Raw genomic sequence first — 43,052 nt, 5'->3', positions numbered from 1 at the left:
ATCAACGCGTTATTCCAGAATGCATTACAGATCAGAAGAAACTCTTCTATCTCAGTATTTAACTCTGTATTTACAGGATTCCCTGTTGGTTTATTCATCGATGCTACAAAAGGTTCTCCAACAGATAACAATATTGTAGGTAATAAACTATTCTTTGAAAACAACGTATTGGCAGGAAATACAACTCCTTTAAAATTCGGACCATCTACATCTACTCCTACAACGTATACGTTGGCTGATCTTACAACATGGTTCAATGCTAAAGGAAACACAATCCTTGCTTCTACAGCTGATGTAAAACTTGCCGGCGCATGGGCTCCAGCAGGAACTACACCAAACTTTACTCCTACTGCAGGTTCTCCATTATTAACAGGAGGAGCCTTTACTAACCCTAAGTTAGCGACTTGGTTTACACAGGTAACTTATAAAGGAGCTGTAAAGGATGCTACAGATACATGGTATGCAGGCTGGACTAACTTCAACTTATAAAACAATATAGTAGTTAGATTAATTTCATTTAAATTTAAAAAGCCTTCGGAACATTTTCCGAAGGCTTTTTTCTTCATTATTCCCTGGTTTTACAAAAGTCTGCCGGTTTCAATATGAACATCTGTTCATATTGAAAAACTGAAAACAGCAATTTGAACAGTTGTTTTTACAGCAGATGACAAAGATTTTCACAGCCGTTTACAGATAAGTTCAGGCTAAAGCCAGAGGAATGAATTTGTTTTTACATAACGGGCTAAAAACCCGAATCAACTCGAAACCGAAATGCGTAATCTCGAAACCTGCCACAAAAAATGCCACCGGAAAGACTCCGATGGCATTCACAAAAAACAAGTGTATAAAAATATATATACTTCAATTAATTTCTCCAGAATAAATTCCCGCCGTTCATCAGGGCTTTTATTACGGACATTCTGGAAACGGCTTCCGCAGAACAGGAAGCATCCGTCAGAACGATCGCAGCGTCATCACCTGCTTTTGGCCATTGCTGATTTCCTTTTTCATCCAGAGGAAGAATACTTTGAGTTGCAAACTGCAAGGTTCTCGACAACGCGTATTCTGTGGCGTACCCATAGAGCTCAGCAATCAGATTCGCTTTCTGTAACATATTTCCGGATCCGAATGTACTCCAGTAATCCTGCACATTATCATTTCCGATCAGTACATTTACCCCGTATTTTTTAAGGTTGGAATTGGCATTACTTTTCCTTTAAAAGGTATGGAAGAAGCAATTCCTACTTTTGCTGCAGCCAGTTTTTCTGCAACCTGCTCCGTTTCTTTTGGTGAGAGATAAGCTAAAGCATGACTAACAAATGTTTTTCCCTGAAGTTCAGGATTTTCGATCGCTTTATCAATCAGGTAATTGATTGTTTTCATTCCGTACTCTCCCGTTTCATGCAGGTGAATATCAATTCCTTTATGATGGTCTAAAGCCAGCTGAACAGTAAAATCCATTACTTTTTCAATGCTTCCGTCAATACTTAAAGGATCCAGCCCTCCAATAAATTTCACATTTTTCAGTTGTGCGGCTTCTTTCATCAAAGGTGCAGATTCTGTATGGTAAACACCATGCTGCGGGAAGGCAACCAGCTCCGCTTTGAAGGATTCTTTTTTATTTTCAAGCGCCTGCTCAAGGTGTTCCAGAGATTTCAACCCTGAAGTAGGATCAATATTGAAATGAGTTCTCACAAAATGAGTTCCGTAATGCTGCAACAGGCTGATCAGCTGTTCTGCTCTGCTTACAGAAGTTTTCAACAGCTCAGGAATGATCTGCTGCTCATAAGCGATCATATCTTTTACAGTCTTTCTTTTCGGAGAAAGGGCCTGCCACGGAAGCCCATATAATGTCTTGTCAAGATGGATGTGCATATCCCTGAAAGCAGGAAGCATCAGATATCCTTTAGCATCTATAGCTTCAGAAGCGTGGTCATTGGCTTGCACTGTTTTTATTTTTCCGTCCTCAATTTCAATACTGAAAAGGCCGGTCTTTGTTCCTATAACCTCTTCATTTTCGTATTCAAAACCTGTTTCAAGGCGGACATTTTTCAGGGTATATTTTCCTTTTGCAGTTAATTGATAGGGAAATTGCATGATTTAAATTTTAACAATACAAAATTAACCTGGCTTAAGGATAAAACCGGTGTATCAATTATGTCTTGTTTTGTACAGATTATTCTTTGAACTGGGAAGGTGTCATTCCCGTTTGTGCTTTAAAGAATTTGGAAAAGCTGGCATGATCATAGAAACCCAGGTCATATACAATATCCTTTACGGACATTTCAGAAACTTTTAAGAGTCTTTTTGCTTCCAGTAAAATACGGTTCTGAATGAGGGAAGAAGCCGAAACATTGAGACTTTTCTTGCAGACAATATTCAGATAATTGGCAGAGATATTCAGTTTTTCAGCGTAAAAAGAAACTGATCTTTCCGTTTTAAAATGTTCGTCAATAAGATGCAGAAACTTTGAAATAATAGGGTTTGAGTTGTAGACTTCAAAATCCTTAAAAACCCCTTCCACAGATTTGCTCACCAAAAGGCCAATCAATTCGCTTCTTTTTTGAATAAGTTCCCAGAATATTTTCTCTTCGCCCAGTTCTTTCCGGATTTCTTTGAATTCATACAGAAACATGTCAAACACTTCTTTGGAAAGATTGATCACCGGATGATTCTGGTAATAAGAAGCTGAGAACCTTAACGACGGCAGAAAACTTTCAAACCAATCTCTACTGATCATCAGCTGGTATCCTATGGTTTCTTTTTCAATGACCCACTGATGCACCTGATCAGGAAAAACAAGATGAATCTGATAGTCTTTTACCTGATATTCTGTAAAATCTATGGTATGTGAGCCTACTCCGTGCTCAAAAAGATTAATGATAAAAAAGTCATGCTTGTGGGGTTCATCAATAGAACGCGCTCCGTAAAGTTCATTAAACAGCAGATTACAGCCCTTCAGCTGATTCTCGCTGAATTCCTGAATTCCTAAAACCGGAAAATGATCTGTATGGTAACCCACTCTGCCTGATTTTCTCCTAAAATTACTAAAAATTGTGAGAGAAAACTAAAAATAACCACAAAAGGATAAAAGCATTACCTTCACTCTTACTTCAGTCTCAGTCCGCATTCACTTCTATACCTTTTGTGGTCAAAAAACACAACTAGATTATATTTATATCTTTATTTAATCAACTCTTATTTGAATTAAAAAACAACGTTTCCATCATGTACCAATGATTCCACCTCTGAAATTCTTGATACCGCTTCTGCTGAACAGCTGGCATTGATCAGTACAAAATCTGCCTTATCTCCGGCTTTAGGCCACTGTTGGTGTCCTTTGTCATCCAGCGGAAGGATATTTCCTGTGGCCAGCTTTAAGCTTCTTGATAGTAAGAATTCTGTTGAATATCCATACAATTGAGCCATTAAATTAGCTTTCTGAAGTACACTTCCTGTACCGAAAGTATTCCAGTGATCCACAATGCTGTCATTCCCTGTAAGAACTGTGACATTATGTTTGTAAAGCGTTGGTATTGGCATGACCAGTCTTCCGAAAGGGATTGTAGAAACAATTCGATTTGAGCTTCAGATAATTTTTCAGCAATTTCTTCCTGTTTTACGGCTTCTAATTTCCCAAGAACAAAACAGTGGCTCAAATAGGTTTTTCCTTTCAGAGAAGGGTTTTCATTTACTTTTTAATCAGATATTCTACTGTTCTCAATCCGGAATCTCCGGTTTCATGCAGGTGGATATCAATCCCTTTTTTATGGTCTGTAGCAAGCTGGACGGTAAAATCCAGTACTTTTTCAATATCTCCATCGATGTTGAACGGATCTACTCCACCGATAAAATCGATGTCCATTTTTGCCGCTTCTTTCAGATAAGGCACTGAATCCGTATAAAACACACCGTGCTGTGGAAAAGCCACCAACTCGGCTCCAAAACCTTTCTTTTTATTTTCTAAAGCCTTCTGCAGATTTTTTAATGACTGAAGCTTGGAAGTAGGCTCAATATTTACATGGCTTCTTGCGAAGGAAGTTCCTTTTGACTGTAACAATTCAATTAGCTTTTCAGCCTTAAAGGTTGAATTCTTAAGCATCTCCGGAAGCATTTTCTGCTCCAGTTCGATCATTCCCTTGACTCCTCCGTTCCTTTTTCTAACAGCCTGCCACCGGTCTCCATAAAAAGTTTTGTCAAGATGAATATGCATATCCCTGAAAGCAGGAAGCATTAACAATCCTTTTGCATCTATGGCTTTGGCATTGGGCTGATTCGGTGAAATCTTTGTGATTTTTCCGTTTTCAATTTCTACACAGAACAGATCTGTTTTGTAGAAGCCACTTCCCCATCCTGATATTCAAAACCTGTTTCCAGACGAACATTTTTAAGGCTCATTTTTCCTTTTGCTGAAATACTGTTTTCATCAAAAAAGGGGATGCGGTCATGATAGTAGGCATTAAAGTTAATCCCGCTACAGCCAATGCTGAATTCCGGATAAAGTCTTTACGGGAGATGGTAGGGTCTGAGGTCTTCATTTCCAATCTGTTTATGGCAAAATTAAAAAGAAGCGTCCTGAACAAAGTGTATGGTTTATTACAAAATCTGTATGATTTATGCTTTGTGGCAATTACTTTCTAAATGCTAAGTTTATCTTTTCTGTATCACGATCAAAAGATTTTACGGTAATTCTCATCCGCAGGAATCCAGATTACTGTCTACGTTGCAGAGACTCCTACGGAGTGATAAACTATCCGCATATTTTGTAATAAAATCACTTAAGATTTACGGAAAGTATTACCATAACGCTTGTCATTCCGCAGGAATCCAGGTTACTGTTTACGTTGCAGAGACTTACGGAGTGACGAACTATGCACATATTTTGTAATAAAATCACTTAAGATTTACGGAAAGTATTACCATAACGCTTGTCATTCCGCAGGAATCCAGGTTACTGTTTACGTTGCAGAGACTTCTACGGAGTGACAAACTATGCGCCTACTTTGTAATAAAATCACTTAAGATTTACGGAAAGTATTACCGGCCCCCTTGCCATTCCGCAGGAATACAAATGATCTTGTTTTACGTTGCAGAGACTCCTACGGAGTGATAAACTATGCGCCTACTTTGTAATAAAATCACTTAAGATTTACGGAAAGTATTACCGGCACCCTTGCCATTCCGCAGGAATCCAGGTTACTGTTTACGTTGCAGAGACTCCTACGGAGTGACGAACTATGTGTATATTTTCATTTTTATTTACCCATAAGCACCTGAATTTTTTTACAAAAAAAACCGGATTTTAGATCCGGTTTTGTTTATATTTATTTATTTGAATATTCAAATTTTCTTACTGCTTCTAAGGTCATATCAATTTCTTTATCCTTGATGGCATCACTGATAAAATACGTTTCGTATCCACTTGGTGGTAAATACACCCCATTCTGCAGCATCTGGTGGAAGAAATTATTAAACAATGAATGGTTAGCTTCCTGAGCCTCATCAAAATTAGAAACTCTGTTGATATGGAAGAATACAGACATCATAGAACCTTTTCTGTTGATTTTATGGGCAATTCCTTTTTCATTCAGAATTTTTCCGATCTCGAAATCCAATGTTTCTGTTGTTGTATGTAATCTGTTGAAAAATTCAGGATCGTTTTTAATAAGCTGAAGTGTTTTTAATCCTGCTCTCATGGCCAAAGGATTTCCACTTAACGTCCCAGCCTGGTAAACTCCTCCTTTTGGTGCAAGGTGGTCCATAATTTCATTTCTTCCGGCGAAAGCTCCTACCGGAAGTCCTCCTCCGATTACTTTTCCGTAAGTCACTAAATCTGCTTTTACGTTGAAAAGCTCCTGAGCTCCTCCGAATGCTAATCTGAAACCGGTCATTACCTCATCAAAGATCAATAAGGCTCCGTTTTCATCACAGATTTTTCTAAGGTTTTGTAAGAAGTCATTTTCAGGCAGGACGCATCCCATATTTCCGGCAACCGGCTCTATAATTACCGCTGCAATTTCTCCCTGATTGTGACGGAATAAATCCTCGACCTGTTCAAAATCATTGTAACGTGCCAGTAATGTATCTTTGGCGGTTCCGGCTGTTACTCCCGGAGAATTTGGATTTCCGAATGTAGCGGCACCACTTCCGGCTTTAATCAGGAATGAATCTGAATGTCCGTGATAACAGCCTTCAAATTTTACAATTTTATCTCTTCCTGTATATCCTCTTGCCAGCCTGATGGCACTCATACACGCTTCCGTTCCCGAAGAAACCATTCTGATCTGGTCAATATTAGGAACATTTTCGATGATAAATTTTGCAATTTCTGTTTCCAGTTCGGTAGGAGCACCAAAAGAGAACCCTTTCTCTGCCTGTATCTTCAGTTCTTCCAGTACTTCAGGATGTGTATGTCCTAAAATGGCCGGGCCCCATGAGTTGATATAATCGATGTAAGTATTGTCATCTGCATCAGTAAGGTAAGCACCTTTTGCCGATTTCATGAAAACGGGCACTCCTCCTACGGATTTGAATGCTCTTACCGGAGAGTTTACCCTCCCGGAATGTATTTGTAGGCTTCATCAAACAAAGCCGAACTTCTTTGATACTTCATATATATTTAGTTGGTGTTGACAGCTGCGGGTTGGCATATACTGTCAACGGTAGTCTCTCAACAAAGAATTAAATTAGTTTCGTGGTTTTTTATCTATTAAATAAATCAGCTGTCCTGCAGATGGCTGCTGTCCTTCATCCATTCTGTTTTTAGCATATAATTTATTTAATTTGATTCCGAATTTCTGGGCGATATCATGCATATCTTCTCCGTATTCGGCTTTATAGGTAGCTGTATTTCCTGTAGAATTTTTAGATTCAAGGAAAACGATGTCATTTTTCTTTAAAGTTTCACTTTCCAGTTCATTCCACTTCATCAGCCTGCTTTCGCTGACTTTGAATTTATTGGCAATGAATTTTACATCGGTATCTTCAGGAATAATGATATATTTCAGGCCGTCATTCGGATGGCTTTTGATAAGAATGGAATTAAGGATTTCAGCTTTCGTTTTGATTCTTTCCACTCTTTTTTGCTGCTGCGCATACGAAGTCTGTTTGTAAGGGACTTCTACAGTAACCGGTTCTTTAGCTTTTTTAACTGCTTTTGAAGGGTCCAGTTGTGCCATGAACGTTCTGTCATCCTTCAGATCCGGATACATTTTAAGAACGGCGTACAATACTTCATTGGAATTTGTATTGTCATATTCGTATAGTCTGTACTTTTCAATTTTAGTGATAAGAATTGAAGCATAACGGGGATTGGTAGCATAGCCTGCTTTTTTCAAACCATAAGCCCATGCTCTGTAATCTTTCATATCCAGCTTGAAAAGGTTTGCGTAGTATTTTCTGGTGGATAAAAATATGGAATGGTCTTCATAAGACTGTCTTGGATCTTCATACACACGGAAGCATTCGTTAGGTGCATCATCGGTATGTTTCATCGTTTTACCGGTCCAGTCTTTTACATTTTATACCGAAGTGGTTTTTACCTTCCAGTGCCAGTCTGCTCTGCTCCGCCCCCGGTTTCCAGTAATCCCTGGGCAAGGGTAATAGAAGCCGGAATTTTATATTTTTCCATTTCTTCTACGGCATATTTAGCAAACTTCTGAATATACTGATCTTCGGTTGCCCAAGTCTGGGCTGAAAATTTTGATAAAACTAAAAGGCTTATGGATAGGAAAAGTCTTTTCATGTTTTTCAATTTTACTTATATAATTAAATTTCTATTCTGTTTTTCCAACAGCAGATTTGCTCCTTCAATTCCCTGTAATCCACCAGTGTGAAAACACAAAATCTTACTGTTTTCAGGAAAATATCCTTCTTCAATCAAATCAAAAATCTTCTCCAGCATCTTTCCTGTATAAACCGGTTCCAAAGGAATACCGTACCTCTCTTTAAAATCATTGATAAAACGGACGTTTCCGTCATTTATTTTACCATAACCTCCAAAACATGAATCTATTAGATTAAAATTCTGTTTCAAAGTTAATTCAAAAATTTTATTTTCGAGTGAAGCATCGTCAACGGCTTTAAATCCTATAACTTTCTGATTCTCTTCACAAAATTTTGAAATACCTGCAACGGTACCGCCGGTTCCAACTGCGGTGCAAAGATAGTCAAAATCTTTTGTTTGTTCATTGAGCATCATTCTCACCCCTTCTACGGCCTCTTCATTGGTTCCTCCTTCAGGAATGATTAATGCTTCCGGGAACTCCTGCTGAAGGAATTCTGTCAGTTTTTCTTTGTGGCGGTATTCTTCCCGGGTGACAAATTTCAGGTTCATTCCGTTTCTCTTTGCGAAAAGTAAGGTTGGATTATCCCGCCATTTATGCTGCAATTCTTTCCTCTGATAATTCCCAATGTTGGAATACCTGCCAGGTTCCCTACGGCTGAAACCGCTGCAATATGATTGGAAAAGGCGCCTCCGAAAGTAATAATATAAGAGTTTCCCTGATTTTTTTCAAGATAGTTATTGACATTGTGAAACAGCTTCCAGTATTTGTTGCCTGAAATCAGCGGATGAATCTGATCTTCCCTTTTAATGAAAAGCCTAATATTTTTCTGAATGGGAATTTCCTGGATAGGAACAGGTTTTGTGGGAGGTTTTAATAGCATTTCAGTTTTACAACTAAAGGTTTATTCTTTACAAAAGTAGGAAAAGATTTAGTGTTGTGGCAATTTGTTGTTTTTATAGATTCTTTTACCACAGATAATATGGATTTTCACAGATGATTGTGTTAAGAATGTGCGAATTTTGTATAATAAGATAAGGATTATAATTTAAGTTTCGGCTAAAGCCGGATGAATTCGGATTTTTGATAAACGGGCTAAAGCCCGTTCCTATTGAATTATAGATAATATTGAAGCCAGAATCCACAACCCGGAACCCGAATCTCGTAACCGGAACTCCGACGCATCATGCACTTATTCTAAAGATATTTTCTGAAGCTCCAGAATTTTCTTTTTCTGAGATAATTCAGGTTGTTTTCATTGGCATATGCTTCCCTTTCAAAGGAAATTCTTCTGTAGGCCAGATAACCGTCCTTAAGTCTGAAGAACCAATAATAGTACTCAATACCATAGAAGATATAAAAAAAATGATGAGCATTTCCAATTGTTGACGCAGATGGATTTTTTCGTGATTGATCAATACATTATTTTCCTTATCTTCGGGTTTCCTAATGAAGATAAAGGAAAGAGAGCGATGCCATTAATTTTTAATTTTTTTAAAGGCTTTTGGCATACAATTATCATAGTAACAAATATAAAAAGTTTTTTGACTAGCATTTAACTTATGGCCCATTATGACATCAAAGAAGGTGAAGACTTCTACTATAATGAACAGGGGTACAAGGTTTTTACAGAAAAATTCCATCTGAAAAGAGGCTATTGCTGTAAAAGCGGCTGCAGACACTGTCCTTACGGGTACGATAAAAAGACTGATACATTCATTAAAAGTGATAAAAAAATAAATAAAATGAAAAAATATATTTTTATTTTGTTGGCATCTGCTACTTTAGGCTTAACTTCTTGTAGCCCTTTTCAGGTACGTTCCGATTATGCTGAAACCGCCAATTTCAATTCTTACAAAACCTATAAAATAAGAATTGATGATCTAAAACTGAATGATATTGATAAAGACAGAGTATTGAATGAACTGTCCAGACAGCTTCAGAGCAAAGGACTTCAGTCCGAGAAAATCCTGATCTGATTATCAATGTAAAAGCGAATCATAAAAAGATTACTGATATCAACTCGTCTTCTCCTTACGGAATGTGGGGATGGGGCGGACCATTCGGATGGGGTGTTGGCATGAACAGAACATGGACAACAAATTATAATGAAGGAGCATTAATTGTTGATCTTATTGATGCAAAAACCAATAAATTAGTTTGGCAGGGTATCGGAAGCGGAATTTCTGTAGATTCTCCGAAAGCAAAACAAAGACAGATTCCTGAGATTATGGCTGAGATTATGAAGAATTATCCGCCACAAAGAAAATAAAATGTAAGTCATCCATTATATAAGCCGGTACTTTTGTACTGGCTTTTTTGTGTTTTATTAGCTGGAATTTCCTGATGGGAATAGTCTTTAATTATAATGGCAGATTTTTTACCGCAGATTATACGGAATTGCACGGATAATTGTTAAAAATTACCTTATTATTTAAGTTTTGGCTAAAGCCAAAAGGAAAACATTTTATTTTTAAACCGGGCTTTAGCCCGGTTCTATTGAATATCCAATATTGAGGATAAACCATAGAAAAGTATCTGCTTATGGGTAATTATTTTGTTTATCCCGCAGATAGCACAGATTTGCACGGATAATCGTTAAAAATTACCTTATTATTTAAGTTTTGGCTTAAGCCAAAGGAAAACATTTTATTTTTAAACCGGGCTAAAGCCCGGTTCTATTGAATATCCAATATTGAGGATAAATCATAGAAAAGTATCTGCTTATGGGTAATTATTTTGTTTATCCCGCAGATAGCACAGATTTACACAGATGATTGTTGAAAATTACCTTGTTATTTAAGTTTTGGCTTAAGCCAAAGGGAAACGTTTTATTTTTAAACCGGGCTAAAGCCCGGTTCTATTGAATATCCAATATTGAGGATAAACCATAGAAAATTATCTGCTTATGGGTAATTATTTTGTTTATCCCGCAGATAGCACAGATTTGCACAGATGATTGTTGAAAATTACCTTGTTATTTAAGTTTTGGCTTAAGCCAAAGGAAAACGTTTTATTTTTAAACCGGGCTAAAGCCCGGTTCTATTGAATATCCAATATTGAGGATAAACCATAGAAAAGTATCTGCTTATGGGTAATTATTTTGTTTATCCCGCAGATAGCACAGATTTGCACAGATGATTGTTGAAAATTACCTTGTTATTTAAGTTTTGGCTTAAGCCAAAGGGAAACGTTTTATTTTTAAACCGGGCTAAAGCCCGGTTCTATTGAATATTGGAATTCATAACCAGAACCAATCCAGAAAGGAAATCTCTAATCTTAAAAACTGAGGTACAACCTTGAAAATCAATATTTATAACTTCTTCCATGCAATACATTTAAAATTAACGATTTTGTAATTTTTTAATTCACAAAAATGTGGTATTCTTGCTGAAACTTATATTAATTAATATGAAAAAAATTATTTTATTTTCTTTATTTGCAGGACTTGCCCATGCACAGGCTCCTGCAGGTTATTACAATTCTGCCAACGGACTGAGTGGTGCAGCACTGAAAACTGAATTAAGCAACATTATCACTAACGGACATGTTGATAAAGGCTACAATGGGCTTTGGACAGGATATAAAACTACTGATATCGATAAGGACTACGAAAATGACGGAACAATCCTGGACATTTATTCTGAAAAACCTGTAGGTGCTGATCCTTATAATTATACTGCGGGATCTGATCAGTGTGGTACCTATTCTACTGAAGGGAATTGCTACAACAGGGAGCACATTGTTCCTCAAAGTCTTTTCAATCAGGCTTCTCCAATGGTTGCCGATATTCACTTTATCAGAGCTACAGACGGGAAAGTAAACGGAATGAGAAGTAATTATCCTTTCGGAAAGGTAGGAAGTGCTTCTTTTACTTCACAGAATGGTTCAAAACTTGGAACATCTGCTTCTTCAGGGTATTCGGGAACGGTATTTGAGCCGATTGATGAGTTTAAAGGAGATGTGGCACGTATGATCTTCTATTTTGTAACCCGTTATCAGAGCAAACTTTCTACTTTTTCATCAGGAAATATGCTAGGAAGCTCCGCATTCCCGGGATTACAGACATGGGAACTAAATGTTTTGCTGGCATGGCATAATCAGGATCCGGTTTCCCAGGCTGAGATCAAAAGGAATAATGCATCTTATACTTTCCAGGGAAACAGAAACCCATTTATTGATAATCCTAGTTATGTTAATCTTATCTGGGGATCTCAGCAGCCGTCAGGTGATACACAGGCACCTACAGCAGCAACAGGTCTGAATGTCTCAGGAAAAACTTCAAGCAGCATTTCTCTGGCATGGAATGCGTCTACCGATAATGTAGGAGTAACAGGATACAATGTTTACATGAACGGAATTCTGCAAACGACTACAAGTTCCACTTCAACAACCATTTCAGGGCTTACACCTTCCACTACTTACAGCTTTTATGTTGTAGCAAAGGATGCAGCAGGAAATTCATCATCAAACAGTTCTACGGTTTCCGGTACAACCAATGCAGGAAGCACTACTCCGACCAGCTGTGCTAATGAAACTTTTGAAACGATTCCGGCAGCCAGCTCTACTTATTCTACCAGAACATGGAGCAATGGAGGTATCTCATGGACTGCAACGGATTCAAGAACGGATCAGACTCTTAACAATAAAGCAATTACAGTAAGAAACGGTTCGTTAACTTCCGGCAGCTCTGCGAATGGTATTGGCTCTCTAACAGTGACTACACAGCTGAAGTTTACCGGAACTAACGGTACTTTTGACGTAAAAGTAAACGGAACAACCGTGGGAACTATTCCTTACAGTACTTCCGCTGTCACTACAACCATCAGTAATATCAACATTTCCGGAAATGTAGTGGTAAGTCTGGTTAACAATTCAACAAGTAACAGAGTAGCTATTGATGATCTTTCATGGACATGCTATTCCGGGTCTAGTGCAAGAATGGTTCAAAATACAGCTGCAGAAACCACTTCCGACAGTTTTAAAATTTCTCCGAACCCGGTTACCAACCAGGAGATTTTTGTAAAAGGAGATCTTCAGAAGGTAAAGAAAGCTGAAATTTACAATCTTCAGGGGAAAGTTCTTCAGACAATTGATCAGCCTTTCAGAAATGGAAATTCTATTAAAACCAGAAATCTTGGTCAGGGAATTTATATTTTAAAGCTTGATCAGGTGACAATGCAGTTCCTTGTAAAATAATTGAAATACTGATTTCATTAAAAATGCCGGTCTTTTTCAGACCGGCATTTTTAATTTTTAAAACTCCTGCAGATTTTGTGAATTAAAATTTTTAATGCAGAGATTTAGTTTTCAATATTTTACTTTAAAAACAGGATCAGCAAGCTGATCTGATTAAACGAATATTATAAAGAGATTTTATCAAGATATGGATATCCGGATCCTTTCAGAAGGTCTTTCCATTCTTTATTTCTGAATACAAAGAGATTACAGCGGTATTCGTCCGGCCTGTTGTCTACTGTTGTTTCGCAGTAATAGTAAAGCATATCTTTGTCTCTCCAGATGGCTATCTCCTGTCTGAGCTTATTATGAGTCTGGATGATCTCATTATCTTTTACTTCAGATTCAAAACCTTCGTGTATAGAATCAAAGCTGGGTTTATGTAATGTTTTGTTTAAGTTTTCCAGGAGTGCCGTTTTTCCTGCTCAGTATAGATATCCAGCTGGTACATTCCTAATTCATCTTCTTTTTCATTGGCAAGCGGGCCTATTTCCTGATCTACTTTTCCGAAATGTAAAATTACTTTATTTGTATTTTTATTGTTCCTGCCTTCCAGATCTATCCCGTTGAAATGTAATAATTCTTTTGATGAAAAAGCCAGTCTTTCATTTCCGATAAGGGTAACTTCATTGGTTCGTACAGCTTCTTTCTCTGTTGCACTGGCAGATTTCAAAATATCGTTGATATTTTGTCCAGCTTTCAGTTTGGCAAGATTGAATGGTTCGGTCTGGGTGCTTCCCTCTGTTTCAACCAAAGACTCACTTTCTTTATTTTTCTGCTGGCCGCATGATACAAGACTCAGGCAGATTGCTGGTATTAATACATATTTCAGATTTTTCATAATGTTAGTGTTAGTGTCCGGTTATCAATAATAAAACAGAAAAAACAGAATTCAAGTATCCGGAAAACGTTTTTTATTCATTTTTAACTTCAAATTCCTATTTGTTAGCATGAATATAAAAGGCTTATATTATTTCAAATTCTTCCTTTCCTTCAGGTATATAAAATGAAATATCAAGCATCAGTTCTTCTTCTGTTTCAGGATTTTCCAGATATAAAGCAGACTCCCCGTTTACTTTTTTTAAAAAGGCAACTCTATTCTCTGCACATACAAACATAACGGCATCTTTGGAAACAGGCTGTATTTTAAATCCGGACTTGAAATCTTTTACAAGATCAGTAAAGCGCTCTTCCGATTCTGCTTTTGACAGATACATAGAAGCAGCCATATTTTCTTCTCTTCTGGAAATTGATTTCTTATAATCTTCAAATTTATTTTCCTTATTAATCTTGATATATGATCATAAGCCTGCTCCAGTTTTTTTCTGCTGTCTTTAATGTCCTGCAGATTTCTCCCGTTCTGCCATGCTGAAAGCTGATAAGGAACTTCTGCTTTAAAGGAGCCAACATGTTTGATAACCTGTTTCTTTTTGTCTTCAATAGCCTCTGAATGATAGTCTCCAAACTGTTTATCAAAAACAAAATCATTAGCCACATCAAAAAGTTTGACATTAAATTTCAGTTCTGATTTAGGATGCAGCTGTACATCGCCAACATTAGGTAAAATGGTTGCTGATATCGTTTGAACACCACTTTTCAATATGGCAAAATTGATCGGAATATTGGTGGCAACCTGTCCCTCAACATTCATATGAATCACAGGATAATCATTAATCCTTATTTCGAACAGACAGGCTGATGCACTGAAATCGATCATATAATAGGGTTGTTGTATCATAATTTTAGTTTTTAATGATTTTAGACCAGTCTGTAAACATTTTACTGATGGTATTGGTATTGATGATGCTAAAACAGAACATTCCAAGGAAAATAGAGCACCAGCACCACGCAAGTTTAACTCCGTTTTTATCTGTTATGAAAAAGAATGAGCATGGTAACCGTTCCAAAAAAGAAGGTGAAAAGCAAGGTATAGAGTATTGCCTGAATGATATACATATTGAATTTCAGTTTCCTGAACATCCATCCTATGATACTCACCACCATAATCAGTCCTATAGGAAGAAGCATCGCCCCGAACAAAACAATTTCGGGTTTTTCCATCAGTATATTTTCATATCCGAAAAATGTATTAAAACTGAACTCCTTCATAATGTTTTTCCTGATTTGAAATGTCTAATAGGGTTTTGTCTTTATAGCCCAGCATTTTTGCCAATATAACATTGGGAAATTCATGAATTCCTATATTGTAAAGGTTTACACTGTCATTAAAAAATTCTCTTCTGTCTGCTATTTTATCTTCCAGTCCGGAAACTCTTTTCTGCAGTTCCAGAAAGTTATTGTTTGACAGCAGGCTGGGATAGTTTTCTGAAACAGCAAAAATGATGAAAGAGCTTTTGATGTCTCATTGGCAAGCTCTGTTTTTCTGTCGGAATCATTGGTGGTGTTATAGGAAGTTCTAAGTTCTGTCAGTTTGGTAAGCAGATCTTTTTCATGTGCCATAAACTGTTTGGCAACATTGACAAGGTTAGGAATTTCGTCTGCTCTTTGCTTCAAAATAACATCTATATTCCCGTACGCTTTTTCCACATTGAATTTCAGCATGACAAGCTTGTTGTACAAACTGATGAAAAAAGCCACGATGGCCACGATAAGAAATACGGCGATAACAATTGCTACAATTTGATTCATTATTGTGATAAGATTAAAATCATTACGATAAGTATAACAATACAGGTGACAATAAATGACCTCAACAGGGGCTGGTATTTATTCCAGACTGAAATTCCTGCAACAGTGGTAATTCCTAAAATCTTATGCCCGGTATCTTTTCTGATGAAAGCTTCTCCGTTTCTTGAGTCGGCAGCTCCCACAAGAAGCATTTCCTGGCCGGATTTAAGCAATGTTTCCTTATATCTTTTCTGTCCGTTATAACTTACATTGGTTTCTTCGATGAATATCAATTCAATGCCTTCGGGATGTATTTCAATGGTTCCTGAATCATCCTGCATCAGAAAGGGATTGCACCGGGTTTCTCTATGAATTGTTGTATAAGAATTTTTCCCTTCTTTATCTCTGGTTACATCTTCAATTGTATAATAATATCCTATGCATTCTTCTCTTGCGACGGGTGAAATCAAAGGTTCTTTCATAATAAGTTTTCCCTGAATTTCTACCAGCCCCATGGCCACAGATTTTATTTTGGATGTGGGTAATGATGCCTGAATTCTTAAAAATCTTTTTCTAGAATTAGGAAGTAGTAAAAGAACTGCAATGACAGAAAGTATAACTAACGGTAAATACGTCATTACTTTTTCTGCATAATAATCATAATTATCCATCAATAAGAATCTGCTATGAAGTATACGTTTTTAGGAGATGTGCTGCTGCTGTTTCCTGCCCGTCTGCCGTCTTCACCTGATTGTCTACAATATAGAGAACAGAGGAAGTATTGGGTTTATTATTGGTGTATTCATAATATTGTACCAATACCATTGTTTTACCTTTCAGATCCCAGACATAGGCTGCATTTCCCAATATTTTACCTTCACTGTTCTTTGCCGGAACTCCTGCCAGAACTTTAGGATTTTTGTATTGTGATTTGAGATAGGCTAAAAGATCGTTACCAGCGGCAGTATCTTCCAGTTCTATTTTCACGCCTTTAGTAAGCCTTTCTGTAGTATTGTTAATGAGTAATCCTACGGTGGAGCCTTTTACATTATTTTCTTTGTGTTCCGGAAACGATATATTTCCGAATTTATATCCGGAAACATCTTTGGTATAAGCTACTGGCAATGTAGTTACAATTTCCCTCGCTTCTGTCTGATATTTGGTATCTTTCAGAACTTCTTTATATCCTTTGGAAAAATCTACTTTTTCCAGATCTGTCTTTTGTTGTGACTGGCATGATACAAACATGATAAAACACAAAATTATTAAAACTATCTTTTTCATATTATCTAATTTCTTATTAACGGAATATCGGCACTGAATCCGAAAAGTTCTTCAAGACTTTTGATGACATCAAATTTAGGTACAATTTCGTTAAATTTTCCTTCTGCGATAATACCTTCGTCTTCTGAACTTCCTTTAAGTTCTGCCGGTTTTTTATTGCCCCCTCTAGGTATTTTCTTTTTTGCAGACATTCCTACTTTTCCTTTGATCACATATTCAGCGTTGAGTCCATCAAATCCTAATTCCGGGCGGTAATTTAATCCTTTATCATCAAATTTCACACCATGCCCGAATGTAATGGAAGCTGATCCCTTTCCGCTCATTTCAAAATATCCTTCTACTTTCACAATGACAAGATTGGCTTCTGCTTTTGCCCAAACCCCTGCTTTTAATTCAATTTTAAGGGTATTTTTGGCTTCTATTTTTCCTTGCTTATCATTTTTTTCGCTTACAGTGTTGAATGAAAAACCAATTGATGTTTTGATTTCACTTGAAATAACAAGATCAATGTAAACATCTGAGCTCAGTTTAGCTCCGAAATCATCATTCCCAAACTCTACTCCTGTATTCATCCGGTCTTTGATCACTCCATACAACCTTACAGCACCAGGTGCTGCGGTTCCACCACTCACAGCTCCTGCCACCAGCCCTACAGCTGTACAAAGGAGGTCTACTGTAACTTCTAATCCTATCAGGGGTTCTGCATTAAAAGATATATCAACCTTTGTTCCTAATCTTTCAATTTCTGTATTTTTCTGTTTGGCTCTTTCTAAGCACCATTCACCTTTTAGATTGATATTAGGTGGTTTAATGGCAAAAGTTACCGGAAGACCTTTAAAACCTATATTTCTAACCTGTCCTTTAGTTTTGTTCGTAATACCGTCAGACATTGCTCCCATTGAGCCGAAAAGATCATAAAGCTTTTTAAATTTTGTCTCGTATTCTCCTTTAACTTCTTTACTTTTCTGAAAACTGCCGCTTCTGTTCTTTTCCCATTCACTTTTCAGGCTGAACCCGAAGGAAGCATCCTTTTGTTTCCATCTTCTTTCAGCACCTATTTTACCGGCTTTAGCCTGTAGGTCTTTATGTTTTGCCGCTGGCTGGTTCTGCCATTTCACACTCAGTTCATTGGTAAGATTAACGAAGAAAGTGAGTGTCCATTTAATGTCCGGGTAGGCTTTGATTAATACGGTTGTTCTCTTTTCATTGCTAAAATACCTGCAGGTATGTGCGTGAAGATGGAACTGATTGGGAGTGGCCCACATCGGCCAGATATATTGTATAGGAAAAGCATCGAATTGTGATAAATCTGAGTATACTCCATAATTAAATGATGGCGTAGTAAATGTCTTTACAGTATCTCCTTTATCTATTGCCTGCCCTACATCTACCATCAGGACCTGTTTTTTATGTTTCCCTTTGCTGTCTCTGAAGCATTCATTGGTTTGAAAACCGGTAACATCAATCGTTATATCTTTCTTCATGGATACACTAGGTGCTGTCACTTCATAGTTAACCGTTTGCGCATCATGGGCATTGAATACGAATGAGATGTCTACTCTACGGTTGTTTTCGTAGTCTTTCTCATTTTTATATTTGATATTATCTCTTCCTTTTTTATCGTCAGTAGGATCTACTTCTCCTTTTCCCACAGAGATAATTCTTCTTGGATCTAATCCACCGTCTGCAAAGAATTTTTTGACAACATCCGCTCTTCTTTGGGAAAGACCTTTATTGTAATTCTGTTTTCCGATTACACAAGCGTAGCCACTCAGATTCATGGTGGCATCTTTATGTTCTAAAAGGAATTTGAGTACATTATTCAGGATGGCGACTCCATCTTTATCAATTTCTGTAGAATCGAATTTATAAAAGATGGTTCTTTTAATATGTTCCTGAAGCGCAGGTGACTGTATTTGCTTTACACCATTACCATTATCAAAAACTTTAACGGTTGTATTATTAGCCTTTCCGTCTTTTATTTCACTTTCTGTGATTTTGATGACTTCAAACTTACAAGGTTCCAGTCTGACGGAATTTACATCCGGCTTATACACTTTAGTCGGTGTCTGGTTCTGGGCTCCGTTGGTATTGGTAGTAACTACTTTATTCTTTACATTCAGATAGATGGCATGAAGGTCATCACCCAGATTATCTTTAATGTATTTTTTGGAAGCAACATCTTTTACTTTAATATAGAATTCCTCTACATTCTGAATATTGTCCACATAGGCCATCCAGGCAAAGGTATTTTCTATTTTCAGATTAACTTCACCGTCTATTACCTGTACATTGTTATAGGTGTGTACCAGCTTATCTGCTTTTGCTGTCTGCTGATTCCAAAGTTCGATACTGACTGTATTTCCATTGAGACCTTCCGTCACGAGGTTAAGATGAACGATATGTCCATAAGAAATGTATTCGTTCTTTTTATTGTTTTTGATGCTTTTGCTGTTTTTTTGTGTAGACCATTTGCTGCTTACAATTTTGGGTTCACACCAGCCTTTTACAAATATTCCTGTATCACTTTTAGTATCTCTTACTCCGGACAGACTGGCTTCAATATAAAACTGATAGCTTCCGCAGTACTGCTTGCCAATTAAAAATTTATATCCTGTAGCAGAGGTGATCTGATTGATAATAATTTTTCTGCTGCTGTTCTGCCTCATCCAGGTAAGAGGTTTCTTTTTGTCTGCATCTGTAGTTCCCGGCAGCCATTCGCCTACACCAAACTGTACCCACTGGTCTGGCTTTATGGTAATCCTTTGCCCTAATACAGACATTTTAGGGTAATACAATCCGCTTACAACTTTTATTTTTTACGCCTTTTGCCATTTTCTTATCATTTAGATTGCACCATCCTGCCCTCCTCCTGAAGGCTGTTCGTTATACATTTCTTCGGAATCTACCAGCGGATTAATCTGCTGCTGAACATCTTTGTCGGCATTTTTAAAGTTCTGCTGGCTGGCTTCCGCCCGCTGCCCGTGGTCTATAATCTCAATGCATGGAGTACCGGCAACGGCACATACTGCCTTGCTGTCTTCCACAATGATATATCCGCCATTGCTGAGCTGTACTTTATCATAAAAGTTCTGCCATTCTGTAACCATAATTTTGCATGGCGGCGGCGGTCCTCCCATTTTGGTACAGTTTCCGAATGTATTTTTTTCAAATGTGGCTGCTCCAATTTCTTTCGTGGTAACGATCAGTTTTTTGGAAGCACTTTTATCATTGGCATATTCCTTTTGATGTGTGAGTACTTTAAGCTTGTCCGGAACCTGTCCGAACTGGCATTTGCATAGAGCTCCCTGTACTACAATATGTTTTTCTGCCATATTAATTCTATCTTTAGTGAAATGGTAATTTAGTTTTCATCAATTCCTGAAACTGATACTGAAATCTTTTTCTTCCTGCAGCATAATGCTGCATTCCAGGTAAAGAGATTCCGGAAGTGAGGTTTCTCCTTTCAGATAATTTATGAGTCTGAAAGTTCCTTCTTCATTCATCACAGGATCGTCTTCTATAATCAATGAAAAAGGTGATCTTCTTATAAAATCATCAATATCTCTTTCTTCATATAACTTTCCGGATCCTTCCACCATGATCAGACCTGTTTCTTCTTTCAGCGGATCTGTTTCAAGCGTCAACTTATATCTGGGTTCAATTGCATTGTCTACTACAGGAAACGTTGCTGTCATCTCAGTTCTGTAGTCTTTTCCGAAACTCTGATATATCCCAAAGAATAAAGTACGGATGAAGTAATCATTTTTAATGTAAAGACTGATGGCTTCAGGCTGGCTGATTACTTTTTCAATCTTTCCGCAGTATTCGTCCACGGTTTCGCCTTCAAATTCTTTATACAGTTCTTCTTTTACAGCGGGCCATCTTTTCGAAAACACCTCCGCGTTTTCTACGGCTTCAAATCTTCCATGTTCATCAGTACTGATCTGTAAGGGGTATAAAACCTTGGATGTTCTGTAAGCCAGCAGATCGGCAATTTCATTCACCTCTTCTTCATTGAGATAAAGATTTGATGTTCTGTCTATCTCAAAAAAATGATTTCCTTTTTCTGTTTTCAGCCAGCGAACAGATACTTCATATTTTAATTCGTTTTTGGATTCTGCTTTTTCAATGGTAATGACCACACTGTATCTCCGCACTTTGTTTTCAGGCTGTAGGGTAAGGCTGTTTCCTTTCCCGAATTTTACCAAAACATTTTTATCTGCAACCGCTGTTCTCGGAACAAAAAGCTCTTTCTGCCCATTAAGATTGATCAGGATCATGTCCTTAACAGCGCAATGGTTGTTGTGGAAGAGTTTTAATGCGTCTTTATCCAATCCGTACAGCGAGGCTATACTTTTTAACGTTTCATCTTTCTGAACGGTATGTATGTTATATTTCTGCATAAAAATGTTCCTGCTTCAATTTCTTTCTTTGTATGGTGTCTTTTAAAATTTAATTCTAGTGGATAACTCTTGTTCTGTTCGGTCTCGGATCCATACCAATTCCCTCTCTTCGGGCTGACCAATGAAGGTATTTATGGCGGAGCGTTCTTAAATCATCCTGTTCTTTTACTTCTTTCTGATAAGCTGCCTGACGGTTTTCCGGAATCTGGTTTCCTCCATAGGCGTCACGCAGTTCTTTATAATGTCTGAAAGAGTAAGGTTTTCCATCTCCCATGACATAAGATCTGAGACGTTCCTTTATTCCTATTAAAAACTGATCATCCAAAATGGAATATTTTTCATCTGTCAGCTTCTTCATGGTTATGGGAAGATTTTTATCTATACCATATTCTGCCATAAAATGTAAAGGAATGTAGCTGAATGTTTTCAGCAGATAGCGTGAGCCTTTCAATGACAGATAAAATCCGGGAGTAATAGTGAGTTCACCTTTTTCATACCATCCCTCATTTTCAAGCTCTGTCTTTAATGCCTGTAATTTCGTACTGGTTGTCCAGGATGTTTCAACTTCTTCCCATGTTTCCTGTCCGTTTTCATAAGCTCCTCCCACGTCGCAGTGTACCCCGGGAAATGTTTTTTCGGTTCCGATATGTACTCTTGTCAGGTCAAAGTTTTCTCTATGTTCGTTTTCTGCGATGAAGTGAACTACAGTCTGGGCTTTTCCGATATCGTTCAGGCTTAATTCTTCAACATCGTTACTGAAATTGGGCATTGGTGACAGGTATTTCGAATAGGAAGAAACGGTATCGTAAATCCCCAGAAATCTCACTTTCAATACATCAACTTTTAATCCTGCTTCTTCGAGTTTAAGTCCAAGGTGCCCCCACTTCGGAAGTTCTTCACCCTCTACACTTTTACCGTCATCGTCTGAATAAGTGGTCACTGTAGCCGCTTCATTGGAAATGGTACGTGCGGTAGCTTTATATTTTGCTTTCCCGATTTCATATACGAAGTTACGGGCAGCAGCAGCTCCACGGCTGAATCCGAACACATCAAAGGTAAGAACAGCAATTTTATCGGCTTTCTTTTCTGCTTTAATGGTTTTCACTTTTTTAACGATTTCCTCGCATCCTTTTCTCACTTTTGATCTGATCCCGGTTTCCCCTGTCCCGAAAGCGTATCCCAGCGTAGCATCTCCTTCTTTATCCTGTGTACCGATACCTTCTATATAAATTCCGAAGTTTTTATCATAGTTATCCCACATGCGGGCTACATTACTCCAGTCATTGTTGTAGCTTGTATTGTCTGATGATTTCCCACCATGCTTTTTATGCGCATCCGTGTTATTTTTTCTTTCGTCTGTATTGGTTTTATTATTCAGGGTTCCGTCAAAAAAATCCCAATGGTAATATCCAGTACTTCCTCTTTGGATACAGATGGTGTATAGCTTCCAAATTGATTGTTGTGCATAGTTCTTGTTTTTAGATTGACTGAGTAAAACCTATCACTCTATCTTCTGAGATACCCTTATTTTTGCTTTGGTTACCGGAAGTTTCTCTTTTTCAGATTCCAGGGATACCAAAACCTTTGTATTGTCTTCGTTGACTTTAATGATCAGATCAATGTTTTTATCTTTTCCTGATTTCTGAAACAAATCAAATATTTCTTTATCATCAAAAGCGTCTATCCATACCGCATACCTGTTGTTGTTTTTATCTTTCCAGTAAAAACCGCAGAATTTTGGTACTGCTCTGCTTTTGTATGTATTGTCTTTTAAACCCTGATCAAAAAGATTTTCCTGTTCCCCGTTATAGCTGGTAAACCCGAAATCGATCCAGGTGGCTCCTTCCGGAAGAATTACTGAAGGTTTCCAATTGTATCTTTCTCTGTACACATTATAAATGTCTGCATCAGGATATCCTTCTTTTTCAATTTTCTCACGAACTTCCGGCTTAAATGTCTTATAAGACGGATCTTTCAGCATTCTGTCTGCAAAACCCTCTTTCAGCATATACTGGGCATTGTCATAGGCTTTTTCTTTGGTAATGACGGTATCATGCGCCTGAAAAGCGCCAATTTCTTTCTGGTTTCCGGGACCTTTCATCCACAAAACTACTCTTCCCTTCGGAGCCAATCCTACTACAAAAGAATGGTAAGTGGTTTTCTTTTTTGTGTCCTGGTCCACAAACCCTTCATCAAAAAGGTTTTTGATCTTTTCTTTATCCAGGTCCCATTTTCCGGTGTAGAATTTTTTCCACTAAGGAATACCAAGTGAACTCCAGTTTATGAGGGGCATCCATTCTTTCGGTGGTTACGTTCATGGTACCTCCTTCTTTACCCCAGCCGGTATTCTGTGTTCCCCAGATGGCATCAAAGGCATAGGTGAAATCATCGGCAATAATAGCTCCTTCATATATTTCCATGGGATATTCCTGCGGAGCAGAAACGGTTCCCAGCCAGGTGTATTTTTCTTCCATTTTTTTATTCTGACAATTCGTTAATGAGAAACAGCATATAATAAAAAGAATGAGTATGTTATATTTACTTATGGCCATGGGACATAATCTTCTTGTTACTCGCTAAAACCAGATTTTCCTTATGTGCTTCCACATTGATTTTCTTTGCTATTTTTTCAACCTTTTTTCCTACGCTCAGATGATAAGAATCTTTTACTGTGATGCGCAGATTGGTGGCTGTTTTGATGATTGCCATATCAGAAAAGTTTTGATTTTTCAGCACTGTTGAATTCTACAATCTTTCCACTCTGCATGGTCATATTTTCCAGTTCGCTGAACATGGAAATTTCCCCTGCTATTTCGTTGGATGTTTCAGACTGTCTCTTGAACTCTTTTTCAATCATTTCAGTTCTGGTATCAGAAGTTTCCGTAATATCTCCCGAAGCTGTAAGTTTCATATCTTTTCCTGCGATGGAAACGATGTTGTCATTCGCTGTACTGGTAATGCTTGCTCCTGCTCCTATAGAAATTTCTTTTCCTGCTGTAATGTTGATATTGTCACCTGCATTCAACGTAAAATTCTTAGGTGCTTTCATGCTGATATTTCCCTGCCCGTCCATATAATAGCTATTTCCGCTCGGATCAAGAATCGTTACGCTCCCTTCTTCATCATTCATTAAAATTCTGATCCCGCTTCTGGTTTGGATGGATTTCAGGTGATTGTTAACACCACCTCCTAACGCTACTCCTCCATGGAACATTCCTCCCATAACGAAAGGCCTGTCCGGATGGCTGTGTACAAAATTAACCATTACCTGATCTCCTACTTCGGGAATGGCTACATAGCCACGGTTTTGGGTAATCTGATCTGTTCCTCCCGCATCAGGGCTCATCATACGTATAAAATGAGTGGTATCATTAGTCTGCCAGTCAAATCTCACCTGTATTCTTCCCTGTCCTTCCGGATCTGTATTGGAAATGACAGTTGCCGTCTGTGGCTCAGCCTTCGGAATGGTAAATTCCGGTTTTGGAAGAAATCCTGTATCTGCTGCAATTCCCACGAAGCTTCCACTGTAATGCCCTATTGTGTCAATTTCATGCTCTGATTCTGTAATCATGATTCTGGTGAAGTAAGAGGTTTCATTAGAATCCTGTTTACGCATCTGTACATCTGCTACACAACCGGGGTGAAGAAACGGAACGGTTGTATTTCCAGAAACGGAAAAAACATTTACTGCCTCACTTCCTGAAGCACTTTTCTGAGAATATTCAACGTCAAGATGTGTGGTTGCTTTAATAGGAGCCACTTGCAAAGCTGGTGTCTTATAGATAGTTTCGTTATGGCTGTATGCTGTTTTTGCAAGGTCACTTACATGTTTGATAGGCGTGGATCCTGAAGTCAGCTTTTCATTTTTATTACTGTTATACCCATAGAATTGCGGTTTGGTATGTACAGCTTTAAGCTCAACTTTAATATCATTGGCACTGCTTCCGTACGTAAGGGTAATAGGTTTATTCTGAGCCGGAAGCTTTCCGAAATGTAAAACTTCACCGTCATAGTAAAACTGTTCACCATATGCTTCAGCCATTCTGGCCAGATAGTTATAATGGGTTTCATCATACTGGCTGCTGTAGATGATCTGTGAATAGTTATTGGCATCTACCCTGATATCAAAACGGCTTTTATCAATTCCCTGTTTGATTATTTCTTCTGCAATAATTCCGATATTAACAGGCTGTGAACCTCCAAAGCTCTGAATATGCGGAGCACCATCAAGCAGGATGGTAGGACTGTATCCTGTAAGCACAATATTTCCCAGGCTCATTTTTTCCTGGCTGAATCCTACTCCGGTAATCACTCCCACAAACGTTCTTTCCGGGCTGTTGTCTATATCTTTATAGGAAATAACTGCGGTAAGCCTTTTCCCAAGAAATTTATTGGCTTCTTCCAATGAGTGGGTCTGTCTGTCTCCCAGGGTATCGTGCGCCAGGGTCAGCGTGAATTCATGGTGTCGTCTGGTACTTTGTTTAAGTTTGAAATGTTTATAGTACTTGATAATTTTCCCTTCTATAATAAGGGAAAGCTTTACCAAACGATTGATACCTGTATGATGGTTTTCGGAAATACCATCTGCATTCTGCGTCGGACGAAAAGACGCCGCTTGTGAGTTTCCAGGTCTATTTGACATATTTTTTAGTGATTTGATTAACTTTCTAAACGATTATCCAGCAGAACGGGAGTTTAAAAATATAAACAAAAGATCCTGCAGAATATAGTCTAAGGTAAAAAAAGACCGTCTTATTAGGGACAGTCTTTTATTTACGGCTCATGAAAGACTTAGCTCATTGGCCAAAGCCCATCATAAGATGAATTTCCATATGTGATGCTTTCAGCACTTACTACAAAACTGATCAGCATATTGTTGCTGTCAATAGCATCGAAGTCTACTTCATGCTGAATAACATATCCGTTTTCCCATTTCAAAGAGATTAATGTCCCTTCTTCGTGAGATTTGTTAAAGTTGATTTCTCCGCTTGTAGGTTTATATTTGCTGTTTAATAAACTTTCTAAAACATCAGATTTCTTGTTGCTTCAATTGTTACTTTGATCAATGCGTTTGACGGGTCAGATGCCACACGTCCTGAAACGTCTGTAGATCTCGATACGCTATAGTTAAGCTTTAATAACTTCTGACCTTCACCTCCATTGAATTTTAAGATTCCTCTTGAATTTCCTGCCATATTCTTAAATTTTAATCATTAACGACTGATTCCTGATATAGGATTTAGGTAACAAAGATAGACTTCATGTTCTAATTTAAAAAGTTTTTGGGGCACTGATTCATAAATTGTAGTAGTTCTACGACATTTCTAAAATTCAGCACAACAAAATAAAGCAAGAATTTTAAACTAATAAATTTTATTTTTCATTTAAATTTTTCTAAATAATCCTATTTAAATCAAAATACAAATAAGACACATACTATATTTCCCATTTAAATCAAACACTTACACCATTCCTGTTTTTAATTAATAATGTTTATAGATGTAGCCAATGATCATAATAATAAGATTAATTACAACCAAAATCATTAAAATATTACTATATTTTCTTTTTTTATCGATGAAACTCAAACCCAGCGTAAGAAAAAACAACAATAAGGTATATACAGCAGGATACATTTGAAAAGCTTCAGCAAATTTCCCTTCACATACCAATACGATTGCTCTCTGTGCACCGCATCCCAGGCATTCCACACCAAGGAATCTTTTACTGGGGCAGGTAAGCATGAAATCTTCAATATCCATTCCTGTTGCTTTGAAGGTTATCCGGGAACTAAGAAGAGATTTTGGCTCTGGTGTACTGATGAGGAAAGAAACAATGTTCCTTCATTTCAAAAGATCCCTGAACAGCAATATAAGGATTCCTCAGAATTTCTCTTGCCACAAAAATCAGATCCGCATCCCCTTTCTGAAGAATTTCTTCAGCCTGCTCTATTCCGGTAATTAAACCTACCGCTCCGGTGTTCACTCCGGCTTCATTTCTTACCTGTGATGAAAAAGGAACCTGATAGCCATCAAAAACGGGAATTTTTGCCCCATGGATATTGCCGCCACTGGATACATCAACAAGATCTACAGCATGTTCTTTTAAAATTTTTGCCAGCGCTACACTGCTCTGGATATCCCAGCCGTTTTCAGCATATTCTGTTCCTGAAATTCTCACAAACAGGGCTGTATTTTCATTTAATTCTTCATTAACAGCATCTACAATTTCAATCAGAAACCGGATCCTGTTCTCAAAACTTCCTCCGTATTCATCTGTTCTGATATTGGAAAGCGGTGATAAAAACTGATGAATCAGATATCCGTGTGCTCCATGAATTTCAATAACATCGAAACCAGCTTCTACAGCTCTTCTTGCAGCTTTTTTAAAATTCTGAACCTGCTCTTTTATCTCATCCGTAGTGAGTGCATGCGGAATTCTTTCTGTAGGGTGGTAAGGAATGGGACTTGGTGCAACCGTTTCCCAGCCTTCTTCTATGGAAATCTGCATGTTATTCCATGTTGAGCCTTTTCTTCCGGCATGAGCCAGCTGGATTCCTATTTTACTTTCGGAGTTTTTATGAACAAACTCTACGATTCTCTGCAGTTTTTCTGCCTGTTCATCATTCCAGATTCCCATACAGTGATGGGTAATTCTTCCTCTGGGTTCCACTCCTGTTGCTTCTACAATCAGCAGACCTGTACCACCCTGTGATCTGCTTCCGTAGTGTACAAAATGAAAGTCATTGGCCTCTCCGTTCTCACATGAATACATACACATAGGTGACATTACCCATCTGTTTTTCAACTCAACATTTCTGAATTTTATTGGTGTGTATAACATTTTTTAGTCTTAAAAAATTGAACTTTTACGGGAAGAATAAAATATTGCCCACTTCATTAAAAAGAACTAATTTTACCGCCCTTTTTTAGTTGACAATATATGAAAAAAGACATACAGATCAGTTACGAATATTTTAAAAATAGCAGTGAACTGAGTGATATAGAAAATACATTATTTGAAAGAGCCAAGGAAGCCCGCGAAAATGCTTACGCACCTTACTCCCAGTTTTTGGTAGGATGTTCCGTATTACTGGAAAACGGAGAAATCTACTCTGGAAACAACCAGGAGAATGCAGCTTATCCTTCCGGACTCTGCGCAGAAAGAACGACTCTATTCTGGGTAGCTGCCAACTTTCCGAATGTGAAAATAAAAAAGATTTTTGTAGTGGGAGGTCCGAAAGAGTTTCATGAGAAAAACCCTCCGATTCCTCCTTGTGGAGCATGCCGCCAGAGTTTAATTGAGTACGAAACCAAACAGAATGAAAATATCGACCTTTATTTTTCAAGCATGAATGAAGAGGTTGTAAAAGTGCATGCAGTGAAAGATCTTCTTCCTTTTTATTTTGATTCTACGTTTTTGTAAGATAAAAAACCTAACAGGTTTTGGAAACCTGCTAGGTTTGTATGGTAAAGAATAAAGATTTGAATACTACAGAATAAGGGTCAGCATAAAAAAGGCTGTCTCCTGTATCGGAACAGCCTTTCTTTTTTATTCTTCTTCAGATTCTACATCATCATCTTCGTCTTCGTATTGCTCCAGATAATAGCTGAAACTAAAATCTTCCACTTCTTCTTCGGCATCTTCCAGGGTAGTCAGCAAGTCTTCAAAAATCTCAAGCTGATCTACAGTCATGTTGACGAATTCTAAATGGAGCGGCATTTCCATATCTCCGGTGATGGTATCAAAAAGGGCATCAAGATTATCCCCAAAATGCTCAGGAAGCTGAATTTTTCCTTAAGCTGGGTGTAAAAATCTTCATAATCACCTATGTCTGTAAAATCTATATATATTGTCTTCATATTGAACTAAATTTCCAATTTTTAAAGTTTGTATTTTTTACAAAATCTTTTCAGAACTGCTTCATACAATACTTTTATTTTTCAAAATTACTACTTATCATTATTTAAATACAAATTATACTGGTCATTGCGAGGAGGTCTTCGACGAAGCCATCTCAGAAAACATCCATAATATTTCCTACATCGTCCGTAAGATCTTTCCAATCAGGGTTATTGATTAAATCCAGTTTTTTTGCCTGGGACCTGCTTTTATTTGTTTTTCTCTAAATATAGCCTCACCTATTTCCTGAAAGGATTCCCAATACACCAGTATATACAAATTATATCTTGAAGTAAAGCTTTGAGAATAATATGATTCTTTATGCTGTTGAACACGTTTGGGCAGATTTGAAGTTACTCCTGTGTAAAGAATAGTATGATTTTTATTCGTCATAATGTAGACAAAACCTGCTTTCATCTGTGGTTATTTTAGAGATTGCTTCGTCACTTTGTTCCTCGCAATGACCTTATGCTATTTACACATTACTGTTTTTCAAAACTCTTATAATGGTTTTTAGTAAGGTACACATCTCCATTCCGGGTATAGATAATACGGTCTGCATTTCTTCCGCCGCAATGATAATTTACATCTGCTTCAAAGTACTTCTCTCCGTCCGGCAGCCGTCCTTCCCTGTTTCCGAAATGATCTCCGCCAATAGCTTTTCCGGGAAGCACATCGCAAAGATTTCCTTTGGAAGGATTCCATCCCTGTTTTCTGGCTTCATTTTTAGTGATATAATAGTCCGGAAGCTTGTGATTTTGTTTTACATAGCTGATCACCGTTTTTTCTTCTGTAAGCTGATCTATAGAAACCTGAGCTGTGGGATTTCCATCTGAAGAAGTACTTCCGTAATGCACTGTTTCTTTTTTTACAGAATCTGACTGATCTCTTTTATCTTCAATAAAGTTCCTGTAGACATACATTACGGACATTCCGAAAAGAAGTCCCAGACAGATAAAAAATACAGATCTTATTTTTCCGTTCATAGCTGTTATTTAATGTAATTCATTTCTATGCTCTCCATTCTTCAGGAATATCACAAACCGGAATAGGATCCATTTTATGCTTCGCAGCCTTATGCATTCTGTCGAAGATCTGGAAAACTTCCCTATCTCTTCCTTCGTAATCATCAGCCGTTTTGGTTCCGTATTCTTTCTGGATTTTCTCCAGTTCCGGATAGGTAGCACCAATCTGCTGTTCATCCGTTCTGTCCACATCCCAAAGTCCATCGGTAGGAATTGCTTCCTGGATGCTTTTGATAAGATTTAATCCTCTGGCCAATTCATACACTTCAGTTTTATAAAGATCCGCAATTGGGGATACATCTACTCCGCCATCTCCGTATTTTGTATAAAAACCGATTCCGAAATCTTCTACTTTGTTTCCTGTTCCACAAACAAGAAGTCCGTTCAGCTGGCCATAATAATACAGTGTAAGCATTCTGAGACGTGCTCTTGTGTTGGCAAAAGCAAGTTTTTCATTAGGGTACAGATCATCTTTTACATCGAATGTTTTATAAAGCTCCTCAAAAGCAGGCGTCAGATCTACAGACATAGTTTCTACGTTAGGAAATCTTGATTTAAGATCATTCATATGATCTTTTGCACGGCCTACCTGATCTGCTTTCTGGCGGATCGGCATTTCTATCAATAAAGTTTTCAAACCGGTCATTGCCGCCAGTGTGGAAACCACTCCGGAATCTACTCCTCCGGAAACTCCAATTACATATCCGTTTACTTTTGCTTTTGTAGCGTAATCTTTTAACCAGCTTACAATATGATCTATCACTTTTTGTGTCTGCATCTTTTATATTTTTTAGTCTATTCCAAATTCCTGCGGGTATTTCACCACTCCTTTTTTATTCTTTAATCCGTCTTTTACCAATTCTACAGCCATTCCGTTTTCTTCCGGAATATCGAATGGAAAAGAAATGCCAAAATTACTTGTTTTTTTGTAACCAAAGCGCGGATAATAATTTTCATGTCCGATCAGGATTACAGATTCATATCCCAATTCTTTGGCAATACGATGTCCTTCCAGAATCAGTTTTCCTCCAAGCCCCCGATTCTGAAATTCCGGCTTCACTGAAACAGGAGCCAGAGCAAGTGAATCAAAGGATTCTGAATTGTTGACAATCTTTATTTTTGTGAACAGAATATGCCCGGCGATTTTACCGTTTTCATCTTCTGCCACTAATGATAATTCCGGGATAAAGGCTTCTGATTTCCTCAGCTTTTCTACCAGAAACTGCTCCTGATGATCACTGTGTTCCATTTCCCTGAAAGCCTCTTCTGTCAATTGAAAGACCTGTTGATGGTCTTTTTTCTTCCTGTCTTATTGTTATCATTTTTTACTGTAATTTTCACGCTTCAGCTCATACCAGAAACAAATTCCATCCGGCTCCTCAAACGTTCCGGTTTTTTCAAAGCCTAATTTTCTTAAAATATGATTGGAAGCGTCATGTCCGGAATGAGCATAAGCATAAATAACATCTGCATTTAAGTCATTAAAACCATAATCAAGAGAAGCTTTTCCAGATTCCATGGCATAACCTTTTCCCCATGATTCAGGAAGAAAACGATATCCCAGTTCCAGTACATTTTTATAACCGTTGGTTTCATGGGTAAGCAGTTTCAATCCGCTCCATCCTATCAGAAGGCCGCTTTCTTTTTCTACAACACCCAATCTCCCTACTCCATTTTCCTCATATTGTTTCTGAATCATACTGATGATCTTTTTTGATTCATTGATATCCGTTAAAACCGGCACACCAATATATTTCATGACCTCAGGATTGGAATCCAGCAGAAATAGGCGTTCAAAATCTTCATCTTCCAGCTTCCTTAAAATCAATCGTTCTGTTTCTATTTTCATAATCATTAGTTTTATTCTCCATCTCTGAATATGGTAACATCTGTTTTTGCACCCTTCTTTATATCGGTTTCATTTATTTTGTTTCCGGTTATATTCAGCGTTTGCAAGACCTCGTTTCCGGAAATATCAATTTTTTGAAGCCTGTTATGTTCCAGATTAAGCTTTCTCAGTGCTTTAAACCGGGTTACGTCAATTGTTTTTAACTGATTTAAAGATAAGGTTAATTGATCAATTTTTGGAATTCCTGCCAGCGAAATACTTTCCAAAAAATTATTATCCAGATATAATGAGGCTAAATTTTTCAGGTTTTCTGCTTTGAATGAAGAAATTTTACATCCTGTACAGGAGAACAACTCCAGCTGATCCAGATTACTGATTGTGATATCCGGGATTATATTATCATCCAGAACAACCATTTTCACGTTTTTAAAAAGGGGAATATCTTCTGCCGAGGTAATTCCTTTCTGAGTCAGAAACAGATTCGTAACCATATCAGCTTCGGAAGCTTCCAGTATTCCGTTTTTATTCAGATCAAAATTTCCGAGTACTGCTTTTTCAAAGTTTTTATCTTTAAATTCAAGCTTTTGCCCATAGAAAAAAGATATCGTGAAAATAAGGCAAAGGGCTGTAAATATTTTAATTTTCATCATGAATTGTGTATTTAATCCTTATTTTTGTAAACTTAAATTCCATGTAAAAATAATGAAGATTTTTAGATATATTGCGCTTTCTTCTGTTTTAGCTGCCGGACTTATTTCCTGCAAAAAAGAACCTGAAAATCAATGGAAGGTTGAGGTAAAAGAAACGGCTGAAAAAGTTGACATCACAGATATTTCCAAAGAATTTTATAATCCAAATGTTCCTTTGGATCAGTTTAAAGCTCAATTTCCATGGTTTCAGGGAACTGTTTCTGATGCTGATTTTGGAAAAAGAAGAGCGGATGCTGAAGAGATAAAGATCTACAAGGAAGCAATCGGAAAAATAGATCAGGCAAAGCTTCAAAAGGAACTTCAGGGCTTATTTTCACATATTAAATATTACTTTCCGAAATTTAAAAACCCGAAGGTATATTTGTTTTCATCCGCCTTACAGATGGTTCAGGATCCGATATTTTATGACGAGAAAGGAAACCTTTTATTCATAGATGTAACCGGTTTTATGGGTGATGGAAATCCTAATTATAAAGGGCTGGAACTGTATTTCCAAAAGTCTATGAATCCACAGAATATAGTTCCAAAGGTATCACAGCTTTTTGCAGAAAATATTGTAACGGAATCACCGGATCATCAGAAGTTCATTGATCAGATGGTTCTGAACGGGAAAGTAATGATTCTCCAGGATGCCTTTCTTCCCGACGTTCCTGATTATCTGAAAATGAACTATACCCCGAAACAATATGAATGGGCAACCAGCAACGAAGCCAACATCTGGAATTATTTTGTAGAAAGCAACCTTATTTTTGGAGATGACCCGAGACTGGGAGAACGTTTCATCTCACCGGGACCATTCTCGAAATTTTACACAGAAATTGACAATGAATCTTCCCCGCAGATCGGAATTTTTACAGGATGGCAGATCTGCAAAGCATACCTGAAAGAAAAGCCTGAAACAAAGCTGACGGATTTTCTGAAAATGGATGCCACCACAATTTTTAATCAATCCGGTTATAAACCGAAACTTAAATAAAGAAAAAATAGAAAAATGAGAAAGACTCAGATTACGATAGATGTAGAGCTTGATGAAAATCATGTCCCGGAAAATATTACATGGAATGCCCAGGATGGCGGTATTGAAAAACAGGATACCAAAGCAACCATGATTTCTGTATGGGATGATAAAACAAGAGAAGCGCTAAGAATTGATCTCTGGACCAAAGAAATGCCTGTAGACCAGATGAAGATGTTTATCCATCAGATTTTAATATCTTTAGGAAACACCTATCAGAGAGCAACAGGAGAAGAGGATGTAGCACAGTGGATGGAAGAAATTGCAGAAGAATTTGCTGTGAAATCCGCTATCAAGTAAAATGTAACACATTCAATGTAACAATGTATTAGTGTAACAATATAACAATCTTTAAATAGAAAAATATTGGTACACTATTAGATTATTCAGATTGATAAATTATAAAATATTATGAATTTTAATACAAAAGTAATTCACGGAGGGCAGCACCATGAGTCTGCAACAGGTTCTGTAAATGTACCTGTATTTCTGACTTCTACGTTTGCACAGAAAAGCCCGGGAGTACATTCGGGATATGAATATTCAAGAGCCGCCAACCCCACAAGACAGGCATTGGAAGACTCTCTGGCAAGTATTGAAAACGGAGCGAGAGGTTTAGCTTTCGGTTCCGGTCTTGCAGCCATCGACTGTGTTTTAAAATTATTAAATCCCGGTGATGAAGTCATTGCTGTAGATGATCTTTACGGCGGTACGTACAGAATGTTCACCAGACTTTTCGAAAAATATCAGCTGAAGTTTACTTTCGTGAATTTTGATGATGTTTCTAAAATAGCAGATGTTATTACAGATAAAACAAAACTGATCTGGGTAGAAACTCCAACGAACCCATTGATGAAACTGGTAGATATCAAAGCTGTAGTGGAAATTGCAAAAGGAAAAGATATTTTAGTGGCAGTGGATAATACTTTTGCTACACCTTATATCCAGAGACCGATTGATTTGGGTGCTGATATTGTAATGCATTCTGCAACCAAATATTTAGGAGGTCACTCTGATGTTATTGCCGGGGCCCTTATTGCTAAAGATGCTGAATTAGGAGAAAAACTTCACTTTATTCAGTTTGCAAGCGGTGGTATTTTAGGTCCTCACGATTCTTACCTTGTATTGAGAGGAATCAAAACACTGGCACTAAGAATGCAGAGACATTCAGACAATGGTCTTGCTGTGGCAAAATACCTTGAAACACATCCGGCGGTTGATAAAGTAATCTATCCAGGATTGGAATCTCACCCTCAATATGAGCTGGCAAAATCTCAGATGAAAGAATCGGGAGGAATGGTTTCATTCACTTTCAAATCCGGAAAAAAGAAGATGCGATTAAATTCTTAGAAAAGGTAAAGGTTTTCACTTTAGCAGAATCTTTAGGAGGAGTAGAATCTTTAGCTAACCACCCTGCTTTAATGACTCACGCTTCTATTCCTGCTGAAAAACGTGCTGAACTCGGGATCACAGATGACCTGGTACGTTTAAGCGTAGGTATTGAAGATGCTGAAGATCTTATTGCAGATCTTGAGAGAGCTTTTTCTTAACATACGATACACTCAATGAGAAGGATTTTGATAATCCTTCTCATTTTATTATAACACCAACTGATATATGAAAAACTCAAGAAAAGCAGTTGTTTCCGACTTACCACAACTCGCAGAACTATTTGATCAGTACAGGGTATTTTATCATAAGTCCTCAGATATTCCTGCAGCAGCAAACTTTCTTCGGGAAAGGCTTGAAAACAAAGATTCAGAAATTTTCGTTGCAGAAGAAAATGGTAAACTGACAGGTTTTGTACAATTATATCCTATATTTTCATCTACAAGAATGCAGCGCTACTGGCTGCTGAATGATCTCTACGTGAATGAAAATCACAGAGGTAAAGGCCATTCCAAAGAACTGATTGAGGCTTCCAAAGAATTATGCCGCTCCTCAAAAGCGTGCGGTATCCTTCTGGAAACAGGAAAAAGCAATGATATCGGAAACCAGCTTTACCCCGCATGCGGCTTTGAGCTTTATGATTCCGTGAATTTCTATGAATGGACGAATCGTGAGTAATGAGCAGTAGTTAATGAGTAATTTTTGTAAAATGTATAGTTAAAAAGTATTCATTCTTTATGAACCATCTACTCCGAATACCGGAACGCGAATCACGCACCTCAAAATAATGTATAAAAACAAAAAAATAATATGACCGAATTTCAAAAATACATCCAAAGATATTTAGATCAGATTCCATCAGGAGACTGGATCAAAGAGCTGCAGCTATCAGCAGACAAAACCATCGGAATTTATTCCAATCTTACTGAAGAACAGTCTACTTTCGCTTATGCAGAAGGAAAATGGACTTTAAAAGGTCTTCTGCTCCATTTATCGGATACCGAAAGAGTTTTCCAATACAGAATATTAGCATTCGCCAGAGGAGAAAAAACAACCTCCCGGGATTTGATGAAAATCAATACGCTGATCAGTCTTTTGCAGACGAAAGAAGCCTGGAATCTCTTTTAGAAGAATATAAGCTGGTAAGAAAGTCTTCACAGATTCTTTTAGAAACCCTTCATCCTTCTGCCTTACAAAATACAGGTATTGCCAATGGCCACGAAATTTCTGTGGAAACCATCGGAAAACTGATCGTGGGACACAATTACCATCACCTGAGTATTATTGAGGAAAGGTATTTGTCGAAATTGGGATGGATGTAGAAAGAAATTAAAAAATACATTTGAATTAGGCTCCGGCTAAAGCTCATTTCTATTGAATAGAATAATATCTCTAGTAATTCATCGCATTATCTTTTAATCAAATTATATAAACATCAATAGGAACGGGCTTTAGCCCGTTTTCATATTATATATAATTCCATTGGCTTCAGCCAAAACTTATTGACTTATTGAAAAAAATAATATTTTTGATAAAACAACACAAATGGCTTTTATCAAAATTTATATTCATCTTGTTTTCTCTACAAAAAACAGAGATCCGTTTCTCAATACATTCGACATACGTCTTAAGGTCTGGAAACATATTAAAGAATATGCTACAGAAAAAGGTATATTTTTAGACATGGTTAATGGATATTCAGACCATTGTCATTGTCTTATTTCTCTGGGATCTGATCAAAATATTGAAAAAATCGTACAATTAATAAAAGGAGAATCATCTCATTGGATCAATAAAAATAAGCTTGCCGCAGGAAAATTTTCATGGCAGGATGAATATTTTGCAGTCTCAGTTTCCGAATCTATGGTGGATACCGTAAGAAATTATATTAAAAATCAGGAAAAGCATCATCAGAAAAAAGCTTTACTGAAGAGTATAAAGAATTTGTTGAAAAGTATAATTTTAAGATGTGACAGGTTTTGGCTAAAGCCAAATGATTTATGTCTATTGTTTAAATGGGCTAAAGCCCATTTCTATTGAATAAAATTGACATTTATATATTTATTTGATCTACTTTAATCCTAATAAAGACATCAATAGGAACGGGCTTTAGCCCGTTTTCATATTATATATAATTCCATTGGCTTCAGCCAAACCTAACAGCATAGCTACATTCATACCCTGTTTTTTTTGCCCAAAACTCACAGATTTTCTACCTTTATCCACTCTTTGAATTCACTTACAATTATGGAACATATTATCGAAATATTAAAATCCGGCGGAACGATTCTTTACCCTACTGATACCATTTGGGGGATTGGTTGTGATGCTACCAATATAGAAGCAGTCAATAAAATTTTTGAAATCAAAAAGCGTGAAAAGAATAAATCCATGATCATCCTTGTGGAATCTGAGAAAAGACTTCAGGACCTGGTAGACGTCCCTGAAATGGCATGGGAAATTATTGATCTCAGCGAAAAGCCGGTAACCATTGTTTATGAAAACCCAAGAGGCTTGCCTAAAGAGCTTCTTGCTGAAGACGGAAGTATCGGAATCCGTCTTGTAAAAAATGATTTCTGCAAAAAACTGATTACAAAATTAAACAGACCTTTGGTATCTACTTCAGCCAACTTCAGTGGTGAGAAAAGTCCATTGAAATTTTCTGATATTTCTCAGGAAATGATAGACCTTGTAGATTATGCTGTAGAGGAAGACAGAGAAAAGGTTTCAAAATATTCGGGTTCTTCGGTAATCAAAATATGGAATGACAACAGGATAAAAGTTCTGAGAGAATAACTATTCTGAAATTACCTGTTTATTTTTAGAGTCTTGTCAGTTCATCTTGGCAGGATTTCTTTTTAATTCTATCTTTGCAAACTCAACTCATAAACTATTTGCTATGGATCATCAAAAATTTGCTCAAACGTGGGTCAATATTTGGAATTCTCACAATTTAGAGGATATTCTGTCCCATTACGCGGATGACATTGAGATCACCACTCCCATGATTGCTATGGCTACAGGCGGCAAAGAAAGTTCTTTAAAAGGAAAAGAAGCTGTCCGTGAATACTGGAGAAAGGCACTGGATAAATTCCCGGACCTTCATTTTGATCTGATCCATTCCACGGCGGGAGTAGATTCGGTAGCATTATTTTATAAGTCGATTATGGATAAACATGCTGTGGAAGTCATGTTTTTTAATGAAGATGGAAAAATTAGTAGAATGTATGCTCATTATGATTAATGGGTGACACCGGTAGAAATTGACACTGTTATTAACAATGAAAATCAATCTTAATCAAAATAAGAATTTAAAACTTTTTAAAATCATTTCTGAAGCAGCAGAAAGGAATAACCAGTCCGTATACATTGTAGGCGGTTATGTGCGTGACCTTCTGATGAACAGAAAAGCTTCTACAGATATAGATTTTGTAACGGAGCAAAGCGGTATTGAGCTTGCCCAGAATGTAGCTCAGGATATAGATCCGAAATTGAAGGTTTCCGTATTCAAGACTTACGGAACAGCCATGATTAAATATAAGGAGCTTGAGCTTGAATTTGTAGGGGCAAGAAAGGAAAGTTATACAGAAAACAGCCGCAAGCCTGAAGTAGAGGGTGGAAGTCTGGAGGATGACCAGAAGAGAAGAGATTTTACGATCAATGCGATGGCTATCTCTTTAAACAAAAATAATTTCGGAGAACTGATCGACCCTTTTAATGGAATTGATGATCTTGAAAAAGGAATTTTAAGGACTCCGCTGGAACCTGCCCAGACTTATTCTGATGATCCTTTAAGGATGATGAGAGCGGTACGTTTTGCTTCTACTTTACATTTTAAAATTGAGGAAAACTCCCTGCAAGCTATCCAGCAGGAAGCGGAAAGAATCAAGATTGTTTCTATGGAGAGGATCATGGTAGAATTCAACAAGATCATGCTTTCCGAAAAACCTTCTGTTGGTCTTAGATTAATGGAACAAACCGGCCTTTTAAAGCTGATTATTCCTGAACTGATTGAACTGAAGGGTGTGGAAGAAGTGGAAGGGCAAACACATAAGGATAACTTTTACCATACATTGGAAGTAGTAGACAATATTTCCGTGAATACAGATAACCTTTGGCTGCGTTGGGCTGCCCTGCTTCATGATATTGGAAAAGCTCCAACCAAAAAATTTGTGGAAGGAACGGGATGGACATTCCATGGACATGAGTTTTTAGGCTCAAAATGGTTAAAACACTTTTCCAAAGATTGAAACTGCCTTTGGGAAGTGACATGAAATATGTTCAGAAAATGGTAAAGCTTTCGTCAAGGCCCATTGCTCTGATCACTGATGACGCGTCAGATTCTGCTTTAAGAAGACTTTTATTTGATGCCGGAGAAAATCTGGAAGATCTTTTCACCCTTTGCAAGGCAGATATTACCACAAAAAACTCCAGGAAACAGGAGAAGTTCAAAAAAACTTTGAATATGTAGCGGTAAAAATCAAAGAAGTGGAAGAAAAGGATCAGGTAAGAAACTTCCAGCCGCCTATTACCGGTGAAGAGATTATGGAAATGTTCAATCTTAAGCCGGGCCGTGAAATCGGTATTTTAAAGGAAAAAGTAAAAGAAGCCATTCTGGAGGGTGAAATTCCCAATGAAAAGGAAGAAGCTACTAAGTTTGTGATAGCTGAAGCTGAGAAACTGGGATTGACAATATAATCAAGTTATAAAATATAAAAATCCGGCGGGATGTTCCATCCCGCCGGATTTTTTTGCTTACTATGAAAACAAAGCCGGCCGGTTTCGAAGAAACCGGCCGGAAAAACACAAATGATGAAAAAATAAAAAATTATTTTTAGAAGTAATAAATTATTATGGGTTCAGAAAAGTTCCGTTAGCCCCAATACCTCCTGTTTTTACAGTAACAATCTTATTTCCTGTAGCTGCTGAGTATACAACCATTTCGCTTTCTTGTGTAAACTCCTTTACATCTGAAGCAAAAATTCTTCCGTCAATAACATTAAATCCATACAACGTAAAGTAAGGACCTCCATCTGCAGCTGTTAATAATGGGCTGGAAGGAACTGTCGGAGCAGTTAAACTTGTTGTGTACACTTTATTGCCTGAACTGAAGTATAATTTGTCATTATCAATCTGAAGGTTGGTAGCACTTGGAATTCCTGTCAGTGTAATTACCGGTGTAAGAGTTCCTGTACCTGAAATTTTATAGATGTAAGAATCTGTAGCCGTGGAAGCAATTGTGTAAACGTTGGATTTGTAAGAAACAGTGTTTCCAATCTGACCATTCGGAACGGTAATTTCAGTTTTGCTGTCGTTGGAAGTATTGATATAAGTAATCTTGTTTCCATACCCTGATGAAGCATTTTGTACGAAAATATTTCCTCCCGCTTCTACCGTTTTATCAGAAACTTCAGTCATGTTAATTTTGCTTACAAATGAATAATCCGAAGCTTTATACTTTGTTATACTTTGAGTATGTGCACTGAAATTGGTATTAGCAACATAGATAAAGTCATTAGCGAAAGCAATTCCTCTCGGATTATCAAGCTGTTGTGTGATTACTCCCAATTTCTTAAATGTGTAACGGTCTACTACAACAATTTTGTTTGAGTTATTCAAAACAAGATAAGCTTTATTTCCGTTAAGACCAATGGTCTGAAGAACATCACCCAGGATATCTTTATTGTTGTTATAACCATATACATCATCCTGCTTAAGGCTTAAATCTCTCGTCACGAAAGTTACTTTAGCTCCCTGGCTGTTATAATTACCTTCATTAGAGATAAAATATCCGTTCTGATAAGTGATCGGAGAAACTTCAAATTCCTCAGAATCACTTGTACATGAAGACATATTAAACAATAGTACCACTGCAAATAATACAGTTAAAAGTTTAGTTATTTTCATAATTTATTCAATTTTAATTATTAAAAATTTATTGCTGCATACACGCTATAGTTTCTTTTCGGTAAAGGATTGAAAGAAACGGTTTTATAGTATGTATTGGTTAGATTATTCACTTTAAACCCTAAGGTATACTTTTTTGCCAGGGTTGCAGAAACACCCATATTTAAAAGAAAATAAGGATCTATAGCTTCTGACCTTTTTTCATCACTTGTGGTGTAGGTAACCCCGTTCAGCAATGTCTGGGTAAAAAATTTAAAGAAACCATATTCATAATCCAGATTAACCGTTCCTCTGTGTATAGGAACGTAAGGTCTCTGCATGTTTGTTTCTTTATCAATAGATTTTGCATAATAATATCCTGCATTCGCATGGATTTTATGACTTCCCAGTTGTTTGCTGAAAGAAAGCTGAGATTCCAGCCCGTAAGATTCTGCTTTATTGACATTAAAAGCCTGCCAGTACCCTTTAGCAGTTGGCAGCCATACAATAAGATCTGTAATATTCATATAATAAGGAGAAAGGCTAAGCCTGAAATCTCCTACTTTGAACTCATTAGTCATATCCACCTGAGTTGAGGTTTCCGGTCTCAGGTCTTTATTTCCGCCCGGTTCATAGTAAATATCATTAAATGACGGATATCTGAAATTTTTGGAGACATTAATGCCCACATCATACCATTTTGCAGCGCTCCATTTTCCGGAGAATGAATACATTAACGGTGATTTCACATCTTCCACAAAATCTTTTTTAAATCCACCTTCAAAACGCAGGTCTTTCGTTGCAAAATACCGTAATAGCCCTGAAACGGAACCTATATTTCTGCTGACAGTGGATATTCCGTTCTGATATCCTTCTCCTTTATTGACCTGAAACTCTCCGATCAGATTAAAATTCCATTTTGAATTCAGGAAATAATTGAAATCATTTTTAAAAATATAATTTTTCCCGGTTCCACTGCTGGATTTAGGTTGGGTCAACGAACCGAAATACTGGAAATTTTCCTCTGTATAGGCAGCCTTAAAAGAGTTGCTGAACTTTGTTTTGTTCCAGTCCCAGGAAAGAATGCTCCTTACGCTTTGCGTTTTATATTTAGTTTTTGTCCCTGTTTCCTCATACACCGGATAATGCTGTGAGGAATCAAAAAACTGGCTCTGCCATGAAATTTTATGATCGTTCGTAATTCTATAGGATGCCCCTACATTGAACGTTGTATTGTAATAATTCCCGTTTCTGTTGACATAGTTAAGGTCACTTACCTTATAATCATTTTCACTTACGGAGTAATTTCCTGAAGCTTTAAAGCTGAACTTATCATTGCTGTAAGAACCTTTTACAAAATTATTATAAGTATTAAAGGAAGCCACTTCAGAAAATAAAGAACCATGGAAACCTTTATTAAAATCGAGGGTATTATTCAGGTGAATGCTTCCCCCAATGGCTCCGCTTCCATAGACAACACTTCCGCCGCCGGCTTTTATTCCGATCTGATCATATCCGAACAATGCGATATTATTGATATCTCCCTGTCCGAGAAAATTGGAATTGATATTAATTCCGTTCCATACAAATGCAGTCTGCTGGGCGGTAGTCCCCCTGAAAGAAGGTGAAGAAACAGCGCCACGGCCATTTTCCTTAATAAATACCTGTGATTGAAATCTCAGAAGTTCCGAAAGGTTGCTGGAGTTCTTCTCAGCATCCTCTGCTGAAATTATTTTTACGGGATGAAAAAGTTTCACCCTGTTCATCTGGTTGTCGAAAACATAAATAGTGTCAATGGTTTTCTCTTGGCCAAAAAGAAAACAACCATACGATGAAAAAAGCAGTACTAAAGATCTTTTTATATCCATACCTTTTTACTTTTCCTCCGAAAGCAATATGTTTTTTGTTATAATCCTGGCAGGTCTCCTGACTTTCG

34 protein-coding genes, 15 pseudogenes and 1 riboswitch (1 of these 50 running past the window's edge) are annotated in these 43,052 nt (G+C 37.3%); of the genes and pseudogenes, 16 read left to right on the top strand and 33 right to left on the bottom strand.

Annotation, left to right across the window (positions count from 1 at the left end; translation table 11 throughout):
• Positions 1–489 (top strand): annotated as a pseudogene (locus OWR28_RS01780) (hypothetical protein); the annotation flags it as partial.
• A 376-nt stretch (positions 490–865) separates the two neighbouring features.
• On the opposite strand, the pseudogene OWR28_RS01775 reads toward OWR28_RS01780, so the two are convergent.
• The 3 genes and pseudogenes from OWR28_RS01775 to OWR28_RS01765 form a co-directional block, all read right to left on the bottom strand.
• Positions 866–2,097 (bottom strand): annotated as a pseudogene (locus OWR28_RS01775) (amidohydrolase).
• Positions 2,098–2,176: 79 nt separating this feature from the next.
• Positions 2,177–3,022 carry a helix-turn-helix domain-containing protein gene (locus OWR28_RS01770; RefSeq protein ID WP_332385221.1) on the bottom strand — a complete coding sequence of 282 codons (846 nt, stop codon included), beginning with the start codon at positions 3,020–3,022 and terminating at the stop codon, positions 2,177–2,179.
• Positions 3,023–3,207: 185 nt separating this feature from the next.
• Positions 3,208–4,538 (bottom strand): annotated as a pseudogene (locus tag OWR28_RS01765) (amidohydrolase).
• Here OWR28_RS01765 and OWR28_RS01760 point away from each other — a divergent pair.
• Complete coding sequence (locus OWR28_RS01760) at positions 4,447–4,641, top strand: hypothetical protein (RefSeq protein ID WP_332385236.1); 195 nt, start codon at positions 4,447–4,449, stop codon at positions 4,639–4,641. The pseudogene OWR28_RS01765 and the gene OWR28_RS01760 overlap by 92 nt on opposite strands.
• A 683-nt stretch (positions 4,642–5,324) precedes the next feature.
• On the opposite strand, the pseudogene hemL reads toward OWR28_RS01760, so the two are convergent.
• The 3 pseudogenes from hemL to OWR28_RS01745 all read right to left on the bottom strand — a co-directional run bounded on the left by hemL (position 5,325) and on the right by OWR28_RS01745 (position 8,667).
• Positions 5,325–6,613: pseudogene (gene hemL, locus OWR28_RS01755) on the bottom strand (glutamate-1-semialdehyde 2,1-aminomutase).
• Between the two features lie 73 nt (positions 6,614–6,686).
• Positions 6,687–7,744 (bottom strand): annotated as a pseudogene (locus OWR28_RS01750) (glycoside hydrolase family 73 protein).
• Positions 7,745–7,759: 15 nt separating this feature from the next.
• Positions 7,760–8,667, bottom strand: a pseudogene (locus OWR28_RS01745) (1-aminocyclopropane-1-carboxylate deaminase/D-cysteine desulfhydrase).
• Between the two features lie 679 nt (positions 8,668–9,346).
• Between OWR28_RS01745 and OWR28_RS01740 the strand changes: the two are divergent.
• The 3 genes and pseudogenes from OWR28_RS01740 to OWR28_RS01730 all read left to right on the top strand — a co-directional run.
• Positions 9,347–9,517, top strand: a pseudogene (locus OWR28_RS01740) (C1orf53 family protein); the annotation flags it as partial.
• Positions 9,518–9,529: 12 nt separating this feature from the next.
• Positions 9,530–10,056, top strand: a pseudogene (locus OWR28_RS01735) (DUF4136 domain-containing protein).
• A gap of 1,139 nt (positions 10,057–11,195) precedes the next feature.
• Positions 11,196–12,983, top strand: coding sequence for an endonuclease (locus OWR28_RS01730; RefSeq protein WP_332385220.1), 1,788 nt, complete (start codon positions 11,196–11,198; stop codon positions 12,981–12,983).
• A 164-nt stretch (positions 12,984–13,147) separates the two neighbouring features.
• Here OWR28_RS01730 and OWR28_RS01725 read toward each other — a convergent pair whose 3' ends face one another.
• The 18 genes and pseudogenes from OWR28_RS01725 to namA all read right to left on the bottom strand — a co-directional run bounded on the left by OWR28_RS01725 (position 13,148) and on the right by namA (position 28,183).
• The gene (locus OWR28_RS01725; protein WP_332385219.1) at positions 13,148–13,288 is read right to left on the bottom strand and encodes a hypothetical protein; all 141 of its coding nucleotides are present in this window, start codon (positions 13,286–13,288) and stop codon (positions 13,148–13,150) included.
• Between the two features lie 128 nt (positions 13,289–13,416).
• The gene (locus OWR28_RS01720; protein WP_332385218.1) at positions 13,417–13,863 is read right to left on the bottom strand and encodes a hypothetical protein; all 447 of its coding nucleotides are present in this window, start codon (positions 13,861–13,863) and stop codon (positions 13,417–13,419) included.
• 124 nt (positions 13,864–13,987) lie between these two features.
• A complete protein-coding gene (locus tag OWR28_RS01715; protein WP_332385217.1) occupies positions 13,988–14,251 on the bottom strand; it encodes a hypothetical protein in 264 nt (87 codons plus the stop codon).
• Positions 14,191–14,760, bottom strand: a complete 570-nt coding sequence (locus OWR28_RS01710; protein ID WP_332385216.1) for a hypothetical protein — start codon at positions 14,758–14,760, stop codon at positions 14,191–14,193. The genes OWR28_RS01715 and OWR28_RS01710 overlap by 61 nt, the downstream gene beginning before the upstream one ends.
• 128 nt (positions 14,761–14,888) lie before the next feature.
• On the bottom strand, positions 14,889–15,131 hold the full coding sequence (locus OWR28_RS01705) for a hypothetical protein (protein WP_332385215.1): 243 nt from the start codon (positions 15,129–15,131) through the stop codon (positions 14,889–14,891).
• Positions 15,112–15,584: pseudogene (locus OWR28_RS01700) on the bottom strand (LemA family protein). Before OWR28_RS01700 ends, OWR28_RS01705 begins: the two are co-directional and overlap by 20 nt.
• A gap of 86 nt (positions 15,585–15,670) precedes the next feature.
• The gene (locus tag OWR28_RS01695) at positions 15,671–16,321 is read right to left on the bottom strand and encodes a hypothetical protein (protein ID WP_332385214.1); all 651 of its coding nucleotides are present in this window, start codon (positions 16,319–16,321) and stop codon (positions 15,671–15,673) included.
• 13 nt (positions 16,322–16,334) lie between these two features.
• The gene (locus tag OWR28_RS01690; protein ID WP_332385213.1) at positions 16,335–16,934 is read right to left on the bottom strand and encodes a hypothetical protein; all 600 of its coding nucleotides are present in this window, start codon (positions 16,932–16,934) and stop codon (positions 16,335–16,337) included.
• Positions 16,935–16,939: 5 nt separating this feature from the next.
• Complete coding sequence (locus OWR28_RS01685) at positions 16,940–19,717, bottom strand: OmpA family protein (RefSeq protein WP_332385212.1); 2,778 nt, start codon at positions 19,715–19,717, stop codon at positions 16,940–16,942.
• 63 nt (positions 19,718–19,780) lie between these two features.
• Positions 19,781–20,269, bottom strand: a complete 489-nt coding sequence (locus OWR28_RS01680; protein ID WP_332385211.1) for a DUF4280 domain-containing protein — start codon at positions 20,267–20,269, stop codon at positions 19,781–19,783.
• A 39-nt stretch (positions 20,270–20,308) separates the two neighbouring features.
• Positions 20,309–21,340 carry a hypothetical protein gene (locus OWR28_RS01675; RefSeq protein ID WP_332385210.1) on the bottom strand — a complete coding sequence of 344 codons (1,032 nt, stop codon included), beginning with the start codon at positions 21,338–21,340 and terminating at the stop codon, positions 20,309–20,311.
• A 55-nt stretch (positions 21,341–21,395) separates the two neighbouring features.
• Positions 21,396–22,718, bottom strand: a complete 1,323-nt coding sequence (locus OWR28_RS01670) for a DUF2235 domain-containing protein (protein WP_332385235.1) — start codon at positions 22,716–22,718, stop codon at positions 21,396–21,398.
• A 123-nt stretch (positions 22,719–22,841) separates the two neighbouring features.
• Positions 22,842–23,814 (bottom strand): annotated as a pseudogene (locus OWR28_RS01665) (DUF2931 family protein).
• 64 nt (positions 23,815–23,878) lie between these two features.
• Positions 23,879–24,049 carry a hypothetical protein gene (locus OWR28_RS01660; protein WP_153816338.1) on the bottom strand — a complete coding sequence of 57 codons (171 nt, stop codon included), beginning with the start codon at positions 24,047–24,049 and terminating at the stop codon, positions 23,879–23,881.
• A 1-nt stretch (position 24,050) separates the two neighbouring features.
• Positions 24,051–25,982, bottom strand: coding sequence for a type VI secretion system Vgr family protein (locus tag OWR28_RS01655; RefSeq protein WP_332385209.1), 1,932 nt, complete (start codon positions 25,980–25,982; stop codon positions 24,051–24,053).
• Positions 25,983–26,131: 149 nt separating this feature from the next.
• Positions 26,132–26,535, bottom strand: a pseudogene (gene tssD, locus OWR28_RS01650) (type VI secretion system tube protein TssD).
• A gap of 288 nt (positions 26,536–26,823) precedes the next feature.
• A complete protein-coding gene (locus OWR28_RS01645) occupies positions 26,824–27,102 on the bottom strand; it encodes a DUF2752 domain-containing protein (protein ID WP_332385208.1) in 279 nt (92 codons plus the stop codon).
• Positions 27,103–27,130: 28 nt separating this feature from the next.
• Positions 27,131–28,183 (bottom strand): NADPH dehydrogenase NamA, encoded by a 1,053-nt coding sequence (gene namA / locus OWR28_RS01640; protein WP_332385207.1) that lies wholly within the window; start codon positions 28,181–28,183, stop codon positions 27,131–27,133.
• A 99-nt stretch (positions 28,184–28,282) separates the two neighbouring features.
• Between namA and OWR28_RS01635 the strand changes: the two genes are divergently transcribed.
• On the top strand, positions 28,283–28,765 hold the full coding sequence (locus tag OWR28_RS01635; protein WP_332385206.1) for a cytidine deaminase: 483 nt from the start codon (positions 28,283–28,285) through the stop codon (positions 28,763–28,765).
• Between the two features lie 126 nt (positions 28,766–28,891).
• Here OWR28_RS01635 and OWR28_RS01630 read toward each other — a convergent pair.
• From OWR28_RS01630 to OWR28_RS01600, 7 genes and pseudogenes are all read right to left on the bottom strand, one after another.
• A pseudogene (locus OWR28_RS01630) lies at positions 28,892–29,202 on the bottom strand (barstar family protein).
• A gap of 217 nt (positions 29,203–29,419) precedes the next feature.
• A complete protein-coding gene (locus tag OWR28_RS01625) occupies positions 29,420–29,659 on the bottom strand; it encodes a GIY-YIG nuclease family protein (protein ID WP_332385205.1) in 240 nt (79 codons plus the stop codon).
• 65 nt (positions 29,660–29,724) lie between these two features.
• Complete coding sequence (locus tag OWR28_RS01620; protein ID WP_332385204.1) at positions 29,725–30,228, bottom strand: ribonuclease domain-containing protein; 504 nt, start codon at positions 30,226–30,228, stop codon at positions 29,725–29,727.
• A gap of 25 nt (positions 30,229–30,253) precedes the next feature.
• Positions 30,254–31,045: an NAD(+) synthase gene (gene nadE, locus OWR28_RS01615; RefSeq protein ID WP_332385203.1), complete on the bottom strand. Its 792-nt coding sequence runs from the start codon at positions 31,043–31,045 to the stop codon at positions 30,254–30,256.
• Positions 31,046–31,057: 12 nt separating this feature from the next.
• Entirely contained in the window at positions 31,058–31,540 is a 483-nt protein-coding gene (locus OWR28_RS01610) for an N-acetyltransferase (RefSeq protein WP_332385202.1), read from the bottom strand.
• Between the two features lie 45 nt (positions 31,541–31,585).
• Positions 31,586–32,116: a GNAT family N-acetyltransferase gene (locus OWR28_RS01605; RefSeq protein ID WP_332385201.1), complete on the bottom strand. Its 531-nt coding sequence runs from the start codon at positions 32,114–32,116 to the stop codon at positions 31,586–31,588.
• 11 nt (positions 32,117–32,127) lie between these two features.
• The gene (locus tag OWR28_RS01600; protein WP_332385200.1) at positions 32,128–32,766 is read right to left on the bottom strand and encodes a leucine-rich repeat domain-containing protein; all 639 of its coding nucleotides are present in this window, start codon (positions 32,764–32,766) and stop codon (positions 32,128–32,130) included.
• A gap of 52 nt (positions 32,767–32,818) precedes the next feature.
• On the opposite strand from OWR28_RS01600, the gene gldB reads away from it, so the two are divergent.
• The 10 genes and pseudogenes from gldB (at position 32,819) to OWR28_RS01555 (ending at position 39,928) form a co-directional block, all read left to right on the top strand.
• Positions 32,819–33,802, top strand: a complete 984-nt coding sequence (gene gldB, locus OWR28_RS01595; protein ID WP_332385199.1) for a gliding motility lipoprotein GldB — start codon at positions 32,819–32,821, stop codon at positions 33,800–33,802.
• Positions 33,803–33,817: 15 nt separating this feature from the next.
• Positions 33,818–34,141 (top strand): gliding motility protein GldC, encoded by a 324-nt coding sequence (gene gldC / locus OWR28_RS01590; protein WP_002977443.1) that lies wholly within the window; start codon positions 33,818–33,820, stop codon positions 34,139–34,141.
• A 111-nt stretch (positions 34,142–34,252) separates the two neighbouring features.
• Positions 34,253–35,391 (top strand): annotated as a pseudogene (locus tag OWR28_RS01585) (cystathionine gamma-synthase).
• Between the two features lie 67 nt (positions 35,392–35,458).
• Positions 35,459–35,908, top strand: a complete 450-nt coding sequence (locus OWR28_RS01580) for a GNAT family N-acetyltransferase (RefSeq protein ID WP_332385197.1) — start codon at positions 35,459–35,461, stop codon at positions 35,906–35,908.
• A gap of 132 nt (positions 35,909–36,040) precedes the next feature.
• Entirely contained in the window at positions 36,041–36,358 is a 318-nt protein-coding gene (locus tag OWR28_RS01575; protein ID WP_332385196.1) for a DinB family protein, read from the top strand.
• The gene (locus OWR28_RS26725; RefSeq protein ID WP_494168417.1) at positions 36,247–36,552 is read left to right on the top strand and encodes a DinB family protein; all 306 of its coding nucleotides are present in this window, start codon (positions 36,247–36,249) and stop codon (positions 36,550–36,552) included. The genes OWR28_RS01575 and OWR28_RS26725 overlap by 112 nt, the downstream gene beginning before the upstream one ends.
• A 223-nt stretch (positions 36,553–36,775) precedes the next feature.
• A pseudogene (gene tnpA, locus OWR28_RS01570) lies at positions 36,776–37,203 on the top strand (IS200/IS605 family transposase).
• Positions 37,204–37,477: 274 nt separating this feature from the next.
• Positions 37,478–38,026 (top strand): L-threonylcarbamoyladenylate synthase, encoded by a 549-nt coding sequence (locus tag OWR28_RS01565; protein ID WP_002977438.1) that lies wholly within the window; start codon positions 37,478–37,480, stop codon positions 38,024–38,026.
• A gap of 103 nt (positions 38,027–38,129) precedes the next feature.
• The gene (locus OWR28_RS01560; protein WP_332385194.1) at positions 38,130–38,474 is read left to right on the top strand and encodes a nuclear transport factor 2 family protein; all 345 of its coding nucleotides are present in this window, start codon (positions 38,130–38,132) and stop codon (positions 38,472–38,474) included.
• A 37-nt stretch (positions 38,475–38,511) separates the two neighbouring features.
• Positions 38,512–39,928: pseudogene (locus OWR28_RS01555) on the top strand (CCA tRNA nucleotidyltransferase).
• A 153-nt stretch (positions 39,929–40,081) separates the two neighbouring features.
• On the opposite strand, the gene OWR28_RS01550 reads toward OWR28_RS01555, so the two are convergent.
• Both OWR28_RS01550 and OWR28_RS01545 read right to left on the bottom strand, forming a co-directional pair.
• Positions 40,082–41,137 carry a DUF5074 domain-containing protein gene (locus OWR28_RS01550; protein ID WP_332385193.1) on the bottom strand — a complete coding sequence of 352 codons (1,056 nt, stop codon included), beginning with the start codon at positions 41,135–41,137 and terminating at the stop codon, positions 40,082–40,084.
• A gap of 20 nt (positions 41,138–41,157) precedes the next feature.
• Positions 41,158–42,984, bottom strand: coding sequence for a TonB-dependent receptor domain-containing protein (locus OWR28_RS01545; RefSeq protein WP_332385192.1), 1,827 nt, complete (start codon positions 42,982–42,984; stop codon positions 41,158–41,160).
• Positions 42,985–43,015: 31 nt separating this feature from the next.
• Positions 43,016–43,052: riboswitch (cobalamin riboswitch) on the bottom strand (it continues 141 nt past the right edge of the window).

Origin of the sequence: Chryseobacterium sp. 1B4 (assembly GCF_036631475.1) — a bacterium.
Lineage (GTDB): Bacteria > Bacteroidota > Bacteroidia > Flavobacteriales > Weeksellaceae > Chryseobacterium.
This window is presented reverse-complemented; position numbering and strand designations above follow the sequence as displayed.

Bases quoted from the DNA above. Each gene is read 5' to 3' on its own strand.
- OWR28_RS01685 (WP_332385212.1), bottom strand. From the start codon at position 19,717: ATGTCTGTATTAGGGCAAAGGATTACCATAAAGCCAGACCAGTGGGTA.
- OWR28_RS01675 (WP_332385210.1), bottom strand. From the start codon at position 21,340: ATGCAGAAATATAACATACATACCGTTCAGAAAGATGAAACGTTAAAA.
- OWR28_RS01680 (WP_332385211.1), bottom strand. From the start codon at position 20,269: ATGGCAGAAAAACATATTGTAGTACAGGGAGCTCTATGCAAATGCCAG.
- OWR28_RS01635 (WP_332385206.1), top strand. From the start codon at position 28,283: ATGAAAAAAGACATACAGATCAGTTACGAATATTTTAAAAATAGCAGT.
- OWR28_RS01605 (WP_332385201.1), bottom strand. From the start codon at position 32,116: ATGAAAATAGAAACAGAACGATTGATTTTAAGGAAGCTGGAAGATGAA.
- OWR28_RS01720 (WP_332385218.1), bottom strand. From the start codon at position 13,863: ATGAAAAATCTGAAATATGTATTAATACCAGCAATCTGCCTGAGTCTT.
- OWR28_RS01710 (WP_332385216.1), bottom strand. From the start codon at position 14,760: ATGATACAACAACCCTATTATATGATCGATTTCAGTGCATCAGCCTGT.
- OWR28_RS01560 (WP_332385194.1), top strand. From the start codon at position 38,130: ATGGATCATCAAAAATTTGCTCAAACGTGGGTCAATATTTGGAATTCT.
- nadE (WP_332385203.1), bottom strand. From the start codon at position 31,045: ATGCAGACACAAAAAGTGATAGATCATATTGTAAGCTGGTTAAAAGAT.
- OWR28_RS01705 (WP_332385215.1), bottom strand. From the start codon at position 15,131: ATGAAGGAGTTCAGTTTTAATACATTTTTCGGATATGAAAATATACTG.
- OWR28_RS01725 (WP_332385219.1), bottom strand. From the start codon at position 13,288: ATGCTTTACTATTACTGCGAAACAACAGTAGACAACAGGCCGGACGAA.
- namA (WP_332385207.1), bottom strand. From the start codon at position 28,183: ATGTTATACACACCAATAAAATTCAGAAATGTTGAGTTGAAAAACAGA.
- OWR28_RS01580 (WP_332385197.1), top strand. From the start codon at position 35,459: ATGAAAAACTCAAGAAAAGCAGTTGTTTCCGACTTACCACAACTCGCA.
- OWR28_RS01730 (WP_332385220.1), top strand. From the start codon at position 11,196: ATGAAAAAAATTATTTTATTTTCTTTATTTGCAGGACTTGCCCATGCA.
- OWR28_RS01545 (WP_332385192.1), bottom strand. From the start codon at position 42,984: ATGGATATAAAAAGATCTTTAGTACTGCTTTTTTCATCGTATGGTTGT.
- OWR28_RS01660 (WP_153816338.1), bottom strand. From the start codon at position 24,049: ATGGCAATCATCAAAACAGCCACCAATCTGCGCATCACAGTAAAAGAT.
- OWR28_RS01620 (WP_332385204.1), bottom strand. From the start codon at position 30,228: ATGAACGGAAAAATAAGATCTGTATTTTTTATCTGTCTGGGACTTCTT.
- gldC (WP_002977443.1), top strand. From the start codon at position 33,818: ATGAGAAAGACTCAGATTACGATAGATGTAGAGCTTGATGAAAATCAT.
- OWR28_RS01565 (WP_002977438.1), top strand. From the start codon at position 37,478: ATGGAACATATTATCGAAATATTAAAATCCGGCGGAACGATTCTTTAC.
- OWR28_RS01655 (WP_332385209.1), bottom strand. From the start codon at position 25,982: ATGTCAAATAGACCTGGAAACTCACAAGCGGCGTCTTTTCGTCCGACG.
- OWR28_RS01575 (WP_332385196.1), top strand. From the start codon at position 36,041: ATGACCGAATTTCAAAAATACATCCAAAGATATTTAGATCAGATTCCA.
- OWR28_RS01715 (WP_332385217.1), bottom strand. From the start codon at position 14,251: ATGGCTGCTTCTATGTATCTGTCAAAAGCAGAATCGGAAGAGCGCTTT.
- gldB (WP_332385199.1), top strand. From the start codon at position 32,819: ATGAAGATTTTTAGATATATTGCGCTTTCTTCTGTTTTAGCTGCCGGA.
- OWR28_RS01625 (WP_332385205.1), bottom strand. From the start codon at position 29,659: ATGAAAGCAGGTTTTGTCTACATTATGACGAATAAAAATCATACTATT.
- OWR28_RS01550 (WP_332385193.1), bottom strand. From the start codon at position 41,137: ATGAAAATAACTAAACTTTTAACTGTATTATTTGCAGTGGTACTATTG.
- OWR28_RS01645 (WP_332385208.1), bottom strand. From the start codon at position 27,102: ATGGATATTGAAGATTTCATGCTTACCTGCCCCAGTAAAAGATTCCTT.
- OWR28_RS01600 (WP_332385200.1), bottom strand. From the start codon at position 32,766: ATGATGAAAATTAAAATATTTACAGCCCTTTGCCTTATTTTCACGATA.
- OWR28_RS01695 (WP_332385214.1), bottom strand. From the start codon at position 16,321: ATGGATAATTATGATTATTATGCAGAAAAAGTAATGACGTATTTACCG.
- OWR28_RS01760 (WP_332385236.1), top strand. From the start codon at position 4,447: ATGATAGTAGGCATTAAAGTTAATCCCGCTACAGCCAATGCTGAATTC.
- OWR28_RS01690 (WP_332385213.1), bottom strand. From the start codon at position 16,934: ATGAAAAAGATAGTTTTAATAATTTTGTGTTTTATCATGTTTGTATCA.